The sequence below is a fragment of the Vibrio sinaloensis genome (assembly GCF_000808535.1).
Taxonomy (GTDB): domain Bacteria; phylum Pseudomonadota; class Gammaproteobacteria; order Enterobacterales; family Vibrionaceae; genus Vibrio; species Vibrio sinaloensis_D.
This window is the reverse complement of the sequence record NZ_JWLV01000034.1, coordinates 115,344-173,014: the sequence shown is the minus strand read 5'-3', so window position 1 is coordinate 173,014 and position 57,671 is coordinate 115,344. Positions and strand designations below refer to the sequence as shown.

45 protein-coding genes (2 of these 45 cut by a window edge) are annotated in these 57,671 nt (G+C 46.5%); 28 read left to right on the top strand and 17 right to left on the bottom strand.

Annotated elements, in window-relative coordinates; translation table 11 throughout:
* From RJ47_RS15380 to RJ47_RS15360, 5 genes are all read left to right on the top strand, one after another.
* On the top strand, positions 1–197 hold the 3' portion of the coding sequence (locus RJ47_RS15380; protein WP_005470716.1) for a TetR/AcrR family transcriptional regulator. 592 nt of this gene lie to the left of the window's left edge; 197 of the gene's 789 nt are visible here — the last part of the coding sequence; the start codon falls outside the window, past its left edge; its stop codon occupies positions 195–197.
* Positions 198–371: 174 nt separating this feature from the next.
* Positions 372–2,747 carry an efflux RND transporter permease subunit gene (locus tag RJ47_RS15375; RefSeq protein ID WP_039484974.1) on the top strand — a complete coding sequence of 792 codons (2,376 nt, stop codon included), beginning with the start codon at positions 372–374 and terminating at the stop codon, positions 2,745–2,747.
* A gap of 46 nt (positions 2,748–2,793) precedes the next feature.
* Positions 2,794–3,555 (top strand): outer membrane lipoprotein-sorting protein, encoded by a 762-nt coding sequence (locus tag RJ47_RS15370; protein ID WP_411572117.1) that lies wholly within the window; start codon positions 2,794–2,796, stop codon positions 3,553–3,555.
* 3 nt (positions 3,556–3,558) lie between these two features.
* The gene (locus tag RJ47_RS15365; RefSeq protein ID WP_039484971.1) at positions 3,559–4,743 is read left to right on the top strand and encodes a hypothetical protein; all 1,185 of its coding nucleotides are present in this window, start codon (positions 3,559–3,561) and stop codon (positions 4,741–4,743) included.
* 187 nt (positions 4,744–4,930) lie between these two features.
* Positions 4,931–6,094: a GGDEF domain-containing protein gene (locus RJ47_RS15360; protein ID WP_038189277.1), complete on the top strand. Its 1,164-nt coding sequence runs from the start codon at positions 4,931–4,933 to the stop codon at positions 6,092–6,094.
* On the opposite strand, the gene RJ47_RS15355 is transcribed toward RJ47_RS15360, so the two are convergent.
* On the bottom strand, positions 6,031–6,516 hold the full coding sequence (locus tag RJ47_RS15355; RefSeq protein WP_038214936.1) for a GNAT family N-acetyltransferase: 486 nt from the start codon (positions 6,514–6,516) through the stop codon (positions 6,031–6,033). The genes RJ47_RS15360 and RJ47_RS15355 overlap by 64 nt on opposite strands.
* A 253-nt stretch (positions 6,517–6,769) precedes the next feature.
* On the opposite strand from RJ47_RS15355, the gene pheS reads away from it, so the two are divergent.
* Positions 6,770–7,753 (top strand): phenylalanine--tRNA ligase subunit alpha, encoded by a 984-nt coding sequence (gene pheS / locus RJ47_RS15350; protein WP_004413586.1) that lies wholly within the window; start codon positions 6,770–6,772, stop codon positions 7,751–7,753.
* Between the two features lie 18 nt (positions 7,754–7,771).
* Positions 7,772–10,177, top strand: a complete 2,406-nt coding sequence (gene pheT, locus RJ47_RS15345; RefSeq protein ID WP_038214941.1) for a phenylalanine--tRNA ligase subunit beta — start codon at positions 7,772–7,774, stop codon at positions 10,175–10,177.
* A 446-nt stretch (positions 10,178–10,623) separates the two neighbouring features.
* Here the strand turns inward: pheT and RJ47_RS15340 are convergent, their stop codons facing one another.
* Both RJ47_RS15340 and RJ47_RS15335 read right to left on the bottom strand, forming a co-directional pair.
* Positions 10,624–11,391 carry a hypothetical protein gene (locus tag RJ47_RS15340; protein ID WP_039484967.1) on the bottom strand — a complete coding sequence of 256 codons (768 nt, stop codon included), beginning with the start codon at positions 11,389–11,391 and terminating at the stop codon, positions 10,624–10,626.
* Positions 11,392–11,770: 379 nt separating this feature from the next.
* On the bottom strand, positions 11,771–13,279 hold the full coding sequence (locus tag RJ47_RS15335) for a DUF3360 domain-containing protein (RefSeq protein WP_038189267.1): 1,509 nt from the start codon (positions 13,277–13,279) through the stop codon (positions 11,771–11,773).
* A gap of 816 nt (positions 13,280–14,095) precedes the next feature.
* Here RJ47_RS15335 and RJ47_RS15330 point away from each other — a divergent pair.
* Entirely contained in the window at positions 14,096–17,824 is a 3,729-nt protein-coding gene (locus tag RJ47_RS15330) for a thrombospondin type 3 repeat-containing protein (protein ID WP_039484963.1), read from the top strand.
* 170 nt (positions 17,825–17,994) lie between these two features.
* On the opposite strand, the gene RJ47_RS15325 is transcribed toward RJ47_RS15330, so the two are convergent.
* Positions 17,995–19,434, bottom strand: a complete 1,440-nt coding sequence (locus RJ47_RS15325; protein ID WP_038138458.1) for a sucrose-specific PTS transporter subunit IIBC — start codon at positions 19,432–19,434, stop codon at positions 17,995–17,997.
* Between the two features lie 243 nt (positions 19,435–19,677).
* Between RJ47_RS15325 and RJ47_RS15320 the strand changes: the two genes are divergently transcribed.
* Together RJ47_RS15320 and RJ47_RS15315 are read left to right on the top strand one after the other, a co-directional pair.
* The gene (locus tag RJ47_RS15320) at positions 19,678–20,667 is read left to right on the top strand and encodes a LacI family DNA-binding transcriptional regulator (protein WP_005470714.1); all 990 of its coding nucleotides are present in this window, start codon (positions 19,678–19,680) and stop codon (positions 20,665–20,667) included.
* A gap of 155 nt (positions 20,668–20,822) precedes the next feature.
* Positions 20,823–22,451, top strand: coding sequence for a glycoside hydrolase family 32 protein (locus tag RJ47_RS15315; RefSeq protein WP_039484960.1), 1,629 nt, complete (start codon positions 20,823–20,825; stop codon positions 22,449–22,451).
* 69 nt (positions 22,452–22,520) lie between these two features.
* On the opposite strand, the gene RJ47_RS15310 is transcribed toward RJ47_RS15315, so the two are convergent.
* Complete coding sequence (locus tag RJ47_RS15310) at positions 22,521–23,441, bottom strand: aminoimidazole riboside kinase (RefSeq protein ID WP_039484958.1); 921 nt, start codon at positions 23,439–23,441, stop codon at positions 22,521–22,523.
* 226 nt (positions 23,442–23,667) lie between these two features.
* Between RJ47_RS15310 and RJ47_RS15305 the strand changes: the two genes are divergently transcribed.
* Positions 23,668–24,684, top strand: coding sequence for a LacI family DNA-binding transcriptional regulator (locus RJ47_RS15305; RefSeq protein ID WP_039484955.1), 1,017 nt, complete (start codon positions 23,668–23,670; stop codon positions 24,682–24,684).
* Here RJ47_RS15305 and RJ47_RS15300 read toward each other — a convergent pair.
* Positions 24,663–25,118 carry a hypothetical protein gene (locus RJ47_RS15300; protein WP_039484952.1) on the bottom strand — a complete coding sequence of 152 codons (456 nt, stop codon included), beginning with the start codon at positions 25,116–25,118 and terminating at the stop codon, positions 24,663–24,665. The two genes, RJ47_RS15305 and RJ47_RS15300, sit on opposite strands and share 22 nt — an antisense overlap.
* Before the next feature lie 37 nt (positions 25,119–25,155).
* Positions 25,156–26,496, bottom strand: coding sequence for an MATE family efflux transporter (locus RJ47_RS15295; RefSeq protein WP_039484949.1), 1,341 nt, complete (start codon positions 26,494–26,496; stop codon positions 25,156–25,158).
* A 103-nt stretch (positions 26,497–26,599) separates the two neighbouring features.
* Here RJ47_RS15295 and RJ47_RS15290 point away from each other — a divergent pair, with 103 nt between their 5' ends.
* Positions 26,600–27,559, top strand: a complete 960-nt coding sequence (locus RJ47_RS15290; protein ID WP_039484945.1) for a LysR family transcriptional regulator — start codon at positions 26,600–26,602, stop codon at positions 27,557–27,559.
* 190 nt (positions 27,560–27,749) lie between these two features.
* Positions 27,750–29,222 carry a C69 family dipeptidase gene (locus RJ47_RS15285; RefSeq protein WP_039484942.1) on the top strand — a complete coding sequence of 491 codons (1,473 nt, stop codon included), beginning with the start codon at positions 27,750–27,752 and terminating at the stop codon, positions 29,220–29,222.
* A 49-nt stretch (positions 29,223–29,271) separates the two neighbouring features.
* Here the strand turns inward: RJ47_RS15285 and pncB are convergent, their stop codons facing one another.
* Positions 29,272–30,525 (bottom strand): nicotinate phosphoribosyltransferase, encoded by a 1,254-nt coding sequence (gene pncB, locus RJ47_RS15280; protein WP_039484940.1) that lies wholly within the window; start codon positions 30,523–30,525, stop codon positions 29,272–29,274.
* Between the two features lie 264 nt (positions 30,526–30,789).
* Here pncB and RJ47_RS15275 point away from each other — a divergent pair, with 264 nt between their 5' ends.
* Together RJ47_RS15275 and RJ47_RS15270 are read left to right on the top strand one after the other, a co-directional pair.
* On the top strand, positions 30,790–31,503 hold the full coding sequence (locus tag RJ47_RS15275) for an NUDIX domain-containing protein (RefSeq protein ID WP_005470696.1): 714 nt from the start codon (positions 30,790–30,792) through the stop codon (positions 31,501–31,503).
* 19 nt (positions 31,504–31,522) lie between these two features.
* Positions 31,523–32,188 (top strand): isochorismatase family protein, encoded by a 666-nt coding sequence (locus tag RJ47_RS15270; protein WP_039484937.1) that lies wholly within the window; start codon positions 31,523–31,525, stop codon positions 32,186–32,188.
* 82 nt (positions 32,189–32,270) lie between these two features.
* On the opposite strand, the gene RJ47_RS15265 is transcribed toward RJ47_RS15270, so the two are convergent.
* Positions 32,271–33,956, bottom strand: a complete 1,686-nt coding sequence (locus tag RJ47_RS15265; RefSeq protein WP_039484934.1) for an amidohydrolase — start codon at positions 33,954–33,956, stop codon at positions 32,271–32,273.
* 46 nt (positions 33,957–34,002) lie between these two features.
* Between RJ47_RS15265 and RJ47_RS15260 the strand changes: the two genes are divergently transcribed.
* Positions 34,003–34,968 (top strand): LysR family transcriptional regulator, encoded by a 966-nt coding sequence (locus RJ47_RS15260; protein ID WP_231565961.1) that lies wholly within the window; start codon positions 34,003–34,005, stop codon positions 34,966–34,968.
* Between the two features lie 15 nt (positions 34,969–34,983).
* On the opposite strand, the gene RJ47_RS15255 is transcribed toward RJ47_RS15260, so the two are convergent.
* The gene (locus tag RJ47_RS15255; protein ID WP_039484928.1) at positions 34,984–35,937 is read right to left on the bottom strand and encodes an AEC family transporter; all 954 of its coding nucleotides are present in this window, start codon (positions 35,935–35,937) and stop codon (positions 34,984–34,986) included.
* 217 nt (positions 35,938–36,154) lie between these two features.
* Here RJ47_RS15255 and RJ47_RS15250 point away from each other — a divergent pair, with 217 nt between their 5' ends.
* The 5 genes from RJ47_RS15250 to RJ47_RS15230 all read left to right on the top strand — a co-directional run bounded on the left by RJ47_RS15250 (position 36,155) and on the right by RJ47_RS15230 (position 41,551).
* The gene (locus tag RJ47_RS15250; RefSeq protein WP_039484925.1) at positions 36,155–37,690 is read left to right on the top strand and encodes an ABC transporter substrate-binding protein; all 1,536 of its coding nucleotides are present in this window, start codon (positions 36,155–36,157) and stop codon (positions 37,688–37,690) included.
* The gene (locus RJ47_RS15245) at positions 37,683–38,627 is read left to right on the top strand and encodes an ABC transporter permease (RefSeq protein ID WP_039484923.1); all 945 of its coding nucleotides are present in this window, start codon (positions 37,683–37,685) and stop codon (positions 38,625–38,627) included. The genes RJ47_RS15250 and RJ47_RS15245 overlap by 8 nt, the downstream gene beginning before the upstream one ends.
* Positions 38,624–39,409, top strand: a complete 786-nt coding sequence (locus RJ47_RS15240; RefSeq protein ID WP_039484920.1) for an ABC transporter permease — start codon at positions 38,624–38,626, stop codon at positions 39,407–39,409. Before RJ47_RS15245 ends, RJ47_RS15240 begins: the two co-directional genes overlap by 4 nt.
* Complete coding sequence (locus RJ47_RS15235) at positions 39,406–40,839, top strand: ABC transporter ATP-binding protein (RefSeq protein ID WP_039484917.1); 1,434 nt, start codon at positions 39,406–39,408, stop codon at positions 40,837–40,839. The genes RJ47_RS15240 and RJ47_RS15235 overlap by 4 nt, the downstream gene beginning before the upstream one ends.
* Positions 40,840–40,996: 157 nt before the next feature.
* Entirely contained in the window at positions 40,997–41,551 is a 555-nt protein-coding gene (locus RJ47_RS15230; RefSeq protein ID WP_039484915.1) for a hypothetical protein, read from the top strand.
* Between the two features lie 87 nt (positions 41,552–41,638).
* Here the strand turns inward: RJ47_RS15230 and RJ47_RS15225 are convergent, their stop codons facing one another.
* Entirely contained in the window at positions 41,639–42,598 is a 960-nt protein-coding gene (locus RJ47_RS15225; RefSeq protein WP_039484912.1) for a hypothetical protein, read from the bottom strand.
* On the bottom strand, positions 42,595–43,923 hold the full coding sequence (locus RJ47_RS15220; protein ID WP_039484909.1) for a sphingomyelin phosphodiesterase: 1,329 nt from the start codon (positions 43,921–43,923) through the stop codon (positions 42,595–42,597). The genes RJ47_RS15225 and RJ47_RS15220 overlap by 4 nt, the downstream gene beginning before the upstream one ends.
* A 338-nt stretch (positions 43,924–44,261) precedes the next feature.
* On the opposite strand from RJ47_RS15220, the gene RJ47_RS15215 reads away from it, so the two are divergent.
* The 7 genes from RJ47_RS15215 to RJ47_RS15185 all read left to right on the top strand — a co-directional run bounded on the left by RJ47_RS15215 (position 44,262) and on the right by RJ47_RS15185 (position 52,432).
* On the top strand, positions 44,262–45,143 hold the full coding sequence (locus RJ47_RS15215; RefSeq protein WP_052237964.1) for a YDG/SRA domain-containing protein: 882 nt from the start codon (positions 44,262–44,264) through the stop codon (positions 45,141–45,143).
* Positions 45,144–45,146: 3 nt separating this feature from the next.
* Entirely contained in the window at positions 45,147–46,040 is an 894-nt protein-coding gene (locus RJ47_RS15210) for a hypothetical protein (protein ID WP_231565960.1), read from the top strand.
* Positions 46,040–46,510 carry a hypothetical protein gene (locus RJ47_RS15205; protein WP_039484906.1) on the top strand — a complete coding sequence of 157 codons (471 nt, stop codon included), beginning with the start codon at positions 46,040–46,042 and terminating at the stop codon, positions 46,508–46,510. The genes RJ47_RS15210 and RJ47_RS15205 overlap by 1 nt, the downstream gene beginning before the upstream one ends.
* Before the next feature lie 53 nt (positions 46,511–46,563).
* A complete protein-coding gene (locus tag RJ47_RS15200) occupies positions 46,564–46,902 on the top strand; it encodes a GFA family protein (RefSeq protein ID WP_039484903.1) in 339 nt (112 codons plus the stop codon).
* A 235-nt stretch (positions 46,903–47,137) separates the two neighbouring features.
* On the top strand, positions 47,138–49,567 hold the full coding sequence (locus tag RJ47_RS15195) for a M9 family metallopeptidase (protein ID WP_039484901.1): 2,430 nt from the start codon (positions 47,138–47,140) through the stop codon (positions 49,565–49,567).
* A 409-nt stretch (positions 49,568–49,976) separates the two neighbouring features.
* Positions 49,977–50,963, top strand: a complete 987-nt coding sequence (locus tag RJ47_RS15190; RefSeq protein ID WP_039484899.1) for a cytochrome-c peroxidase — start codon at positions 49,977–49,979, stop codon at positions 50,961–50,963.
* Positions 50,964–51,151: 188 nt separating this feature from the next.
* Positions 51,152–52,432: a DEAD/DEAH box helicase gene (locus RJ47_RS15185; protein WP_005470718.1), complete on the top strand. Its 1,281-nt coding sequence runs from the start codon at positions 51,152–51,154 to the stop codon at positions 52,430–52,432.
* 54 nt (positions 52,433–52,486) lie between these two features.
* Here RJ47_RS15185 and RJ47_RS15180 read toward each other — a convergent pair whose 3' ends face one another.
* The 5 genes from RJ47_RS15180 to RJ47_RS15160 form a co-directional block, all read right to left on the bottom strand.
* Positions 52,487–52,984 carry a copper resistance protein NlpE gene (locus RJ47_RS15180; RefSeq protein ID WP_039484897.1) on the bottom strand — a complete coding sequence of 166 codons (498 nt, stop codon included), beginning with the start codon at positions 52,982–52,984 and terminating at the stop codon, positions 52,487–52,489.
* Positions 52,985–53,171: 187 nt separating this feature from the next.
* A complete protein-coding gene (locus RJ47_RS15175) occupies positions 53,172–54,020 on the bottom strand; it encodes a tetratricopeptide repeat protein (protein WP_038138390.1) in 849 nt (282 codons plus the stop codon).
* A gap of 135 nt (positions 54,021–54,155) precedes the next feature.
* Positions 54,156–54,818, bottom strand: coding sequence for a helix-turn-helix transcriptional regulator (locus RJ47_RS15170; RefSeq protein WP_039484894.1), 663 nt, complete (start codon positions 54,816–54,818; stop codon positions 54,156–54,158).
* Positions 54,819–54,914: 96 nt separating this feature from the next.
* Positions 54,915–55,775, bottom strand: coding sequence for a hypothetical protein (locus tag RJ47_RS15165; RefSeq protein ID WP_039484890.1), 861 nt, complete (start codon positions 55,773–55,775; stop codon positions 54,915–54,917).
* Positions 55,765–57,671 carry the 3' portion of a fimbria/pilus outer membrane usher protein gene (locus RJ47_RS15160; protein ID WP_082016348.1) on the bottom strand. The gene runs 574 nt beyond the window's last position, so the window shows 1,907 of its 2,481 coding nt (coding positions 575–2,481); the start codon falls outside the window, past its right edge — the gene reads right to left on this strand; it ends in the stop codon at positions 55,765–55,767. Before RJ47_RS15160 ends, RJ47_RS15165 begins: the two co-directional genes overlap by 11 nt.

Here is a 57,671-nt window from a genome sequence, read left to right as displayed (position 1 = left end):
ACCAAAATGCCTCAAACAGTCATTGTATTAAGCGTATTCAAGATCCATTCTCTGCATTGCATAACGCGAATATGTTGTTGGATGGGTTGAACTGGAAGCCACTTTCAAGCGAGTGGGATTACCGGAAAACCTGGCAGCGCGTGGAACAAGAAATGTTCTCCCAAGAGATCGAGTATTTGGAATCGGTGGGAAGGTAACACTTTATTTTAGAAGCCCTAGCGGGCTTTTAAATTGCCAATAGATGACGAATCGTCAAAAAAGACACAAAGACAAAATGATGGTGGTCTATGACCATTAACGATGTGTAGAAACCAGCTTAGTCTGGTTTTTAAATGTATATTTTTGACGAAACGTCACAAACGGAGAGTGTGATGAATACCGAACAACCGATCCCAAAACAGCCTCCCTATTGGCTAACCATGCCCACCCGTTTTAGCTGGTGGATGTTATTAGCAACAATGTTGCTTGTCGTTGTGGCAACCATTGGCGGGAAAAACCTCTACTTCAGAGGGGACTACAACATATTTTTTGATGGCCAGAATGCTCAATTAAGAGCGTACGACGAGATCCAAACGACATTCGCGAAATCAGACAACTTGTCTATCGTGATCGCACCGAAAAGCGGCGAGGTTTTTGAAGGTGAAACCTTGTCTCTTGTTCAGCAACTGACCAAAGATGCGTGGCAAATCCCTTATTCGAGTCGCGTCGATTCACTTGCCAATTATCAGCATACCGAAGCACTAGAAGATGACTTGATTGTCGAAGACCTGCTGTTAGAAGAATACGAGCTAACAGATGCACGAATCGATAAGATCAAACGTATCGCGTTGTCGGAGCCTGTTGTAAAACACTCGCTTATTTCCGGGAAAGGGGATGTCACGGTCGTGAACATTACCGTCCAATTACCGCAAATTGATGAAACGGCAGAAGCGATTGAAGTGATCGACAGTGCAAATGCGTTGATTGCGAAGTATCAGCAGCAATACCCAAACGTTGAGTTTTATAAAGCGGGCATTGTTGCGATGAACCACGCCTTTATGGTCGCCGCGCAAGATGATAGCGCGACACTCGTCCCGACTATGCTATTGGTTATTTTGCTGTTTCTCACCATTATGTTGCGCTCTTTTCTTAGCGTGATTGCTACTCTCGTGGTCATTATCGCGTCTGTGATGGCAACAATGGGGTTATCAGGTTGGGCGGGCATGTTCCTGAGTACAGCAACGGTTAATATCCCTACCTTGGTAATGACCCTTGCAGTCGCCGACTGCGTCCATGTGATCGCTACTATGCGTCAAAACATGAAAAAAGGGCACTCAAAGCCGTTCGCCATTGATCAAAGTGTCGCGATTAACTTTATGCCGATTCTAATGACGTCGGTCACGACGGCGATTGGCTTTTTGATGATGAACATGTCTGACTCACCGGTTCTGAGAGATTTTGGCAATCTCGCAGCTCTGGGCGTGATGATCGCGTGTTTTCTTTCTGTTTCATTGCTTCCTGCGTTACTGCGGGTGTTACCAATCAAAGTAAAACAGGTGGACAAGACGCAACAAGGCGCTCCTGATTTTATGGACAAGTTGGGCGATTGGGTTGTCTCGAACCGCAAAGTCTTGCTACCGGTATCTGCGATTGTGATTGCAATGTCCGCAGCGCTCGTGCCATTGAACAAGGTGAATGACGAGTCGGTGAAGTACTTCGATTCACGAAGTGAGTTTCGACAAGCGGCAGATTTCATGGAAGCGCGCATCAGCGGTATGACGAATATCAGTATTGCGGTTAAGACCAATGAATCTCAAGGCATAGCGGATCCTGTGTTCCTCAAAGCGATTGGTGATTTCTCTCAATGGTTAAGAGATCAACCAGAAGCGGATCACGTCGCGACGCTTTCTGATGTGTATAAGCGTCTCAACAAAAATATGCATGCTGATGAGCAAAGTTACTACACACTTCCGTTGGATCGAGAGTTAGCCGCTCAATACTTGCTTCTCTACGAGATGTCTCTTCCTTACGGGTTGGACTTAAACAACCAGGTTAATGTTGATAAGTCCTCGATTAAAATGGTGGTTACAGTCGATAACCTAGGTAGCGTTGAGTTGGTCGATCTGGAAAACCGAATCTACGCGTGGTTTTCACAACATGCTCCTCAATATGAGGTGGTCGCTTCAAGTCCATCATTGATGTTTGCGCATATCGGAGAAACAAATATGGCAAGCATGCTGTCCACTCTTCCGGTGACACTCATTCTAATCTCTGCACTGATGATTTTTGCGCTTCGCTCACTACGTTTGGGCTTAATCAGCGTCGTGCCTAACATGGCCCCAGCGATAATTGGCTTTGGTTTGTGGGCTCTTCTATCCGGAGAAATCAATTTGGGGCTCTCTGTGGTCGTGACGCTGACGCTGGGAATTGTCGTCGATGATTCCGTGCATTTTCTATCGAAATACCAACGAGCCCGCCTGCAAGGTCAATCTGCGGAGCAGGCAGTACGATACGCATTTCACACGGTAGGGCGCGCGCTATGGATAACTACGGTTGTTCTGGTTGCTGGTTTTTCCGTACTCGCGATGTCGAGTTTTAGGCTGAACGCTGACATGGGCCAGCTAAGTGCACTTGTCATTTTCATTGCACTGGTTGTGGACTTTATTTTCCTTCCTGCATTGCTAATGAAGTTTGATACGGCGAGTTATACCGAAAAGCAAGAAGAACAAACATTGTCTACCACGACTGTAGCTCCAACCCAAGGTTAATAAGGATATAACGATGAACACATTGAGAAAGACACTGATTAATACAATGGCATTGGCGGTTTTGATTACGTTTACTGGACCAGTGATCGCATCTCCCGAACGTGGTCTTGAGATCGCCAAGGAGCGCAAAGCAAGAGATGAAGGTTGGAAAGACTCCATCGCGACCATGGAAATGATTTTGAAAAACGCACAAGGCGAGAGCAGCACGCGTGCAATGAGGCTGAAGTCATTTGAGGTCGATGGTGATGGCGACAAAGGGCTTACGATATTTGACCAACCGAGAGATGTGAAAGGGACGGCTTTTCTAAATCACTCCCACACCTTGGATGCGGACGACCAATGGCTTTATTTGCCTGCATTGAAGCGAGTGAAAAGAATCTCCTCACGCAACAAGTCAGGCCCTTTTATGGGCAGCGAATTCGCTTACGAGGATCTGAGCTCATTTGAACTCGAAAAGTACTCCTTTAACTATCTACGCAATGAGGCGATAGAAGGCGTCGAAAGTTACGTGTTGGAGCAAGTACCGACGGACAAAAACTCAGGTTACACCAAGCAACTGGTATGGTTGGACCAACAACATTATCGACCAATAAAAGTCGAGTTTTATGATCGCAAAGGTGCACTGCTTAAAACATTGCAATTTGAAGATTATAAACAGTATCTCAATCAATACTGGCGAGCTCATACCATGGCAATGGTGAATCATCAAACGGGTAAAAGTACGTTGCTGACCACCAGCCAATTAGATTTCCAAACGGGGCTCAGCGAAAAAGATTTCGAGAAAAACATACTCAAAAGGGTGAAATAAACCATGAAGCAAAGTGTTAATGCTTGCGCTTGGCGACTAGCAGCGAGCTTCATTCTGACTCTGTTTGCGTTACATTGTCACGCTTTTGAGTTGGCGGGGAAGTCCACCGTCGAGCATCGTCAATTTTTCTCTGAAGGGCTACAAGGTCAGGATAAAGGGCAAAGCTCGCTTATTTTAGAGCCCGAGTTGTATTGGGAAATTGATGACAGCTCTGATTTTACATTTGTGCCTTTTTATCGTGTCGACAGCTTGGACGAAGAGCGAACACATGGTGATATCCGTGAGGCGCTCTATCTGAAATACTGGGACGACTTCGAAGTTCGAGTTGGCGTCGGCAAAGTGTTTTGGGGAGTCACGGAGTCTGCGCACCTTGTTGATGTTGTCAATCAAACCGATGCAATTGAGTCACTGGATGGAGAAGATAAGCTAGGCCAACCAATGGTTCACTTTACGTCGATTCAAGATTGGGGAACGCTTGATGCCATGATACTGCCGTACTTTCGAGAACGGACGTTTGCAGGGGAAGATGGGCGTTTAAGGCCAACAGTGCCCGTCTCAAGCAACGCTATTTATGAATCAAGCCGAGAAGAGAAACATCTTGATGTGGCGTTTCGTTATTCACAAATGCTGGGGGATTGGGACTTAGGCGTCAGCTATTTTCAGGGGACCAACCGAGATCCCTATTATCGTTTTAATGGTCGAGAACTTCAGCCTTATTATGCTCAAGCAAAGCAAGTAGGGGTCGATCTACAAGGAATCGTGGGTGATTGGTTGTGGAAACTTGAAAGCATCTACCGAGATAGTGACGACCACCACACGGGTATGGTCGGTGGGTTTGAGTACACCATTGTTGGATCGTTCGGTACAGTTTGGGACATCGGCTTGATCGCTGAGTATTTGTATGACAGCCGTGGAAACAATGCCCAATCGATTGGACAAAACGACGTATTTGCGGGAACCAGAATTGCACTCAATGATGAGGACAGTACTGAAATCTTGCTTGGCATCACTCAAGACCTCGATAATCAGGACGTATACAGCGCTAAACTTGAGGCATCAAGTCGCTTAACGAATCATTTGTCCTGGACTGTGAATGGCTGGCTGTTCGAAAACGATACGCCAGACGATCTGTTGTACTTTGCTCGAAAAGACGATTTCGTTGAAATTTCATTAGAGTATTACTTCTAAAGAGATCCGAATCACTATTTAAATAAGTGATATGGATTCCAAACCATGGGGAGCTGATCTAGCTCCCTTTTTTCGTGTTTCAGTCGGTGAAATGAATAAAATCTATGTAGAATTCCATATACAAGGTATGGTTATTATAAATTTATTAAATTAAACCCAGTAAATTGTAGACAAGGGCGAACGGTCGATGCAGTCATTTCAATGGGACAAATGCTACACGACAGGTATTGATGAAGTAGATGAACAGCATCAGTATCTCGTTGAGATCATCAATCGGTATGGAGAGTTAATCGCTAAAAACAGTATCTCAATCCAAGATATTCGAATGGCGTTATTTGAACTTTCTCGTTATGCAGAATTTCATTTCAAAGAAGAAGAAAACCTCATGCGCAGTGCTGGGGTCTACTCGGAACATATTGAAGAGCATGTGAAGGTTCATCGCGCGTTTATGGCTGACATCATTAGCATGCAAGCGTTTATCAGCGACGAGAACAAAAAGGCGTCGGAACACTTACTCAACTTTTTGATTCATTGGCTTGCCTACCATATTCTCGGCATCGATCAGAATATGTCTCGTCAAGTCAAACAGATAGAAGCAGGGGTAGACCCAAAGACCGCTTGGCTCAATGAAGAGAGAAAACAAGACAGCTCAACGGAGCCGCTGCTTAAAGCACTCAATGGTTTGTTTGAACAAGTCTCAGAGCGCAACAAAGAGCTGCTCGAGTTAAATCAATGCTTGGAAGACAAGGTAGAGCAGCGAACCAAAGCGCTATCTGAAGCAAACAAGCAGTTAGAAGAACTGTCGTTGACCGACTCCTTGACCAATTTACCAAACCGACGCTGCGCCATCCGAAAACTCAAGGTTTACTGGCAAGAATCAGTGCAAAACAACGAGCCTTTGGTTTGCATCATGATTGACGCGGATTACTTTAAACAAGTGAACGACACGGCAGGTCATGATGCAGGGGATAGACTGCTAATCGAGTTGTCGCAAAATCTTGCTCATTCGTTTAGAAGTGATGACTTGGTATGTCGCTTAGGCGGAGATGAATTCTTTGTCATTTGTCCAAACACCGATCTTGAAGGTGGGCTGCACATCGCCGAAATTACACGAGATAGAGTAAGCCAAATGTTGGTTCCAGTGGGAGAAAGCGTTTGGCGAGGTAGCATCAGTGTCGGGGTTGGTGTACGCACGCCAAATATGAACGATTATAATGACTTGATTAAAGTGGCCGACAATGCGGTGTACTTAGCGAAGTCGTCGGGGCGAAATCAAGTTGCCACGGTTCAATCGAGTGACTTCAGCATCCAGACATCACAGCCACTGTGCTCGGTTCCATCTAAAGGCTGATCTAGGTGGGCAAACCCCAGTTTTTCGTACAATCGAATCGCGGATTTCATAGAAGTGAGTGTATCCAGATAACACTCACGAAATCCTTGTTCTTTCGCATAGGTTAAGCACTGCTCGCTGAGCGCTTGGCCTATGCCATGACCGCGACTTTCTTCCAATAAGAACAGCTTTTTTAGCTCGCAAACTGTGTTCGAACCTTGAAAAGGCGCGATGCCGCACCCGCCAACAATTTTTCCATTTAGGCTTGCTACAAGATATAAGCTTCGGTTTTGTGCGGTGTAGTACTGGCTCATGGCAAGAACTTCTGGGTCCGATGGACCAAACCCTTCGCCGATGGCACCAAACTCGGCGCCAACCGCTTTGATTATCTTGCAGATCTGATCATCTTGATGCGCCTTAATCGGTTCAATTAACACTGCCATTTCTCTTCCTTAGGATTCCGTCAATGCTTTATACATTGGTCTGAAAGCCTGTTTTATCAAGCATTGAGGCGAATTTTTGCCCAAAGGCGGTAAATAGCAAGATTTCAATTTGGATTTGACCCTGTCATTCGTTACTATGTAGGGCTATTTATAGACCCAAAATCCCTGTCGGGTAATCGCACTTTGCGAGTAGCCCAGAATGGACACTACCACTTATGCCTATTGCATGTAGGTGTAGGTAGATGAGGAAACGATGCAACATCTAGAAGAGATCATTGCTAACGCGAACGCCGCTATTGAAGCAGCAGATTCGTTAGTTGCACTTGATGAAGTGCGTGTTCAGTATCTAGGTAAGAAAGGTGAGCTAACAGCTCAACTTCAAAGCCTAGGTAAACTACCACCAGAAGAGCGCCGTGAAGCTGGTCAAGAGATCAACAAAGCGAAAGGCGTTGTTCAACAAGCGATCGCAGCTCGTAAAGATGCACTACAACGTGCAGAGCTAGAAGCGAAGCTAGCCGCAGAAACAATCGACGTAACTCTACCAGGTCGTCGTATCGAGAACGGTGGTCTACACCCTGTGACTCGTACTGTTGAGCGTATTGAACAGTTCTTTGGTGAGCTAGGCTTTAACACTGAGTCTGGTCCTGAGATTGAAGATGCATTCCACAACTTTGATGCACTAAACATCGCAGAAGATCACCCAGCGCGTACTGACCACGACACGTTCTTCTTTAACCCAGATCTAATGCTACGTACTCACACGTCTGGCGTTCAGATCCGTACGATGGAAAATGGCAAACCACCATTCCGCTTCATCGCACCGGGCCGTGTTTACCGTAACGACTACGACCAAACGCACACGCCAATGTTCCACCAAGTGGAAGGCATGCTAGTAGACGAGAACGTAAACTTCGCACAGCTTAAAGGCATTCTGCACGACTTCCTATGTAACTTCTTTGAAGAAGAAGTTGAAGTTCGTTTCCGTCCTTCTTACTTCCCATTCACTGAGCCTTCAGCAGAAGTAGACGTGAAAGGTAAGAACGGCAAATGGCTTGAAGTTCTAGGTTGTGGCATGGTTCACCCTAACGTACTGCGCAGTGTAGGCATCGACCCTGAGAAGTACTCTGGTTTCGCATTTGGTATGGGCGTTGAGCGTCTAACTATGCTTCGTTACGGCGTAAACGATCTTCGTGCGTTCTTCGAGAACGACCTTCGTTTCCTAAAACAGTTCAAGTAATCCAGGGGAACCATCACTATGAAATTTAGCGAATCTTGGCTTCGTGAGTGGGTAAACCCTGCGGTATCGACTGACGAACTTACACACCAAATCACAATGGCGGGTCTAGAAGTAGACGACGTACTACCTGTTGCTGGTTCTTTCACTGGCGTTAAAGTAGGTAAAGTGGTTGAGTGTGGTCAACACCCAGACGCTGACAAACTACGCGTAACTAAAGTAGATGTTGGCGCTGAAGAACTTCTAGACATCGTTTGTGGCGCATCTAACTGTCGTCTAGGTATCAAAGTTGCTGTAGCGACTGTTGGTGCTGTTCTACCAGGCGATTTCAAAATCAAAAAAGCAAAACTACGTGGTCAACCATCACACGGCATGCTGTGTTCATTCTCTGAACTAGGCATCGACGTTGAGTCTGATGGCATCATGGAACTAGCAGAAGACGCAGTTATTGGTACTGATTTCCGCGAATTCCTAGGTCTTGACGACGTAACAGTAGACGTAGACCTAACGGCTAACCGAGCTGATTGTTTCAGCATCCGTGGTATGGCGCGTGAAGTTGGCGTTCTAAACCGTGCTGACGTAACTGAGCCTGCAGTAAACGCAGTAGCACCAGCTATCGACGACACAGTTTCTATCGAAGTGAAAGCGACTGCAGCATGTCCACGTTACCTTGGCCGTGTGGTTAAGAACGTAAACGTTCAAGCTGAAACACCACTATGGATGCAAGAAAAACTGCGCCGTTGTGGTATCCGCTCTATCGATCCAGTTGTAGATATCACTAACTTTGTTCTTCTTGAGCAAGGCCAGCCAATGCACGCATTCGATCTAGCTAAGATTGAAGGCGGCATCGTCGTTCGTATGGCAGAGCAGGGCGAAAAGCTAACTCTTCTAGACGGCAACGAAGCTGAGCTAAACGCTGATACTCTAGTAGTAGCAGACCACAACAAAGCACTTGCTATCGCAGGTATCTTTGGTGGTGAAGAGTCTGGTGTAACGACTGAAACTAAAGACGTACTACTTGAGTGTGCCTTCTTCGCACCAGACCACATCCGTGGCCGCGCGCGTAGCTACGGTCTACATACGGATTCTTCAATGCGTTTTGAGCGTGGTGTCGATTTCGCACTACAAACAAGCGCAATGGAGCGTGCAACAGAACTTCTTGTTGAGATCTGTGGCGGTGAAGTAGCACCTGTTGTTGCAGTAGAGTCAGAAGCTGACCTACCAAAAGCAAACACAGTATCACTACGTCGCACTAAGCTAGACAGCCTACTAGGTCACCACATTGCTGATAGCGATGTGGTTGAGATCCTAGAGCGTCTTGGCCTAACTGTAGAAACGACTGACGCAGGTTGGACGGCAACAGCACCAACATGGCGTTTTGATATCGCAATCGAGCAAGACCTAATTGAAGAAGTAGGTCGTATCTACGGTTACGATAACATCCCTAACCAAAACCCGGCGGCAGCACTTAAGATGCACGACCACGTAGAAGCGAACATTCCGCTAAAACGCGTTCGTAACCTACTTGTTGACCGTGGTTACCAAGAAGCAATCACTTACAGCTTCGTTGAGCCAGAGCAGCAAAAGCTTGTTGTTCCAGGTGTTGAGCCGCTAATCCTGCCATTCCCAATCTCTGCGGATATGTCAGCAATGCGTCTAGGCCTAATCCAAGGTCTACTAAACACTGTGGTTCACAACCAGAAACGTCAACAGCCACGCGTTCGTCTATTCGAATACGGCCTACGTTTCATCCCTTGTGAGTCTGCTGAAAACGGTATGCGCCAAGAGCCTATGCTTGCAGGTGTTATCGCAGGTACTCGCAGCGAAGAGCACTGGGACATCGAAACTAACACGGTTGATTTCTTTGATCTTAAAGGCGATCTAGAAGCGGTTCTTGAGCTAACAGCAAATGAAGCAGCTTATTCTTTCGCAGCGCTTTCTGCTGAAGACAAAGCAGCGAACCCAGCGCTTCACCCAGGTCAATCTGCAGCTATCATCGTTGATGGTAAGCAGGTAGGTGTGATTGGTACCGTTCACCCAGAGCTTGAGCGTAAGTTTGGTCTAAACGGCCGTACTATCGTATTCGAAGTGGAATGGTCTGCAATCAACACTAAAGTGATTCCTGAAGCTGTAGCGCTTTCTAAGTTCCCATCAAACCGTCGTGACATCGCGGTCGTTGTTGACGAAGCAGTAGCTTCTGGCGACATCGTTGCAGCATGTCTAGAGCAAGGTGGTGAGTTCCTGAAAGATGCGAAACTGTTCGACGTTTACGTTGGTAAAGGCGTTGAAGAAGGTAAGAAGAGTCTAGCTATCGCGCTAACACTACAATCTGTAGAGCGTACGCTAGAAGATGCAGACATCGCTGGTGCGGTTGACGCTATCGTTGCTCACGTATCTGAGAAGTTCGGTGCGTCACTGCGTGACTAATCATCACTTCTGATTAGATAGAAAACCAAAGGCCTCGCAATCGCGAGGCCTTTCTGTTTGGGGCGATTAAGGAGTTGGGTGTTAATTCGTTAGTGGACAAAAATTTGCCAGCCTACCGTTTGGTGTCTGATCTTGATGGGTTGTGTCATTAGCGATGCTTTGACTTACACTGACTCCCGTCAGCAATCCGACAACAAATATATGACCAGTCAGAGCTAAAAGCTTTATCGGTTGTAGCATAGGAACTAGCCAATGCACTACAACGTTTCAATCCTTTTGCTCGGCCAAGAAAATGCTCACTTCCAGAACTTGAGAAAACGTAAACATTAAACTCGCTAGTATTTATGGCACGCTCAGTTTCGTCAAAAGGCCACCAAGAAAAGTAGTAGGATAAAACTAGATAAATAACTATTAGTAGTGGCATGAACCATCTCCTTAGGGGCAATTTAAGACGAGGTTTTCTTGATGTAATCATATAGACGAGTAAGCTTATTTCGTCCCTCTCTAATAGCCTCACACAGAGAATCCAAAGTGTTTTCTTCAGGAACAAGCTTGAGCTTGAAAGAAATATGAGGTGAAACCTCTTTTTCCAACAATCTTCCTGATGGTATCAACGTGACATTTTGTTTTGTTCGGCCTTTGTATTTCCTGTTTGCATCTAAGCAGTTCAGCCCTGCCTCTAATGACTCTTTCCACTGGGCTTCTGAAATACAATTGATTTTTTCCCTCAAGATTGTTTTTTCTTCTATCGGTAGTCGAGAAGATACTTGCCATGCATCTCTGTCAAATCTCACTGTGACATCTTTCAGCGGAAAACGCTTGATAAGTTCTCCTGTTCGCAGTTCATTTTCAATGAACTTTGAGATTGGCCAAGTATTTGAGTACGACATGCCCTCTAAGTTAATCCCGAGCTCGATATTATTGGTAGTTGCTACAAGGCTAATATTCCATTGAACTCCTTTTGCATCGTCACTAAACCCGCTGATAGGACTCGATTTTTGGCCGAATTTACGAGGTTTGACTTCGAAAACCCGTTCAAATGCTTTTTCAAGTAAGTCAATATCCAAGCATTCATACTGAAACTCGTCGCTTGATTCCATTGACTCATAATAATCGATCATCTTTTCAATAACTTGAGCTGGAGTTTCAAATCCTACTGAATGACGCTCTAGTCGTTTATAAGTTTTCTCAGGAAGTCTAATTACTTTGCTCATTGTTTCTTTCGTCAGTAATTGTTACATATACTGTAAAATTTATATTATACTGTGGTTTCTGTCAAACAGCATGTAAGCTTCGAGTCTCAACACCAAGCGAAACATGCTTCATTCATTATGACGTTTGTGATGACCACCACTGAGAACGATACCTAAGGGGAAAATGTTTACCACTGGCGTGCCCTATTGATTAGGAAAAGTTGGGCAAAACCATTCCAAGTAGAATGAGAAGTTTGATGTAGTTGGTACGAAAGGGGCAAAAAGGGGTTAACTGGTTATCACCTCAGAAAACCAAAGGCCTCGCAAGTGCGAGGCCTTATTGTCTTTGTACATAGAGTTGCTGGGTTAAATACTCATAGCCTCAACTCTTGATTATAAGTTAACGAAAGCTTGGAATAATCGCAGGTATCCCTGGTAGAAGCCCAACCAACGCCATCACACTGGTTAGTACTACAAACATAATGCCTGGCAACACCCAGCGGCTCATCTTGCTCAGTTCACCGCTACGCTCTTTACAACCGATTAAGCCTAAGTTATCTAACAACATGGTGAGCGACCAGCCAAATGCAGGGTTTACTAGCGCTGATGAAAACACAACAATCGCAGCAGATTGGGTGGTTTTCCCTTCGCGCGTCATTTCCATTCCAGCTTCTAGCAATGGGACGAATACACCTACGATTAGCGCAACACAAAGTACCGGTTGCCAGATAGCTAAATCCATCGGGTAACCCCAAATTGCGGCGATGATACAAAACAGAGCTGTCAGCAAAGCACCCGCAGGAATAGGGCGTTTAGCAATTGCGGCTGGTACGATGTAAGTCCCCCATGACGAAGTAAAGTTAGTACCACCAAGAAGAGAACCAAACGTCTGGCGAATAGATGCCGTGGTCATGGTGTCGTCAATGTTCATGTGTACTTTTTCTGTACGTTCTGGGTAGCTGATTTTTTGAAAGACTTGATGGCCTAAGAAATCTGGTGACCACATCGCCACGGCTAAAATAGCGAACGGCAATACCACCATGAAGTGTTCAATTGTCGGTAGGCCCAGCATCCAACCAGTATCTTCTCCCCACCAATACATCGGGTTCAGATGAGGTAAACCAGGCTCGGTTTGGAAAGAAAACGGTGCACCCATAGCAAAAGCTAACGAGCCACCTAGCAAGCAACTAAGAGGTACGGCTAGCCAACGTTTACGGAAATGCTCTAACAGCGCATACAAAACAATGGTACAAAAGATCACGACGAAAGCGATGTGGCTCATACCAATTCCTTCTGCCCAAGCAAATAGCTTTTTAACTTGAGAAACGGTCCCAACAAAACCTAGGTAGAGCAACAAGCCGCCACATACGCCTTTACTGGTGAGATTCGCCAACATGCTGCCACCTTTACTGATGGCCAACAGTAAGCCAAACGCGCCTATCAGCAAGCCAAACGCCATTGGGTGACCGCCAGCGGCAACAACAATAGGAATTAGCGGGATGAGTGGACCGTGTGTACCTGCAAGGTTTGCTGTCGGTAATAAGAAACCGGAGAAGAGAATAATGAAAACAGAAGCGATCAGTAATTCATAACGAACATTTTCTAGAATAAATCCTTCATTTAGCCCTAGAGCCCCGGCAAAAGTTGCAGCAATTGCACCGACCATAACCACTTTACCAATGGTCGCCGCCATTGCTGGGATGGTGTCTTCAATCTCAAATCGATAATCTTTAAACGGCAAGTTTGGGCGCCAGCGTTTAGGCGACATGATTTGCAATTCGTGCTCTAGATACTGTTCTCGGGACTCAAATTCAGAGCTTGGTTTGTGTTGTTGCTCATAACTGAGTTCATCCTCATTGGCTTGAGGATTATCTGTTCTTATGTTTACGGACTCTAAAGTGCTGCTCATTTTGATTCCTTTCGTTCACACTCTGAGGTGTGTTGTTCCAACAAACGTAATTTACTCTCGGTATTAAGAGTTAGCGGAGTAGTCAGTATTCGGTGTCACTTGAGTTATTGTTAAAAAATGAAGGTGACTGACTAAGAATAGGGGCGGAAACAAGCTTGAATATCATTGGTATTGTTGTACAAGCTTGAGGTTCGCGGATAAAGACCAAGAACAAATTACCCTATAACTAAACGCAATCATTGAAGTCGTTAGTACCTTAAACCAATCTCAAAAAAACAAATAGTCTCAGTGAGTTAGACATTGGTCGTAGAATTGGCCTGCAAGTATGAAGATGCAGATATCGCAGGTGAGGTTGACGCTATCGCCGCTCACGTATCTGAGAAGGTTGGCGCGTCTCTTCACGACTAACTACAACTAAAGTCATACCAAAGCCCTGTTATTGAGCTCTAGTAGCAGGGCTTTTTATTGGGTGACACTTTAAGGTGAGACTGCTTTAGATGAGAGCGGCAAGTAAGGAATCACTTAAACGGATTTCGATTAGCGCGGTGCATAGTGGTAATTCACAAATTTAGTTGTGTATAAAATTTTTTTAGTAAATTAGATAAACGATTAATTAGTAAGGTTATTTATTCACATTGCAAATGATTCGTTCTAACTGCCATTTGCCAGAGTGCTAGTCTATCACTCTGAAATATAAACAAATTGTGCATGTCAATTGAGTTGAAAGTTAAGTTTTTGGTATTGCTCGCAAATTGGCGAATATGGTCATTTAGCACTAGCTTATATGTGTTGGTTAGATAACTAATGGATATAGGTATGAAACTAAACAAAATTTCTTTAGCACTCAGCGTTGCAGGTGCAGTCGTGCTATCTGGTTGTGGTGGCGGCAGTTCATCTTCCTCTGATTCTGGCTCCTCCGGAAGTAGTACATACAGCGTGAAAGCGATCGATGGTTACCTAAAAGGGGCCTTGGTATGGCTTGATATTGACGGTGACTTCGTATTGGACGATAACGAACCTTCAGCGACGTCTGGCGATGGCGGCGTAGCCAACTTAGACGTGTCGAACGTTTCCAATCCGGGGCAATACGCAGTGGTCGTCAAAGCGATTCCTGGCCAAACTATTGATGAAGATAATGGCCCAGTTTCAACGGGTTATGTGATGTCTGCTCCTGCAGGCGAAACCAATGTTACTCCTCTTTCTACACTTGTTCACGTCACTCTAAAACAGACGACTGACGACGATGCGACCGAAGAAGAGATTGAGCAAGCGAAACAAGATGCTGTCGATAAAATTGCGGCAGATTTGGGTATTGATCCCGATGATGTACTTGGCGACTTTATCGAAGAAGACCTTGACGACGCTGCTTTCGCCGCAGAAACGCTTGTGGAACAAAATGTGCTCCCCGATGATGAAGAAGATTTGGGTGATGCGGCAGAAGGGACCGATGACACACTCCTTGAATCAGCCAACACTGTTTCTTCCTCCATCAAAACGGTCAATGATACCGACCCAGAAGATTACGACACCATCGATTTGGATACCGATACGGATGGCGATGGTGTGCCAGACTTGCTAGATGCGTTCGATGATGATCCAAACGAACAGTACGATCTTGACGGCGATGGCACGGGTGACAACTCTGATTTAGATAAAGATGGCGATGGCGTGAACAACGACGTTGACGTCTTCCCAACTAACGCCAGTGAAAGTGCCGATTTCGATAAAGATAAAATTGGTGACAATGCCGATTTAGATGACGATAACGACGGTGTCAAAGACACGGATGACGACTATCCGAATGATAATACGCGAGCGGGTGACTCAGATGGTGATGGCACCGATGATCTCTACGATGAATTCCCAGATGATCCAGAGCTTGTTGGTGACTCAGATGGGGATGGTGTTGACAGTGCCACAGACCAATACCCTGGCGACCCTACTAGAGCAGGGGACAGCGATGGTGACGGCGTTGATGACTTAGACGATGAGTTCCCGGATGACAACACCCAAGCGGGTGACGCTGATGGCGATGGCGTCGACGGTCTACAAGACGCATTCCCGGGCGATGCGAGCGAATCCGTCGACACGGATAGTGATGGTATCGGTAATAACGCAGATGATGACGATGATGGTGACGGTGTAATTGATTCGCTCGATTCAGATCCATTAGATGATCAAGTCGGCGCAACGGATAACGCCAAAGTCTCGAGTGCATTGTACGGTGAAAGCTACGCGTTTATTTTCGATGCAGATATCGAAGATAACGAAGTAACCATAGAAACCATGGAAATCGACAACGGCATTGCAAACTTAGTGAGCATTGCTGAGGTCAATAGCTTTGGTATGTTCGAGTTTGAATTGGGAGAAGACAGTGATGTTGTTCTAACGTCCACCGGTTGGACGCAGTTGGATGGCCAATACAGCTTAGACTTCTCTGGCGGTAGCGAAATCATTGCCTACGCCACAAACTATCCGCAGATTGTGAGTTACTCAGTATCAGCAGTTCTTACCGATCTTGAAGGTACCGTTGTGTCTACTCTACTAACAGAGGAAGAGGTCTGGGATCAGTTCGAAGACAGTTCACTGGCGTTCAGTATGGGTGCCTTCATGATAGAAGCGGTGCTGACACCGGAAGAGGATCTGTACCGACTTTACGATGGAGATTCGGCATGGGTCTTCAAAGGCGATGGTGGGATGTCTGATGGTGAAGCAACCAGTCTGGACGAACTCGTCGTGACCACTTCTGTTGGTGAGCAAGTAAGCACAGGGTCTTTTGTCGGAGCTTATCTCTCTGGTGATGATGGAATGGCCGCAGCGGTTGAGCTGTTAGATAACAATACGGCTAACTTCTATACCATGGACTGGGAAAATAGAGATCCAAACACATTTGATACCTACGCGACTAAAGTTGCAACGGGTACTTGGTCTGATGGCGGCGTAACCTCCGTTGAACTCATTGAATTGACTGTGCCACAAGAAGCGTTAACTGCTTGGGGTGAGCTCTGGGATGAAGACAGCACAACGGTGCTATTTACCGTCTATGATGGTGTCGTGGTGAGAGGCAGCGTTGAGAAAGCGGATGTCGCTCTTGATGACGACGACTTAGTCTTTATCAGTAAGACAGCGAAAGATGACATCCTTGACGCGATCAAGCTGCCATTTGGTGAGTGTTACGCCAATAATGCTGAGTCCGGCGCGACCGAAGCTGACTTCTCGCTTGCGATTGCAGGATGTGGTGGTCTGGAAAGTAAGATCACATCAGAGATGGTCGTAGGGAATACGTTTGAACGTTTCAGAGGCGATGACAGCTCTCGCCAGTACACCTTTGTTGAAGGTGGCACGGTGCATGTTGGTAAAGATGGTATCTATGCGTTTGATGCTCAATGGGCAATTGAAGAAACTACCGGATACTTGGTCATTACCTACGAAGATGGCGGCGTTTGGAAATGGGCTTTAGTTGGCAAAGAAACTGGGTCAAGCAGTGATTCCGTCTCTGCTCCATTAACCGGGTATGCGATTGCCGAAGAAGGCGAAGTTGACAAGGTTTGGTCGGTGAAACACTTCGAAACCTACACTGATGACGCAGGCGTATCTGTCAGTGAGATTTGGTCCGAAACCTACGAACTTGTTGATAAAGCCGTGTGTCCGTTTGGGGAAATGGAGTCGGGTGCCACCGAGCAAGATTTTGATAACGCAATCACTGCGTATCAAACTTGTACTGGTAGCACACTCATGGCTTCCAATGACGATGTTTCGGGTAAAACGATACTACGAACCAACAGTCGCGGTGAAATGAGAGCCAACATGTACAATGGTGATGGCTCAGGGTCTTCATACCGTAATGGTGTGTACACTGGAGATTTCGCTTGGACGATTGTTGATGGTCAGAAAATCCAAGTCACTGACCCTAATAATACCAGCATGGTCTATGAACAATATGTGATTGCTCAACGTGGCGAAGACAGCTACCAAATGGTGGTGTTCGAGCCAGAGGAAGGCGCATATTGGGCCGATGAATACATGGATAGTTCAATGGAGAATGTTCAAGAGTGTCAAACAGGTAACACTGAGTGGGATGAGGTCAATGATGTTCCTCTCACCACCGCGACATTTGAAGAGTATCTAGAGGCTATTGATGAGTGTAAGTCTGACCTTGCGGAAGAAGTGTGGTTCAGCAACGAGTTCTTCGATAGAGATGATCGCCAGATTGTCATTTCCCAGACAGGAATGGATGCGGACGAGAAGTACACGTTCAATAGTGATGGCAGTGGCTTCTACACCGATTTAGGTGAAGAGCCATCGGTTGACTACAACTTTACGTGGACTGCCGATTCTGAAAACAAACTCTTGGTAGTTACGATAACCGCTGGAGAGTTAACAGCGATTGATTACATGGCTATTGTTGGAACGGATGGAAAACTGCTTTCAGTGAAAGCGCTCTCCAAAGCGAACGAAACGGGCTGGCCTGGTATCGGTGAGGACGATGAAGGGGATCTATGGAGTCATGTTTACATGATTGAGCAAGTATTCCCTGAAGAATAGCAACCACGTTTAGGGGAAACATTTCTCCCAAACAGAAACAAAAACGGGATTGCCTAGCGCAATCCCGTTTTTATTGATTGATCATTCAAATAGCAAGAATGCCCCACCGTGGGTGGGGCTGGCGTCAAAAACATGTTTTGACTACGGGGACCTTCCTAGTCCAGCAAGGATTAAGCGGTTGCCGCTTTTCCTGCTTTTACGCTTTCACGGGCACCCAATACTAGAGTGAGACCGAAAGCGACAGCAAACGAGATGGCCATACCTGCAACGTAATATCCGATTTGGCTTGGTATGATTGAGATGATACCCGGCAAGCCTGCTGCACCTAATGCTTGCGCTTTGACATTAAACAGTGTGATAAACGCACTTGCTGTCGCTGCGCCAATAACCGCTGCAATGAATGGGTAGCGAAGCTTCAAGTTAACACCAAACATCGCAGGTTCTGTGATACCAAGTAGTGCCGTAACGCCTGATGGCACCGCAATTCCTTTCAGTTTGATGTCTTTGGTCTTAAAGCCTACCGCTAATGCTGCTGCGCCTTGCGCAACGTTAGACATTGCCGCGATTGGGAAAATAAATGTCCCGCCAGTGACCGCAATATCGGCAAGTAACTGAGTCTCAATGGCGATAAAACTGTGGTGCATACCTGTGATAACAAAAGGCGCATAAATGAAGCCAAATAGCGCACCACCGATGAAGCCAGCTGAGTCGTACAACCAGTTCAAACCATCACCGAGTAGGAAACCGATGTCACGAGTGATAGGACCAACCAGTGTGAAGGTTAGGAAACCTGTGATGAAAATCGCCAACATCGGAGTGAGCAGATTATCCAGTACCGACGGGATGAACTTGCGTAGACCGTTTTCCACTTTCGCAAGAATGAAGGCTGACACTAATACCGGTAATACAGAGCCTTGGTAACCGACTTTCTGGATCTCGAAACCAAAGATGTTCCAAGTCGGGATGGTGCCTGCAACGCTAGCGCCACCAAATCCCCAGCCGTTTAACAGGTCTGGGTGAACCATCAACATACCAAGCGCCGCACCTAAAAATGGGTTACCGCCAAACTTTTTACTGGCAGAAAATGCAAGAAGAACAGGCAAGTAGACAAATGGTGCGTTGGCGAAGGTATTGATCATGCTCGCGAGATCCGCAAGGCCCGGGTTTGCTTCGATCAGTGATTGACCTTCAATAAACAACCCCTGAGCGGTCAGCAGGTTGAAAATACCCATCAACAGACCACCAGCAACAATGGCAGGGATGATCGGGACGAAAATGTCAGAAAGACCTTTCACCGCGCGCTGTACAATGTTTTGCTTTTCTGCACCCGCACTTGCGACGTCGTTGGTCGACATATCACTCATGCCAGTCAACTTCGCCATTTCCGCATGGACTTGGTTAACGATGCCAGATCCAAAAATGATCTGGTACTGCCCAGCAACTTTAAATTGGCCTTTGACACCTTCTAAGTTCGAGATAGCGTCTTCATCAATAATTGAATCATCTTTTAGTGCTAAACGTAGGCGTGTCGCACAGTGGGCGAGCGCTTGAAGGTTGTCTTTGCCTCCAAGAAGCTCCAGCAGCTCTTTTGCAATAATCGGATAGTTCATTCCAAACCCCAGTTGTTGTTTTTGCTATTTAATGAATCTTTGGAAAAGGTGGTTAAACTCTTTTCGGGAACGTTTGCAAAGTCGATTTTTGGTGATCTATTCAATTCAGTCAAAACATATTGGGTTTTTATGTGAGATGGATCTGCTAAAATATTTTGCTAAACCGATTGGGCAAAGTGGATTTTGTTTCCAGATCTGGTAGTTTTTGCAAACAATCCCAATAACTTAATTAGAGATCTCGCAATGGCAAGTCTACACGATGTCGCGGAACTGGCTGGTGTCTCAAAGTCGACCGTTTCTCGAGTCATCAATAACGAATACGGCGTCAAAGAGGCGACCAAAGCCAAAGTGATGAAGGCGGTGGAAGAGGTTGGTTATGTGGTCAACCAAGTTGCCAAAGACCTCAAATCGCAGAAGACAAACTTAGTGGGTGTTATTGTCCCGCGCGTTTCATCCCACGCGACGGCGCAAGGAATGGATGGCTTAAGCCGCATATTTGAGTGGGCAGGAAAACAGGTTTTGTTGGCCAGCACGCAGCAATCAAATGAAAAAGAAATTGAATATATTCAGTTATTTAATCAGAAAAGAGTCGAAGGGATTGTGCTCTACGCCACTCACATTGATGCGGACTTGGTCAAAGCGATCTCTCAATCACAAGCGCCTGTAGTGCTGGTGGGGCAAGATGGATCACTGTTCAACATTCCGAGCGTTGTGCATGATGATTTAAGGGTCGGGTTCGAAGCTGGGAATCGACTCATTGCAGCAGGGTGTGAGCAGATTGGATTTTTGGGTGTGGCGGATTCCGACTTGGCGGTAGATAAACTGCGCTCTGATGGTTTGGTGCAAGCCTTGGCAATGTCTGAAGGAAAGAAGCTACTTTTCCACTGTCACGGAGAGTTCACCATAGATTCAGGCTATGCCAACACAAAACAGATTCTGCAAGACTACCCAAATGTTGATGGCATCTTCTGCGCGACCGACCGAATTGCTGTAGGGGCGATTAAGGCACTGCAAGAGGCGGGAATTGAAGTAGGCAAGCAGGTTAAAGTACTGGGCGTGGGTAATGATGAGCTCGGTTGTATTAGTTCTCCTACTTTATCGACGTTTAACTATGCTTTTGATAAGGCAGGAGAAAATGGCGCTAAGATGCTGCTAGAGCTGATCGAAGGCAAGCCCCAAGTTATGAGCAAACTGGTTTTGACTTTCCAAAATGTAGAGCGAGAAACCTGCTAGCAGCGACTCAATTACTCCTTTTACCAAGCCTGATTCGTCAGGCTTTTTTTGTGCGTTAGATCACGGAGTGCCAGTATGAACAGCTGTGAGTAGCTTGTAGTTTCCAGATTGATGATGTATTTTGCAAACGTTCCCAATTTTTTAGGTAAGATCCAATGTCCGTTGAGCACTATCTCTCACTCTGTGGTGGAAAAAACAATATAACTCGGGTTTTGGCCCCTGAAGACGAGCTAATCATTGCGGTAGAGGATGTCAGCAAAGTGGCTGATAGCTCTTTAATCGTTGCAATTAGAGAGGTACTTGGAGAGCATCAAGTCGCCTTTAAGCGCACTCGCTGTTTTGATGAAGAAGCGCTGCTTAAAATAGGTCGAATGATTTCAGAGCAACAGCAGTTAGCACTAGCGAACGCTACCAAGCCAGCCCAATGCCCCCATCGCCCAAGTTGGCACATTTCACCGCCACAAGGTTTGCTCAACGATCCAAATGGCTTCATTTTCCACAATGGCGAGTACCACCTGTTTTATCAGTGGTATCCACATGCGTGCGTGCATAAAGACAAATACTGGGCGCACCTAACCAGTCCTGATTTGGTCAATTGGCAGTGGCAACCTGTTGCGCTTACGCCCTCGGATTGGTTTGACGCACACGGTGTTTTCTCCGGTCATGCCTTAAGCCATCAGAATCAACTTATGTTGTTTTACACTGGCAATACACGGATTGGTGAACAGCGTGACCGCCATACCACCCAGTGTTTAGCCACTTCACAAGATGGTATTCACTTCACCAAGCATGGCCCTATTATCGAGCAACTGCCTGAAGGGGTAACGCCCCATATTCGTGACCCTAAAATTGTGCGCCACAATGATTCTTGGTTGATGTTGCTTGGTGCTCAAACGTCGGATATTAAAGGGCGACTCGCCATATACCGATCTGAGGATTTGCACACTTGGCAGTTTGACGGTTTATATGGTCAAGAGTTCGGCGATTTTGGCTACATGTGGGAATGTCCCGATTTATTCAGCATCGGGGACGAAACGTTCGCGGTCATTGGCCCGCAAGGTATTGAGTCGTTTTCAGAGCACAACACAATCCCGCATCACAATGGCATCGCTCGGGCAAGGTTCAAGTCAGACAAGGGCATTGAGCTGTCGGACTTTGAGCACCTAGACTATGGTTTTGATTTTTACGCACCGCAAACCATGCTAACACCTGATGGGCGACGCGTGATGTGCGGCTGGATGGGATTACCCGATGAAATTGACCAACCTTCGGTCGATAATGGCTGGCTTCATCAATTAACGTTGATGAGAGAGTTATCGGTCAAAGATGGTCGATTGGTGCAGTGGCCCATCGCTGAGCTAGATGCCTTGGCTCAGCCGGAGCAATCGATAATGCTCAGTGATCAAGGTTACAATCTCGAGACCAAGAGTTTCGATTTAAGCATTGAGTTAGAGTGGGGTAGCCAGCTAAACCTATTTGAGGGCGAGGGAAGTCAGTTGATGCTGATCGCCGATCAATCGCGCCGAGCGTTTGTGATGGATCGCTCTCAAACTCTTAATCGCGCTCAGGATACGATACGCGAATTGCCGCTAACTGGTGACAAGATTCGCTTGCGCATTTTAGCCGATAGTTCCTCGGTTGAAGTGTTCATCAATGATGGCGATGCGGTAATGACATCTCGAGTGTATACCGAGCCACACGCCACGGGAATCTCACTCACGGGTACGCCGAGCTTGGCGCGAGTGAAGCGCTTAAATCCAAGTCGCCCGCCATTTGCAGATTAAGTCATCCATTACTCAAAAGCCCCAACTCTAAACGTTGGGGCTTTTTACTGCTTGGGTTTATGGAATGAATTATTGAATGTAATCGAGCAGTGCTTGTTCGCTAGGCAAAGCCGTCATCGCGCCTTTTTGAGTGGTGGCCAGTGCGCCACAACCGTTCGCCCATTGCACCGCGGCTTCGATTGTATCCGTATTGGCCCAGTCATTATGTTGTGACAGTTTGGCAAGCAATCCGCCAACGAACGCGTCCCCTGCGCCTGTGGTATCCACCGGTTTGACCGCTTGACCTGATAGCAAGCGTTGTTGCTGGTTAAACACAACCAGTGCGCCTTTGGCGCCTTGAGTGATCAGTACCAGCGTGTTGGTGTATTTCTCAATGACCTGTAATCCGGTCTCTAACGAATCTGAATCTGTCAGCAACATCAACTCATCATCAGAAAACTTCACCACATCGGCTAACTCAATCGCTTGGTTAACCACTGGTTTTAGCTCCTCTGGATTTGCCCAAACTTCTTCACGTAAATTGGGATCGAAACTGACAAAACCACCTGCCGCCTTAATCTGACGCATGGCTTCTAAAGTGGTGCTGCGGCTTGGTTCGTTCGCGAGGGCAATAGAGCACACGTGCAGCCACTCACCCGCGTGAAAGGTTGGGATATCGGCAAGTTCGAGAAACTGATCAGCGCTCGGCTTCACCATAAAGGTAAAGCTACGTTCGCCAGAATCATCAAGATCAACGATCACGGTTGACGTACGCTGAGCTTCATCAAGCCGCATAAACTCTGTGTCGACATCCTCATCTGAGAGTGTTTGTTTCATAAAACGACCGAGTGGGTCTTGACCAACGCGACCAAAGAAAGCGCTGTTGCCTCCTAAGCGAGCGATAGCGACCGCGACATTAGCAGGCGCGCCACCTGGACACTTTAGGTAGGTAAATGGTGTATCTGGAATCAAGTCGACAACCGCGTCTCCCGTTACCCAAACTCTGTTCATGATTGTTACCTCAGTCGTTCATAGTTGATGCGCTAATTATACGGCTAAAACGGTTTAGCTTGCTATTCGAATCCGCCAAAACAGCCAAGAGCGAGTGTAATTTGTGATCTAAAACGATCTTTTGAGCGGCTATGCAAAGCGATCGTCATTCCACTCGGAAAGCATTAGAAATCTTTCTCAATGACAGTAGAATAGACGGGCAAAGTGTCAAATGCTCAGGGAAAAAATGACCACTAAAAAATTAAAACTGGCTGATATTGCTCAGTTAGCGGGTGTCTCAAAATCGACGGTAAGCTTTGTGCTCAACGGGCATGCGAAAAAACACCGAATCAACCAAGAGACGGTTAAGAAAGTTGAGGCAATTGCCGCAGCCCACAATTATTCCCCCAGTATTTATGCGCGAGCGTTAAAATCTAAACAGACGTATACCGCAGGTTTAGTGATTCCGGATCTTGCCAACATGGGCTTCGCCTCTATTGCCAAGCGGCTTGAGGTTTTATGCCGAAATCACGGTTATCAGCTGTTGATTGCGTCGTCCGATGACAACCCTGAGATGGAAAAGCAAGTCATCCAAAGTTTGGTGGATAGACAAGTTGATGTGCTGTTTGTCGCGACCTCTTTCACCAATGAGCAGTATTTACAACAAGTTAAGCAAACAACTCCGATCATCTTGTTTGACCGAGTGTTTGAGGGTAGTGCGTTTACAACCATTAAAACGGACGCCGCGAGTGCAACTCAAGAGGTGGTGAGCAAACTGGTTGAGGGAGTAGACGAGTGCTGGTACATCGGCGGGCAGATGGATTTGTCGCCCAGCCGAGATAGATTTATCGGTTACCAAGCGGCTTTGCTGCGAGCGGGTATCGACTTTAGACAAGAACACGTGCTCAACAAAGACTATCAACCCTCATCAGGTTATGACTTGATGGCGAATGCAGTTTCTAGTCGTGGCTGTGCACCTAAGGCGGTGTTTACCGCCTCTTACTCCTTGCTTGAAGGGGTACTCCGCTATCTAACAGAGCACGACATGCTGTCGGACGATATTCAGATCGCAACGTTCGACAACTATGACATTCTTGATTGCTTACCGCTGAAAATTGATTCGGTAGAGCAAGATTGCGAATCTATTGCTCAAGCCCTCTTCAATGCCGGACAATCTGTGTTAGAGCAACCGAGCAAAGCGCCAGAACAGATCAGCATTCCTGCCAAAATTCACTATCGTCGTCAGGTATCAGCCAACAAATGAATGTTAACGTGAGTAAAGCGTGCCATTGGGTCTCTTTGCTCCGATTGATACCAGCAAGCGGGCATTGCCTTTTCTAGTCCTGCGTTTTTGAGGGCGGATTTTTCTTGTTTGTCGATGGTGATGAAGCGCAGCAAACTATCCAAAATTCGTCTGAGGCTACTTGGTGTCAGATCGCCATCTCGCCAGTAACGTTTGATCTCGCCAATGATCACATTAAGTGGCACGATTGGTTCAAGTGTTGAGTGCTTTAAAGAGTGAACGTTAGAAGAACGCGGGCAAGAGGCGCGAGCAAGTTCCCAATCGGGTTTGCCTTTGCTTGAGATAAACCCCTCCCGATAGCAGAAGTAACTCAACAAGAATCGCTCGATGTGCTGCCATCTTTGGCCGCGAACTTCTAAGTAGATGTGTTCAAATTCCAGTTCTAAATCAGTCATGCACCGCCTCGCCTTAATTTCGGCGACATAGTAACGGCTAGCCAGCCGCGACAGCAAGGGGTTGATGATGACGGGTTTTCTTAATGGCAAACAGTAACTGCGCCAGTAACAGTACTCCAGTTACGCCCAAACCAATGCCAATACCACCCCAAATGCCTGCTAATTCAAATTGCGGCATCAATATCCACGCAGCCGGTAAGCCAAATGCCCAGTAGCCAATGGCGGTCATAATGGTCGGTCCCATCACGATCTTCATTCCGCGTAATAGGTTGATTGCTAACAGTTGCCAAGCGTCTACCACAAACGACAGTGCTACTACCCATAACACCATGGCCAAAAGAGTGCTGAGCTCAGCATCAAGATTGAACAGGCTAGCTATAAACTCGGGCCACAGCATAAATCCACCCGCTAACACCACACTTAATACGGTGGTAATGCCAAAACTGCGCAGGGCGGTACGTTTGATACCGTCGTAGTTTTCGGCGCCGAAGTCTTGCCCAACAAGAATGGCCGCGGCTTGCGAGAAACCAAAGTTGATGTTCCAAGTGAAACTCAAACATTGCAGCAAAATTTGGTGTAAAGCTAAGGCAGCGATGCTGATTGTCCCTGCCATTAACGTTCCGCCATAAATCAGACCATGCTCAAGCAGCGCAGCAAGGGCAATGGGCAATCCCATGGCGAGCAACGGTTTTAGCAATGACCAAGAATACTCTTCTCGATTCAACCATGGGGCAAATGCCATGTACTCAGGGCGCTTAAATACCCAGATGCCATAGCCAACCATCACGATTGTCGCCGCAAGTGCCGTTCCCGCGCCTAATCCAGCTAACCCAAAACCCAGTGAGAAAGCGAGCAGGTAACTGATTGGCACATTGAGCAACACGGTAAGCAGTGACATCACCATAATTGAACGCACGTTGCCAAAGGCGCTGGTTAAACCACGCAATACTAGCAGCAGTAGGGAAGGCAACATCGCCCATTTTAAGGTGTCGACATACGCCATCGCCGGCTGTGCGAGCTCAGTGGGTTGGTTTGCCAGTGCAAGCAGTTGAGGAACAAATGCAAAGCTAATTGTTAGTACAACAGAAAGCACCAAAGACAAAAGGACCGCGCCTTTCACGGCTAAACGAATTTGTTGATTGCCATACTCAGGGCGAGCGATTCGCTGCCCATAAGCGATGGCAATTAAATTCGCTACGCAGCCAACCGTACTGCCTGCAATGATAAACACAAAAGAGTAGACCGACGCCCCTAAACCACCTGCTGCGATCGCAGAAACACTCAAGCGCGACATCATCCAAACATCGGTTAACACTAATGCCATGGAGATCATTTGCGAAATGATGAGTGGGATAGCAAGTGAGAGAATTTTTTTCATTGGGCGCCTCGTGATCAGTATCACACAAAGGTACGAATAATCTTGCTGGCGTTCAAATGACATTTATGCCAATCTGACATGACTTAAACTCATGGGAAAGACGATGCGACCTTACTCCAATCTTCCATACTCTCACAATGCCTTCAAAGTGTTTGAAGCTGTCGCGCGTTTGATGAGTTTTACCGCCGCGGCAGATGAACTCAATGTGACGCAAAGCGCCGTGAGTCGGCAGATCAAGCAACTTGAGACCGAACTTGGTGTCAGCTTGGCTATCCGCAAGCACCGCTCTATTGAACTGACTGAACATGGCAAAGATCTCTACCAAATTTTGCGTCAAAACTACCATAACCTAGATGCATTGATTACCCAGTGGAAAGCGCCAGTTAAAAAGCGGATTGTGATTAAGAGCGCCCTCAGTTACGCGACACGTGTTTTGATGCCTAACGTCGCGTTGCTCAATGAGAAATACCCCGAACACGAGATTGTTATCATCCCGTCGATTGAAGAAGATCCGGTGCTAGAGCACGAAGACTGCGATCTACTGATTTTAAATACTCGCCATAGAGATCGCTACTTGGGTCTGCCGGGGATTCGCTTTTTACGAGCAGAATACATGGCTCCGGTTTATGCAGAGTTGATGTCTGAACAAACCATTCAAATTGAAGATGTGCTTGAGTTGCCTCACCTCCACGCGACGCTTGATCATCAAGATTGGAAACTGTGGCTTGCAAACGCGAATTTGAAGGGGAAAAAGCGCGGCAGAGACACGGTCTTTTTCAGTTTAGATTTGGCGTTAAGTGCATGCTTGTCTGGTCAAGGAGTGACGGTGACTGATCTGTTATTGGTATTACCTGAACTCAAACGAAAGTTCCTCAAGTGCCCAGAAAACATCGCGTTGCAGCACAGTGATTGGCACTACCTCTGTTATCAGAAAAACCATACTCCAATCGCCAATGAGATCCTTGAATGGCTGACCGAGCAAACCAAAGCAGAAGTGCAAGAGTTGCAATCGCTTTGCGAACAGTTTGGTTGGCAGTGTGAACACGTTGAGTGGGCTCGCTAAAATATCCATAAACTGCATATTTTTCAGATATTTATTCAACGTTTTGTTGTCTGTATTCTGTGATCCATTGATCATTAATCTCGCCAATACCTCGCTAGACTGCCAACAACAGCTTTCCAAACAATAATAATTTGCAAACACAGATTGAAGCTGAATTCGCCTAATTTGATCCAAAATGGAGATAGAAGAGATGAAAACATGGTCTGTGACATTCGCCGCGAGCGCCATTGCTGTGGCGCTCAGTGGTAATGCAATTGCGTGTACGGGTTTGATTGTTGGTAAAGGGGCATCGGCTGATGGCAGCATTATGATCGCTCGCAACGAAGACTTCGGCATCAACAACTGGAACAAGTACCTTGAGTATCGCTCTGCACAAGATAACGAGCCGGGAGATTGGACACTCGGTAATGGCTTGGTGGTGCCAATGCCTGAGCACTTCTTGGCTTACTCTTCTATTCCCGATTGGGACGCCATCACCGTTGACAGTGACGGCAAATACTACGAAGAACGCGGCATTAACGAGTACAACGTCGCGGTGTCGGCTACCACCAGTGCTGAAGTGAATGACAAAGTTGCCAAAGCGGACCCTTTGGTGAAACCAGGCATTATTGAAGCGATTATTCCCACTTTGATTCTCCCGCAAGCAAAGAGCGCCAAGCAAGGCGTGGAACTGCTTGGAGACTACATTGAAAAATATGGGGCGGGGGAAGGAAATAGCCTCTATATCGCCGACGTCAATGAAGCTTGGCTGTTTGAAATTGGATCGGGTCATCACTGGATTGCGGTTAAAGTGCCCGACAACAGCTACGCGATGATTGCCAATGGACTGCGTATTCATGGCGTCGACCTTGCCAGCGAGGAGGTTCTGCATTCGCAAGGCATGCTTGAGTTTGTAGAAAAGCACAAGTTGCTCGACAAGGTTGATCGCCAATCATTCAACTTTGCTAAAGCGTTTGGCGTGGTGGGGGATGAATACAACATTGACCGTGAATGGCTCGGGCAAAAGATGTTGACGCCATCGAAGTATCAGCAAAGCCGATTAGCACAATATCCGCTGTTTATGCAGCCGGATGACAAAATCAGTGTTGAAGATGTGGCTGAAGTGTTGAGTGCAACTTACGATGGAACTGCACTAGAAGGCAAAGCGAAACGTCCAATTCGCGTTGAACGCCAGTTAGAATCTCACATTATTCAGCTTCGTGCGGAGATGCCCAAAGAGCTGCAAGGTGTGATTTGGCAAAGCTTTGGCGTATTGCCAGAGTCTGTTCTGGTTCCGCTCTACTCAACGTTACAGGAATACCCTAAGGCTTACCAAGTGGGGGATGACACCTACAGCGACGACTCGGCTTATTGGCAGTTTAGAAGCTTGACTGCCCTTGCATCAGCGAACCCAGACAAATATTTGCCCATGCTAAAACAGACGTGGGACAAAGAAGAAACGCGTTTGTATAAACAAGTGCAACACCTCGATGCGACGCTCAGTGACATGTACAAGCAAGATAAGCAGGCGGCTCTCGATATGGCAGCGGATTATTCTTATGGTCAGCTTAAACGGACACTCAATATGGCGACAGATATTCGCTATAAAATGATGACCGATTTGACCAAGAGTACAGAGAAGAAGTATTCCGAAGAAGAGTTCAAAAAGATCATGAGTTTATAACTCACCCAACGAAAAACGGAGCCACTGGCTCCGTTCTTGGTTAAGGAATCTAACTTGCTTTATCTAGCGCAGAGATAAGACCAAAGCTCTGCTTTAACTCCGTCAGAAATACCTCATCTTCGCACATCGCTTTTTCAGGCTCGTCACTGATTTTGGCGACCGCCTGTCCATTACATTCTGCCAGTTTGACCACCATAGAGAGGGGTTGGTACTGAATCTTATCATTACGCCAGTCGCCCATGTCATTGGCTAAAAAGGTGCCAATTCCAAAACTGACATTAGCGCGATCTTTGAAGTAGTCGCAAATGTCTAATGCGCGTTCAAAATTGAGTCCATCGGTAAAGATCAATACTTTGGATTTCGGGTCGATTCCCAATGCTTCGTAGTGCGCGATCATTTTGTCACCCCACGCGTAGGGGCAACCGGAATCATGGCGCACGCCAGCATACGCATTCGCGCGTTCAAGGCTGAAGTCGGCGAGAAAGGCGTCAATCCCAATGGTGTCGGTGAGTGCAATACCGAGTTGACCGCCAAAGGTGGTATGCCATTGATCAAGGGCAACCTGTTGAGACTTTGCGGGCTCTGTTAATTGCTGATGTGCCATAAACCACTCGTGGGCGACAGTACCAATAGGTGTGAGACCAAACTGTTTAGCTAAGTGATAGTTACTCGTACCCGACATCAGATCTGAGGCGTGTTGGCGTAAATAATCCACCACGTCATGTTGAACTTGCGCGCTAAATCGGCGTCGGCTGCCCATTTCTGAAAACTGGAAGTTGGTGATGTTTCGGTGCTTGAGTTCGCGACGCAACCAATTCACTTTATCGACTAACGTTTTCTGAAATTGTGCATAGGGAATAGAGGGCCAACGACGGCGATTTCGCACTTCGGAAATGATGCTCATTACCAGAGTTTCATACAAGATCGTCTCATGCCAAAGACCTCGAATAGAAACGCGTAATTGGTCTTTGCTTTTTGTCGGTAAAACACGCACTTCCACCTGAGACTGTGGACGAAAACGAAACTCTGCTAGGTAGTCAATAAACGTGCTATCAAGGTAAGGCGCTTGCTCAGTCAGGTAGCGGCGCTCTTCATCACTGAAGTTGACCTTGGCGAGGCGAAGAATCTCATGTTCGACGTCATGTTTAAGATCGGACAAGTCTTCATCCGAACGAACAATAAGTTCATATCGCACTTGGGTGCTGGGATACAGCTTGTAAGCGGCATGCATCATATTAATTTTGTACACGTCGAGATCGAGTGCACTTTGAATAATGCTTTGATTGAAAAGCGAGGTGGTCATGATGCCATCCTATCTATTACTCAGCTTAATTACTTGCTCGAACTCTAATCAACCAAAATGGGTTTGTCAAATTGTGTTACTAACTAGCCTTGCCATCAAACTAAGTTCCGCGCTCTTAATAATTAGGTGAAGTTACTATCAATTTAAACGCAGGCTATCTCGAATTAGAAAAGAATGCCGGTTAATCACAAAAGGTTACTTTCTGGTTGAAATTGTATTGGACGGTGATAATGTACGCACTAGAGAAGGATGTAGGAAACGTAAATGATTGTCACCATTGACATGATATGTCTTAGGCTCGGCAGCCAAGGGTTGGAAGTGTTGTTAATCAAGCGCAACAACCCAGAGCGACCGCAACATGGTATGTGGTCGATTCCGGGTGGATTCGTGTTTGAACAAGATTGGACGGAGCGAGGTGGGCAACCCGCCGATCAAGATTTTGATGCCGCGAGGCGACGCATTTGTCGGCAAAAAATTCACACGTACCCCAATTACATCAGCGAACCCATGGTAGATGGTAACCCCAAACGTGACCCTGAAGGGTGGAGTGTGACAATTGCGCACTACGCGCTGCTCAATCAAGCCAATGTCGAGCAAATAGAAAACTGTGGCTTGTGCCAAGAGCAGCTTCGCTGGTTTGCGTTAGAAGACGTGCTTCAAGATGCGTTAGACCTCGCGTTTGATCACGCGGAGCTGATTAAACTGGCGTGGCGTAAGTTGCGTGCAGCCGTTGAGTACACATCGGTGGCGTTATTCGCTCTGGACAAAGAGTTTTTAGTCTCTGACATTATCGCCGCGTACGCTGAGTTTGGCGTTGAAATTAACCGAATGACGGTCAAACGACGCCTGATAGAAACAGGCGTGATTGTTAGTGCTAACAAGATGGCGTCTACCAACAAAGGAAAAGGCGGCAAGCCTGCTCAGGTTTACAGTTTGAGCGAAAAAAGCGTGACATATTTTCAAACGTGCCTGCGTTGAACAGCATAAGGAATAACCCATGTCTTTGAAAACGGTACAGATTGAGAAATCGAAAACAGCGGCCGTCGATGTTGACCCGCAAAAAGGCTTTAGTGAGCTTTGCCCGAACGAACTGCCTGTAGCGGGGGCGCTGGAAATCGTCGACGAATTGATTGCCAACCACAGTAAAGCGAGTATTAAGCTCGTGTCGCGAGATATGCACCCTCCAGGCGCAGCGTGGGAAGCGGAAACTCCAGCGAACATGCTGGAACCTGTTGGGCTGCCAGAAGTGGATATTAAGTGGAACCCGCATTGTGTGGTCGGTACTTCGGGCGTTGAGTTGTTGCCCGGCTTGCCAGCGATTCGTGACTACGACTTCCAAATGAACAAAGGCATCGACCCAGACGCGCACCCTTATGGCGCTTTCTACCATGACCAAGCAGATACGCTGTCGACAGGCGGGATCGAGTTTCTGCAATCTAAAGGCATAGATACCGTGATTGTCGGGGGCTTGGCGTTAGATTTTTGTGTTAAGAAGTCGGTAGAACAGCTGGTGGATGCAGGCTTTCGGGTGATTCTGAATCTAGCCTCGACGCGAGCAGTGTTTCCGGAGAATGCTGAGGATGTCGCGCAAGCGTTGTCTGAAAAGGGCGTGCTTCTTGTTGAGAGCGCTTCAGAGCTCATTGTGAGTGGCAATGACAAATAAGTAGCCATCGTAGAGAAACAATCAAGCGAGGCATTGTTGCCTCGCTTTGGTTTAAAATGTCCAACTGGCTAGGTTGTCTCAATTAGCCTTGATTACGCTGGAACACCGTTTTGCCATCTTTGATCGTCTCTAGCACTTGGATCTGATTAATATCCGAAGGGGCGACCTCTAACGGGTTTGAGTCCAATACCACGAAGTCAGCACGCTTACCCACTTCAATTGTCCCCTTAGTCGTTTCCTCAAAGTTTTGGTAAGCCGCATTAATCGTCACGGCTTCCAATGCTTGGTACGGAGTAATCTTATGATGCTCACCCAGAGTTTCGCCACTGCGAGTGACGCGGTTTACTGCGCTCCACATGTTGGTCATCATATCTGGGAAGAGCACGGGCGCATCCATATGAATGGTGAACATGAGATCATTTGAATTTGCCCATCCCATCGGTGAGATGTTTGACGCTCGCCATGGTCCAAGTACCGAACTCTTATGAAAATCTCCCCAAAAATAGGTGTGAGCAGGGAAGAATGAAGGGATCATTTCATTCTTTTTCATACGCTTAACCTGATCTAAGCGAGTGGTTTGCGCATGAATCACCACAGTACGACGGTCTTCCTTGCCCAGCTTTTCATCCGCACGCTCAACCGCATTGAGTAAGATATCCGCGGAAGCATCACCATTACTGTGGCTAAGTATTTGTGCATTCATTTTGTAGGCTGTTTCTACCCAGTGATTCATTTCTTCTTGATTCAGCACTGGATAACCGTGGTAGTCGTAGGCGTGGCTATGCGGTGGCTCATAATAAGGTGTTGATAAGTAAGCAGTCTTACCTTGAGGTGATCCATCGCCGACCATTTTAACGCCCGCAAGTGTAAAGCCATTGATGGTCGATTTCATTGGCATCAGTTCAATCGCTTCTTCTAAATCCACCCATTTAGCGTAAGCGAGGAGATCGATTTTCATGAGATCATTTTCGGCCATGGTTTTCATTGCGCGTAGCGCTGGCATGGTAGCTAGCCCTTCTTGGGTGGTTGTGATGCCGTAGCTAGCGTACATATCTTGTACTTTACCAAAGCGGCGAATCGCATCTTGTTGGGTCATTTCAGGTAGGTTACCTAAAATTGCATATACCGCAGACTCTTCCAAAACTCCGGTCATTTCACCATTCCCATCACGGCGAATAACGCCTCCTTCAGGGTTTGGGGTCTGCTTTGTATAGCCAATAAACTCTAGGCCTTTACTGTTACATGTTGCGAGGTGCCCAGAAATATGCACCGCGCAGAAGTTGTAATCACCGGTAAATTGGTCGAGCTCTTCTTTGCTAGGGTGACGCTTTTCGTTTAGCTCGGCATCATCATAACCAAAGGCGACATGCAAAATGTCTTTATCTAAATTTGGCTGAGTGAAGTAGCGCGTCATTTGAGTGCGAATGTCTTCGATAGAATTGGTACTGCCCATAGGTGCTGGGTAAAGGAACTCACTTTCAATCAGTGGTAGGTACTGTGCGAAATGGCCGTGGCTATCGATAAAACCTGGAGCAAGCGTCTTTCCTTGAAGATCGCGCACATGAGTTTCTTTGCCTTTTTGCTTGAGGATATCTTGGTTTGAACCCACCGCGACGATATTGCCATCCTTAATCGCAACCGCTTGTGCGCGAGCGTTTTCACCTGTCACGGTGATGACATCAGCATTGGTAAAAATAAGATCTGCATCGTTGGCAAATACCGATGGGGTAATAAGTGCGGCGATAAGTGTTAGCGGAAACCTTTTCATTTTGTTCTCTCCGAGCCAGAAATCATGAACTGACTTCGATTTTTCCATGAAAAAACAAAACAAAAAAATCAGTTATGTTAGGTTATTCCTAACGAATTTTACTGGAGAGTATCGAGTGCATACGTTGGAACAGATCAGTGCGTTTGTTGCTGTCTTTGAGCTAGGATCGTACAGCCACGCGGCAAAACACCTAGGTAAGTCACGCACAACAGTACGAGAGCACGTAATAGCCTACGAGGATCTGCTCGGTTACCCGCTTTTTGAAATCGAGGGGCGCAAAGCGGTGCCTACAGATAAAGCGGCTCAGCTTTATCAACGTGCCAAACTTGTTGAGAAACAAAATCGGTCGCTCTTTGCTCAGAGCCAGACACTGTACGAAACTGATGTTCACACAATCAATATCTGTTATGACGTGATCACACCATTGGATCTTATTGCTTATATTGAGCACCAACTGCTTAGCTATCGCGAAGACCTCACCGTTAACTGGCTGCATCGAACCCGTGAGCAAGCGTTGGAGCTTTTGATACAAGGGACGTGTGATATCGCGATCTTGCCTTATCGTGGTAAGGCAACGGCTGAAAAAGAAGTCACTTGGCGAGCATTAGGCAATGTTGAAGTGGGTTTTTATGTTGGTTCGAACTCTCCACTAGTGCAGCGTAAAGCGCTCAAACTTGAAGAACTCATGCTAGAAACTCAATACATCACCGAGAATTTTGCCACGTTCAATTCTGATTTATTAAGCGTGAAGCTCTCACCCAAAGTTCATACTGTAAGCAATAGTGATTTACTGTGCGAGCTGGTGAAATTTAATGGCTGGACGGCCATGCCTAAGCGGTACATGACCCCTTGGGTAGAAAGAGGGGAGCTTGTCGAGATCAAGTTGAATGAGGTCGAGCAGTCGCTTCGATTTGGGCTCAATGCCTTTTTCTGTTTTGGTAAGTCAGATATTGAAGAGTTTTCTCTAATTCTTGATTGGATGCACGATTGGTGGGATCTGTCTTCGAACTAGTCTTCCCGCTTTTCGTCAAATAAGTGCCCATACACTGAGTAGCAATAATCCGAGAGTACAAGTCACGGTAGACATTGTCGTGGTTAGCGCAATAATATTGGCCGCGAGCACAGCGTTTCCGTTCATTGCCCTTGCCATAATGTAACTGGCAGATGCCACTGGTGCAGCGTTCATAAAGAAGATGATTCCGAGCTCCATCCCCTCAAACCCTAACCAATAGGCGCATCCAGTAATGAGTATTGGTGCGGCCACCAACTTAAATCCGCTTGCCGTCCAAGAGGGCGCTTGTTCTTTTTTGAGAGAGCTTAAATTGAGGGAGCCGCCAATACATAGAAGGGCGAGAGGCAATGTCATTTTGGCAAGGTAGTTACCTGCATCAATCGCAATGGTTGGTACAGGAATACTCAGAACGTAAAAGGCGATGCCGAGTAAAATCGAAATAATGAGAGGATTTTTGGTTAACGTAGCCGCCATCATTTTGCCCACCTTTACCCCCGATTCTTGATGCTTAGGAGTGAGGCAAATCACCGCCAACACGTTGTAAACCAATGTGGTTGCGGCGACAAATATCGCGCCTAATGCGATGCCTTGCTCACCATAGGCATTGGCAACATAAGCGATGCCGATAATGCCAGTGTTCGCGCGAAACCCGCCCTGTATGATCACGCCTTGGTCTGGAGAGGTTGGAAAGAGCGCCTTTACGCAAACTGATGTAAACACGAAAAACGCTACACTGGACAGCACACCGTACAAGATGAAGTGACTCGCGGCAGAGATATCATGTTCTGAAACTACGATGCTCAGAAAGAGCATGGTAGGGAGTGTCACCTGAAACACCAGTTTCGAGGCGACCTCAATGAAGTTATCGTTTATCAAACCAATACGTTTGAATACGATACCCAGCACCAACATCAAACAAATTGGCCCCGTGATTGATACAGAAAATTGCAACTGGCTGAGTAAATCCATTCGACTCATCACACAAAAAAATATCCCTTCTCAATACCTTATCAGAGTGCGTCGGTTGGAGATGTAAGAAATGTTCCAGATTTTAGAGGTTTGGCAGTATTTCATGTCGGATATGAACTGACACGTTCCGGTTTCTTATTGATATCCATTCTCATATTGATTGATAATATTGTTATGTTATAACATTGCACTGAATTTATTTTTAAGGACATGAATAATGAAATTTAGGATAGCGGGTATCGCCGCAATCGTTGCTATTGCGGCGGTCACTGTATCGCAATTCACTCAACCCACGTCAAGCCAAGCATTAAAAATCTCTGGACCGTTTGAATACTCAAGCCAAGATCTCTCGAAAGATGGTTATATGTTCACCCGAATGCAGGTTGTTGAATCTTTGGTCGCGATCAATAAAAAGGGCCAAGTGGAGCCGCAACTCGCTGTTGCGTGGACCGTGAGTCCTGATGACCTCGAGTGGACGTTCGATATCCGAGAGGGGGTAACGTTTCACGATGGCGAAAAACTGGATGCGGCAGCGGTTAAATTGGCGCTTGAAAATGCGATGGCGAAGCCGGGCGTGATTAAGCGTGCGCCTATTTCAGAGATAGTGGCGAACGGGAATCAGCTGACACTTCGCCTGTCTAAACCTTATAACCCGATGTTGTCGGTTTTGGCTCATTACACGGTAGCGATCGCTTCTCCGAGTAGCTACAACGAAGAAGGAACCTCTACTTCACTGGCTGGTACTGGCCCTTACAAAATTGCTGAACTTGTCCCGCCACATAAAATTCATGTGACCCGTAACGAGGGTTATTGGGGCAGCAAAGCCAAGATTGAAAACGTCGAATATCTAGCTGGTCATCGTGCTGAAAGTCGTGCTCTGCTCGCCCAAACAGGTCAGGCTGATATCGTGTACACCCTCGATCCAGCAAGCATCGCGCCATTGCAGCAAACAGAGAATGTCGATGTCGTGAGCGAATCTATTCCTCGGACAATTTTGCTCAAACTGAACAACGAGCATCCGTATCTTAACTCGTACCAAACACGCCAAGCGCTGAGCTTAGCGCTCGATCGTACCGGTATTTCCAAGCAGATCATTCGCATGCCGGGCTCTGAAGCCTACCAGCTTTTTGCGCCTTCGTTAGGGGCTTGGCACATTGAAGCGTTCGCGCAGACGTCTCGTGATATTGCCAAAGCGAAATCGTTGCTTGCTTCTCAAGGATGGCAGCAAAACGAACAAGGCATCCTAGAGCGAGAAGGCAAGCCGTTTGTTGTCAATCTGACTACCTATTCAGATCGTCCAGAACTGCCCGTGGTCGCTACCGCTATTCAAGCGCAATTGAAGGAAGTCGGCATTCAAGTTGATATCTCCATTGATAACTCCAGTGCGATTCCAGCGAAGCATCAAGATGGCACAATTGAGTTGGCACTCGTGGCGCGTAACTTTGGCGCCACGGTCGATCCCCTTGCGCTGCTTCTTAAAGACTTTGCTGAGCATAAAGGTAGCGATTGGGGACCAACGAACTGGTCATCGGAAGAGTTTAGCGCGCTGCTAAGCCGCTTGAGCGCCACAAAAGATCGCGCTGATTACCAACAGCAAGCGCAGCAAGCGTCTCAAATTCTTGCGCAAGAGATGCCATTGATTCCTATCACTTTCTACACCCAACTTGTGGCGGTGAATAAGAAAGTCGGCAACTTTAGCTTTGACCCGTTTGAGATCAACTACCGAATTTCAGAGATGACGCTGAATGATTAACATCCTTCTTAGAAGAGTGTTCCAAGCCACGTTGGTGGCTTGGAGTATCGGCACGTTGACATTCATTTTGATGCGCCTACTTCCGGGGGATTTTGCGTTTCGTATCGCTGCGGGTCGATATGGTTACGACTATGTGGATGCAGAAGCGGCGCAAGCAGTCAGTGCGGAGCTCGGTTTAGACCGATCTGGGTTTGAACTTTATTTTCAATGGTTGTGGGATCTGCTCCAGTTTGACCTCGGTCGTTCCCTGATTAGCGGCACCCCCGTCATTGAAGAGATAACGCATCAGCTTGGTCACTCATTGCTGCTCGCATTGGTTGCTTTGTTACTGTCTGCCCTTATCGCGATACCTATTGGTGTCTATTGTGGAAAACATGCCAACTCGGCGGCTGATAAGTGGAGTTTGATTACTTCGGTGTTTATCCGCGCTCAGCCAGTCTTTGTGATTGGCTTAGTGATGACGATTCTATTTGCACTGCACTTAGGGCTGTTTCCTGTGGCGGGGTTTGGCAGTGCAGCACATCTCTTTTTGCCGGGCTTGACGTTAGCACTCTCACTGGCGGCGATGTCAAATCGGCTTATTCGCAACGCGACGCGCAGTGCGATTACAGCACCATACTTTAAGTTTGCCAGACTAAAAGGACTAACCTTTGAGCAAGCATTCCAGCATCACGCACAGCGCCATATTGCGATTCCGATTGTCACTTTCTTAGCGATTCAAACCATTGGCTTGATGGAAGGCATCATCATGATCGAGTCACTTTTCTCTTGGCCAGGTATCGGCCACGCGTTGGCGCACGCGATTTTCGCTCGAGATATCCCAATGATCCAAGGAACAGCATTGGTGATGGGCTTGTTGTTTGTTGCGATCAACACCTTTATTGACCTCGTGACCTACCAACTTGATCCAAGACAACAGCAGGAGGCGACGCAATGAAACTGCTTGCTAAACAAATTTGGGGCATTGCGATTATCGGCGCTGCACTGCTGCTCGTGTTGACGCAAAAACTGCTCTTCAATAGTGACCCAGCCGCACAGCAACTCTCATTGGCGTTTTCTTTGCCTGATTTCTCCGAGCCACTGGGGCGCGATCATTTTGGTCGGAGTAACTTTGCTCGTTTAAGTGATGCGATTGTTACCTCGTTAACATTGGCTTGGTTAAGTGTATTGACCTCTGCTGCGTTAGGGATTGTTGCAGGCGTACTCGCAGGGTGGCGCAAAGGGTGGTGGGAGAGAAGTTTCTCTTTTGTGATGAATATTATCCTCGCAATGCCGGGGCTGATTTTAGTGCTGTTATTTGCCGCACTAGTACCGGGATCCTTTACGATTTTGTACGTCGCAATCGCCCTTATTTTGTGGGTTGAGTTCTACCGAGTGGTGCGTAATAGAACGCTATCTCTGATTCATTCTCCGCAAGTTGAAGCGTCTGTGTTGTATGGGTTTGGCTCTTGGTATGTATTTAAACGTCATATTTGGCCCCACTGCCGTCAAGATGTGTTCACCCTCTGCTGCTTTGGGGCTGGAAACACCATACTCGCGCTTGCCTCGCTCGGCTTTTTGCATGTAGGGCTTAAGCCACCAGAGGCGGAGTTAGGACTCATGATGGTAGAGCTGTTTCGTTACTACCAAGTTGCACCTTGGGTGTTAGCGCAGCCACTGATCACCTTGTTTGTTTTAGTACTCGGGTTCCATTTACTCGCGAGTGGGGAAAAGTCATGAATTGTTTTCTTCGTGTCGAATCACTGTCAGTAAAAACGGAGCAGCAAGTCTTAGTTGACCCGGTGAGTTTTACCCTCGCTAAGGGAAAGCCGCTTACGATTCTTGGCGAAACAGGGGCGGGAAAAAGTTTGATTGCGGCTGCGCTAACCGGAACCCTGCCAAAAGAGTTGGTTGCCAAGGGGCAGATTTACCTCCATGACCGAGCGGTCGGTGAAAGCGAGTTGCAGCAGATGTGGGGGCGAAAAATCGCGTTGCTTCCTCAAGAACCATGGCTTGCGCTAGACCCTATTATGCCCGCACACCAACAGATTGAAGAGGTTCATACTCTCGTTAATCAGGCTCCTGCGTCGATGGCCAAAAAACGAGCTCAATCAGCGCTTGAGAGCATGAACCTTAGTCACGCGAAACAAAAATATCCTTTCCAGCTTTCAGGTGGAATGGCGCAGCGAGTCGCTTATTTATGCGCGACTCAGGCTGGCGGAGAATTGCTGTTAGCGGACGAGCCCACCAAAGGGCTAGATCGAGACCATTGCGACATTGTTGGTGACATGCTCGCAGCGCACGCAAAACAGGGCGCATTGATTACCATCACTCATGATATCGAGCTGGCGCAAAGGCTAGGGGGAGACATGATTGTGATGAAACAGGGTGAAGTGGTGGAATCCGGAATCGCACATGAGATCTTAGCCAATCCGAAATCTGAGTACGCCAAGGCGCTTATCGAGTCGAGCCCGAAACATTGGCCAAAGCGAGCCTCTGCAAGCTCAGGTCAGCCTCTGGTGAGTATAGAAAACCTATCACTGCGTCGAAATCAAACCACCCTGTTTGACAAGGTTTCTCTTCACGTCGATGAGGGCGAAGTGGTTGGAATTTATGGTCAAAGTGGTTGTGGTAAAACGAGTTTGGCGGATGCGGTGTTAGGGTTACTCACGCCAAGTTCTGGAGAGATTGTGTTTCACCAAACGGTCAGTGTTGGGCAAAAGCTAAAGCTCTATCAAGACCCGCCAAGTGCATTTGCTACACACGTTACGCTCAATCAACTACTGAGTGATTTACAGCAAATTCACTCTTTTGATGAGGCGGAGATAGCGCCCTTGATGCGATTACTGAAATTAGACTTGGGGTTACTACAACGAACACCTAGGCAGATTTCAGGAGGAGAATTACAGCGTTTCGCTATTTTACGTGCATTGCTAATGAAACCTAAGCTGTTGATTGCAGATGAACCCACTTCAAGGCTTGACCCCATAACAGCGGCAGAAACCTTTCAGTTGCTCACTTCTCTGGCGACTGAGCGACAATGTAGCGTGATCATCATTGGCCACGACGAGGAGGCGTTGCGAAAGCTATGCGATAAGGTCATCAATTTGCATCAATATTCGCTTGAAGCTTTGAGTAATAAGGTGGCGATGACGCCCGTGTCGACCTAGTCCCCATTCGGCTCCTTCAATTGTGCCTTTTTGGTAAAAGAGGTTAGCGAAGGAGCCAGTCGTGCACATGCGCTGAATATTAAATAAATTAATTGATAATAATTATCATTATTATATCTTTAATGTCTCGCGATAAACTTCAATCTTGGAGACTAAAATGGGACATTCCGACATCACACAACTTCTGATTCCAAAAAGCGACTGGGTATCTCCAGATCTCTATTTGTATGAAGGTGAAGACCGACTGAAATTAAGCTTGGAAGGAGCCATTCAGTTTAGTGGTTTAAATAGTATTGGTGGGGTCGTGCTCGGCTTTCGGATGATGCAATATGCGGTGCAACTGTCTGCTGGAGACTTCCCGCTGCAGCGTGACGGCATTAGCATCTATACGGCGTTTCCTGGCCGCGGTGTCCAAGACGCTTTTGAATACACATGTCGAGCGCTGCGAGATCGTCGCTACTGCTGCGATACGACATTGAATCACCCTGCCGCCCAATCTGGTCAACGTGGACAGTTCTTGTTTACCATTCGAGCCAACGAGCAATCCATGGTGATGACGCCAGCGAATGGTTTGCCTCGACAAACCTATTTTGAAGCCGATCGCCAATCACAAGATAGCCGCGAAGCTGCGGCAAGATGGCGAGATGAGAAGATAAACTTCGCAAACACGCTGTTGAGCTTGCCGCCGGAAAAGTGCTTGCGCGTATTGTAATCACGAGTTCAAATTAGTGGCTGTCGCTCACATTCTGGTGAGCGATATGCCTTGCTACTACGTGTTTTCTATCCATATATTTCGGCTTTAGCTTGCAAAGAAATCACGACGAAAGCTCGCGATCTGCTGTTGGTAATAGCTCTGCCATTGTGACTCTGACATGTGGGCATGGCTGCTTGAACGCTGCGCTTCTAGGGTAGATTTCAGTTGTTCTAACTCGTGTTGATAGTCACGAACTTGCTGTTGCTGATCGACGATTTGCTGCTTGCGAGCCTGAATGTCGTCACTCTCTTTTTGCGTCAAGTATTTTTGCGCAAGTGCCTGAACTAACGCCTCGCGTTCACTTTGGCTAATATGGTTCGGAATTAACGTGACGGCTCGTTCGTATTTTGCTTGCTCACTGGTTAATCCCAGAGCTTCCTCACTGCCTTGCCAATTTTTCACTAAATCGTCAAAGGCTTGTACGTAGTCTTGCGCGGGCGCTGCGCCTAACTGTTCTGCCTCTAAACTGAAGTCGTACAGCACAAACTCATCATCAAAAATGACATCTGCCAACTCTCCCCATATCTTTCTTGCTTCCGATTTGAGAAGAGCGATGCGAGAGGCGAGCGGTTGCTGATCATCAAACAACAAGTTTCCGACACTTTGCTGCCATTCATTATTGAGCCGATGGTAGTTCGCGAGCAAAGCAAACCGCTCTTTCGATAAACGGCTTTCCAGTTCGGTAAGTTGAGATTCGCAGTTGTTGCGGGTTGTGCAACGATGCCAAAAGGATTCGATTTCACCTTTCAATGCTCGCCCCTTGGCGTCACTTAACACTTCAGCAATCTCATTGATTGGGGATGTTGAGTGTTTTTCTTTTGACTCAGGTTGTTCGTCTGCGCTTTGAACTGAACTTGCAAAAACGTCGTTGGGCGATGGAACTTCTGCCTTATTTGAAGAGGGTGCTATCGGTAGTGGCGCTTCTTGATTCTCATCCCCAGCAACAGAAACCCAAACTATGCCCGCCAAAATGGCGGGCACAGAGATTAGTAGAATACGCTTCATGGCTTGATCACAGCGCTAACAGGGAAATGATCCGACAGATTGTAGTGTTTCCACAAACTCTCAGCGGTAGAGCGTGGAACGTCGACACGGTTATCGTTAAATGACTTCACGCCGTATTCATTACTCACCATCACGTAGTCGAGGTACTCCACATTCTCGCCACCAGATAAAGCCTCACCGGCAAAGTTGTTGATGCGAGGATCGAAGGTCGAAGCGGTATAACCAGAGTACTGGGGCTCGATTGCACTCAAGTTGGCAATCATCTGCTGGTAGTCACCAGGGAACTTCAGTTTGTTGACGTTGAAGTCACCACTGTAAACCACAGTTTCACCGCTAGGGATGTTCAGAGACTTCGCCATAGCACGCATCTGCTTGAACTGACGCTGACGATACTCACGTGCAGTGTCGGTATCAAAAGAGGCGGTATGCGTTGCGAACACGTGGTAAGCCTGACCGCCTTTAATTATCTCCGCATAGTTCACGCCTTTATCGGCAAAGCAATCCGTACCCGAACAATCTGGGAATACGTATTGAGCCTGATTAACGATAGGGTAGCGACTCACAATGACGACGCCGCCGTCATGGATGTTGAAGCCATCTTTGTCGAGCATCTTAGTCTGGTATGGGTATTCTTTTGCAAGCTCACGCAAGAACGCATCACGCCCACTGGCAAACACCTCTTGCAGCGCTAAGACATCGTAACCTTTGACGTAGTCAGGAATCAGTTCGTAACGATCGCCAATGTGAGAAGCAATCGCCGGAAGTGCCCAGATGTTGTAAGTCATCAGCTTGAGGTTTTGCTCATCGGTATCGACGATTTCATCTACCTTGCTAGGCGTAATGGTGTAGTACAAATCATCATAGCGAGCTGTGCTGGCAGACTTAAACGCCAGTTCTGACGTGCGGTCACCAAATGCGTCGGTACTAGAGCGGTGAATATTGCGATCGTCTTTCAGCGCGAGATCCACATCCGCCGCAGAGACGCCGTATTCAATACTTGAGTTGTACCAATGACCTTGCATTACCTGATTCAAGGTGACGCTTTCACCTCGCGGGTTAGAAACCACGGTGTCGAAGCGATACTGCTGGCCTGACTTTACGCCCTCCCAGCGGTTAAAGCTCAATATTGATTTGGTTTCCCAAGGGCCGAGCACTTGCACATGCTGTTGCCATTCTTCACCGTAATTCAGTAAATCACTGCCTTCGTGTTTCACTTGGATGGTTAGCGGCTGAGCCGAGTTATTCGTCAGGTATACATCCGTATCGGCTAAGCTAGGTAGCGCAACCAAAGCACCTAGCAAAAGAGTCCACTGCGTCAATTTCATCTTGTTTTTCCATAGTTTGTGTTAGAGCAATCATTCTTATTTATTAATATGACTGGCACGTTAAATATGGATGACAAGTGACGATTCACCAGAAAGAGTTCGTGAGTTGTGATCTTTATTCGGATTAATGCGCTGTTGAATCTCCCACTGATTATGTTGTGATTTTTATCTATATGATTCAAAACGATTGTTACTATAAAAATTACTTGTCAAAAATGAGATGGGCTAGGGCTTATTCATTCAGTTGATTGTGCTACCGTAAGCGTATGTTTCTGTTAGAGAACAGTCATTGCAACGACCTTCTTTCTAACTGAGTTGTACATGCATAAGGGTTTACTATGAGAGTTTTTGGACACATACCCGATACCGAAGTCGGTGACATGTTCGAAAATCGAGCCGCGTTAGCCAAATCTGGCATCCATCCTCCAATGCAAGCTGGTATTAGTGGCGGCGCTAGAGAAGGCGCTGACTCAATCGTGCTTTCCGGCGGTTATGAAGACGACGAAGATTTTGGCAATGTCATTATCTATACCGGTGCTGGTGGCCGCGATGAAAACAGCGGCAGACAAATAGCCGATCAAAAACTAGAACGTACAAACCTCGCTCTGGCTAGAAATAAGTTAGAGGATTTACCTGTCCGGGTTACCCGAAGCCATAAACATCAAAGCCACTATTCTCCAGCCAAAGGTTACCAATATGCGGGTTTATACCGCGTTGAAGACTATTGGTGCGAGCGTGGATTGTCTGGCTTCAAAGTATGGCGTTACAAACTTGTCCAAATTGATTCGGAACCTGCGGCAGAGGTACAAGACACAACCAAAGCACGTTATGAGGTAACGTCCCGCCAAGCCGTTACGGTCAACAAGATCGTCCGAGACTACAAAAAGGCAAAGCAGGTAAAAGATTGGCATCAATACCAATGCCAAGTATGCGGTTTGGCCATTGATACTGGAGCGGGGTACTACTCAGAAGCTGCACACATTCAACCGTTGGGTGAGCCGCATCGCGGACCTGATGTGGTCGAAAATATCCTGTGCTTATGTCCAAACCATCACGTGATGTTTGATAACGGTGTGTTTTCTATCGCAGATGATTTCAGTTTGATTGGTCTAGACGGACAGTTAACGCTGAACAAGAAACACAAGATAGAACAGAAGTTTCTTCAGTATCACCGAGAGCATTATTTTAACAATTATCGTTTTATTCAATCTGGAGGATAATTAGTGGCTAGCACCGGTACGTATTATTTAGGTCGAGTATTAAAGCTAGGAACATTGGATCAAAAGAAACTAATTGATGCAATTAAAGAGCCCACTACAGTTTCTTATAGAGGATCTTCTTGGACGTTTATTGATGTTCACGAAGCTGAACATAATGGAATCAGATACATATTTGGTCGATTGAGTAAATACAAACCGCTAGGTGAAGTAACAGTCGTTGATACTAGAAAGAGGACAGAAGAGACTCAGATTGAACCTAACCTAAAAGTAGCGTCGAGCCCTTTCGTTTATATTCCATCTCATTCTGGTATAGCGTTTCTCAATGTCTATAACCATATTGAACAAAAAGCGTTCATCAACCGATTCTGTTCAATAATTGAAGAAACGTATCAGCGATTTTTTGTCGATTGTCATATAGAACTTGTATCTGATCTTCGTTCATTCTCGGCGAAGGTATCCTCTCTAGATGGCATTTATCATGTAAACGCTAAAATATCTCCTCCAAATCCAATGTTTGGATGCCTTTGGGCCGAGTTGAAGGACTATCTGATAAAGCGCAACACTGACCGAATGACTGTCGTAGAAGATGCGCCTGATAACCAACCTTTAAATACAGACCTTCCTTATCATATCGAAAAAGCGGCTAATCAGACTGCTGAAGAACAATATGTTTCTGATGAACCACTTCCCATAGGAGATGCTGCGATTTTAATGGCCGCCGATGGATATGGACACGGTACAGTGAAAGGAAGAAGAAACAACGAAACTGTTACCATCAAAACTTCAGAAACAGTGAAGAACTTTTCATTTGATAAGAATCCAGAGCCTCATGAATTATTTGATAAGGCAGTTGAAGTTTTTGACGACATAAAAGAAAAGCGACATTTGGGACATTGATGAGTAGAGTCATAGATATTTTCCGTTTCACATTGATATCATTTGAGCTACTAGTATTTTTATTATTACTAGCTTTCAACTATCACTTTCCAGAATTTTTTTACATTGTTGGTAATAAACTGAAGGGGAATGATGAGCTTTGGAAATTTATTCCATTACTCCCAGTGGCATTCCTTGGTGTTACGCACCAAAGAGCACAAAAGGTATCTGCTCCTCTTGAAGGAACATCAAATAAGCAGCTTTACGAGTGGTGTTCTTTCCATAAAGTTTTTGATCGTATTATAGCTTCGTATTTTATATGTATTTTGTGTTGCTTTATGTCTTTTTCGATTTGGTTTTTTGCAGAAGAGCTCAATCAAAACCATTTGGGGGTGTTATTACTTGCCTCAATCGCAATGTCTGGCTTAACTGCTTTTCAAATATCTCTTGCATCAATGAGAATTAGACAAATAATCGAACAGTACTCATAAGCTGTATTTTGGGCGCTAAAGCTAACGAAAATTACATACAAGGGTGTAAAGATATGGAAATCACCTGCCATTGCGGAAACATCGTTGTTAAAGCGGATTTACCAAAAGAGATAGCGTCATGTAATTGCTCGATCTGCCGCCGATACGCAGCGTATTGGGCGTACTACTCACCAGAGCAAGTAACGGTTCGCTACTTAAAGGAGCCACCTGTGTTTTACATCTGGGGAGACAAAGAAGTAGAGTTTCATCGCTGTAATCTGTGCGGGTGCTTGACGCACTACGTAACGACCGAGAAGTGCGACTCTGGTGTCGTCGCAATTAATATGCGAATGGCAGAAGAGGAAGTCTTGAAAGATATCCCGCTAAGACTCATTGACGGTAAAAATTACTAACTAAAGCTAGGCTCAAGTCTGGCTTTTCTCTTTCTAGTCTGGTGACTTTATCTTTGATATTTCAATCAGTTGTGCAACATCTCCCAGTTGTATAGCCGGAAAAACCTTTATAAATTAGAGTTAAATATCTATTTTATGAACCGGCTTCATAAATTTTATGCAACTCAATTCATTTTGGATGCTGTAGTGAATATAACAACGCGCTCAAATATATAACTAATCAATGAGTGTTGTTATGTCTCATACCCGTCTATTCCCACGTCATCGCGTGGCGCTCGCTTGCATGCTTGCTGGTGCTTCCAGTTTCTCATTCGCTCAAGAGCAGTGCGATGTTACCGATCTTCAACGAGCTTCTGATCTTGCGTCTGCTGTGTCTGAAGCCACTCATCATTGTTACAGTGATTGGTTTTCTACCCCCGCTGATTCACTGAACGATATCTACAGTGAAGCGAGCTTAAGCCGTATTCAAATCGCGTTAAACCAAACCATCGCAAGCTATCGCGGTGAAGCAGAGCAAGCGCGCAAACTCGAAAACCTGGGTGAGTTTGTCCGCGCGGCTTATTACGTTCGTTACAACGCGCAACAGCCGGACTTTTCTCCGGCATTGAGCCAACGTTTTGCTCAGTCGATTAATGCGTTCTTAGCCAATCCACACGCGCTAGACCAAGGACGCGAGCAAGTGGGTGCGATGAAAAGCCTGACGTTGATGGTCGACAATGTGAAGCAACTTCATCTAACAATGGAAGCACAACTTGCGGCGCTTCGTCACTTCAATCGTGAGACGGCGCAAGACACACAATGGGTTGATGGGCTGAATAACCTTTTCCGTGCGATGGCTGGTCATGCCTCGCGAGATGATTTTTACCAATACATGGCAAGCCATACGCAACACATTGATACGTTAGCAGCGTTTGCTCGTGATAATACTTGGGCATTGGATACGGATGCGAGCTTCTTGGTTTACAACGCCGTTCGCGAAACCGGACGTTTACTAGCGAGCCCAAACCCAGCCACTAAAGAGAAAGCGCTGCGTGCTATGCAGCAAGTGATGGAGCAAAACCCGCTTGGTAGTGAACACGACAAGTTGTGGCTGGCCGCCGTCGAGATGATGAGCTTTTACGCGCCAGAGGGGTTGAATGGTTTGGATATCGAGCAGGCGAAACGTGATTTGGCGGTTCGCGTACTGCCTAATCGTCATGAGTGCCAAGGACCTGCGATCATTCGTTCTCAAGATCTCTCGCAAGATCAAGCAATTCGTGCCTGTGACGTGTTGGCTGAAAAAGAGGCTGACTTCCACCAAGTGGCGAACACAGGGCATCAACCTGTTGCGGACGACAACAACGAACGAGTAGAAGTCGCCGTGTTTGCGAACAATGGCAGTTACGTGGATTACTCCTCTTTCTTGTTTGGTAACACGACAGACAACGGCGGTCAGTATTTGGAAGGTAATCCGGCACAAGCAGGCAACGTGGCGCGCTTTGTCGCTTACCGCTATGACAACGGTGAGGCGCTCTCTATTCTTAATCTAGAGCATGAATATGTTCATTACCTCGATGCTCGCTTTAATCAGTATGGATCGTTCAGTGACAATCTGGCGCATGGCCACGTTGTTTGGTGGCTAGAAGGCTTTGCTGAATACATGCATTACAAACAAGGTTACGATGCGGCGATTAGCTTAATTACTGATGGCAAGATGAGCCTATCTGATGTGTTCGCGACCACTTATTCTCACGATACCAATCGTATTTATCGCTGGGGCTACTTAGCGGTTCGCTTTATGTTGGAAGAGCATCCGCAAGAGGTAGATAGCTTACTGGCGCTTTCTCGAACTGGTCAGTTTGCTGAGTGGGCTGAGCAGGTTCAGTTATTGGGTGAGCAGTACAATGGTGAGTTTTCCCGTTGGTTAGATTCTGTCTCAAGTGAACCTCAGCAGCCTGAACCGAACCCAGATCCAAATCCGGTTGAGCCGACAGAGCCTTCTGATCAAGTAAAGCAACTCGCAGTAAATCAGAGTGTGGTGCTCAGTGGTGCAGCATACAGCGAGCAGCTGTTCTACGTTGATGTGCCAGAGAACACCACTCACTTTGATGTGGCAATTCATGGTGATAGCCAAGGCGATGCAGATTTGTACATCAGCTTTGAAAAAGAAGCCCATTACTACGATTTTGAATACAGCCAATATGGAGATGGCAGCAACGAAATTGTGACATTTGAGCCAGAGCAATCGGGTTACATCAAACCGGGTCGTTACTACATCAGCATTGCGGGCCGTTCGGACTTTAATGATGTGGCGTTAAAAGCATCATTGGAAACAGAAATTCCAGCGCCACCATCACAAGAGCAAGATGACTTAACTCCAGTGGTTCTGAAATCTGGCCAAGCGCGAACTTTAACGGTGCACCAACAACGCTACGCTGCGGTTTATGTACCGCAAGGTGTTAAACAAGTAAGAGTATGGCTAACGGACAAGTCAGGGCGCGGCAACGTTGATTTATACGCCAGCCAAACCTATTGGCCAACCAAGGGGCAGCACGAGTACGCATCCAACTATTGGGGCAGTAATGAATACCTAGAGGTTCCGGTAACGGAGGCGGGGTACGTGCACTTTTCACTGGTTGCCGATGGACAAGGCGACGATGTGGAGATGGTCGTCTATTTCCAGTAGTGGAAACCAAGCAAAGCCGAGCAGCTGTTCGGCTTTGCAACGTCATTAGATTGGTTGAATTAAGAAGGTCAGATTAGCTAACGAGTTTATACTGTTCTTAAACTTATGATTTAAATAACGTTATTTGGTTGGTTTACAGTGGAAGGTCGTTAATTGATGTAGGTCAATCTTATCATTGATTGTTTTGTTAATAGATTTGTTTCATAAGTGTTAATAAAAGTCTGTGCGCTACATCTGCCGTGGTGTTCAAAAATCAATCAGTTTTAACATCGTTTTTTACCATAAAAACCATCGATTTTTTACATTTCATTGCTCAAATCAATTCTATTACCGTGGTTTCCAGAGCGCATCAATAAGAAATTGCGCCACTCTAGTGAGATATACCATCACTTGAAAAGGAAGCCATGCTATGAAAACACTGATAGCTGCCAGTCTCTTAACTGCGTTGTCGTTTTCTGCCTTTGCCGAGCGGCAATCGAGTGAGCCAATCCAAGTCATAGAACCTGTTGTTGGCTTGGACCAGAGCAAAGTCGACTTGGGTAAAACACTTTGGTTTGAGCCACGTTTATCGGCCTCGAACACCATCTCTTGTAACTCTTGCCATAACCTAGCGAAAGGTGGGGTAGACAACCTCCCAAGTTCCATTGGTCACAAATGGGCGATAGGTCCTATTAACTCTCCAACTGTCTTGAACTCCGATCTTAACTTCGTTCAATTTTGGAACGGCAGGGCGAAAGATTTGCGCGAGCAGGCGGCGGGTCCCATTGAAAATCCATTGGAAATGGCGTTCAGCCATGATTTAGCGGTTGATACGTTACAGTCTATTCCCCAATATCAGGCTTGGTTTAAAGCGGCGTATGGCGTCGACACGATTACAATTACTGAAGTAACCGACGCGATTGCCACTTTCGAGCAAACCCTTCGCACGCCCAACTCGCCCTTTGATCAATGGCTCAAAGGGGATGACAACGCGCTGACTACCGCTCAAATTGAAGGCTATCAGCTCTTTAAAGAGAAAGGGTGTACCGCGTGTCACAGTGGCCCGCTTGCTGGTGGTCAGATGTACCAGAAAATGGGGCTTGTGAAACCATTCGCGACCGATAACCCAGATATTGGGCGCAAAGCCATTACTGGAAACGAGTTTGATAAGTTTGTCTTTAAGGTTCCGACCTTACGAAACGTTGAACTTACTTATCCCTACTTCCATGATGGTTCTGTCTGGCAGTTGGAAGAAGCCGTTTCGATGATGGCGGATTTACAGCTGGGCAAAAAGTTGACTAAAGATGAATCCGGTAAGATTACTGAGTTCCTCAAATCGTTAACGGGTGAGCAGCCGAGTATTACGTTGCCACACTTGCCGCCTTCCGCTGACGAGACTGCAAGACCTAACATCTAACCTTCTAGAGCCCTTGATTGGGCTCTTTTCGTTTATGTTGCTGGCAAATTTCGACAAGTTCGCTGCGATTTTCACCGTTATGTTGACTAAATTTAAAATAACTCCCCAATGATTCGAATATTGCTCTATAATCTGCGACCGTTATTTTGGTTATGCTTTGAATTAGCCGTTAGCTTTAGGAACAACATATGTCATTTGCATCACAAAACTTTTCTCCAGAAATCGTGAAAGCACTTACAGAGTGTGGCTATGAGAAACTGACTCCAGTCCAACAAAAGGCGATCCCTTTTGCTCGTAAAGGGCATGACATTCTAGCTAATGCGCAAACTGGCACAGGTAAAACCGCAGCGTTTGCTCTGCCTATTGTTCAGAACATTCTGGATAATGAAAAGCCGCGACAACGTCACCAAACTCGTGCGGTTATTCTGGCGCCAACTCGCGAGCTTGCGGCGCAAATCGCATCAAACATCCAAGATTACACCAAGTACACAGACGTGAAGACCGTGGCTATTTACGGCGGCGCGAAAATGTCATCTCAACAGAAAGCGTTGGAAGCAGGCGTTGATGTGTTGGTCGCGACTCCTGGTCGTCTGATTGAGCACATGGATATGAACAATGTATCGCTAGCGAACCTTGAGTTCTTAGTTTTTGATGAAGCTGATCGCATGTTGGATATGGGCTTTATCTCTGCGATTGAGAGCATTATGGCGGGCGTTAATACTAAGCCACAAACGATGCTTTTCTCAGCCACATTCTCAGCTCAGATGAATACCTTGGCGGGCAAAATTCTTCGCCAACCAAAACGTGTTTCTGTCGCGCGCGAAAACGTGACTGCCGATACGATTGCGCACGTGGTTTACCCTGTAGAGCAAGAGCGTAAACGTGAACTGCTTTCTGAACTGATTGGTCGTAAAAACTGGCAGCAAGTGCTGGTGTTTGTAAACTACAAAGAGACAGCGAACGAGCTTGTGAAAGAGCTGAAGTTAGACGGCATTAAAGCGGTACTTTGCCATGGTGATAAAGCGCAGAGTGCACGCCGTCGTGCCTTAGATGAGTTTAAATCGGGCAAAGCGCGCGTGATGATTGCAACAGACGTCGCCGCTCGTGGTCTCGACATTCAAAATCTGCCACACGTGGTGAACTTTGATATGCCATTCTTAGCGGAAGATTATGTGCACCGTATTGGCCGTACTGGACGTGCGGGTCAGCGAGGTAACGCGGTATCTTTTGTAAACCGCGAAGAAGAGCTGACGCTGCAACAGGTTGAGACCTTAATCGGCCAGCGTATCTATCGTAAAGAGTTAGAAGGGTACGAGCCGAAAAACCGAGACGCGCTACTAGAACGTATGCACACTAAGCCAGCGTTTAAGAACCGCAGAACGCGTCAAAACAACCCAAGTGATTCAAACCAAGGGGCAGCAGAGCGACGCTCTCGTTTGCGCCGAATGATTCGCAGTAAAAACTCTTAAAAACAAAAGGAGCCTAGATGGCTCCTTTTGTTTTATGCAAGTATGTTGAAGCTATTACTGTTTTTGCAGTTGATAGTGCTCGGCGAGATCACCTTTAACGCGTTGCCCGTTTTTATCGAGCATAAACAAGATGTTCTCGCCGACGAAGAATTGATTTGCGCCAGTTTCATTTTCAAGCGTGATGATGTTGCCCTCATCATTCCAACTCAGTTGGCCATGAGATTCAAAGAAGCCATCCTCTTTACCTAAATAGGTTTGATTTACGCTGTAACTGCCATCATGGTTGAGGGTGATTTGTGTTTCAATGCCTTCGCAATCTGCACAAGGTAAAATCCCGAAGTAGGTGCCGTTCCAATCTAATGCGTTATTCGCGGTGTGTTGGTCAATCACCTCAAAATCCGTCTCGGTTGACTCTTGAGTCGGGGTTGCGGCTTCTGCTTCGGCAACGACATTGTCCATTGAGGCTGATGTCTCGTTTGTCTGCTCATCTTGGCAGCCCGCCAGTGCGATTGCCGCGACGCTAAGACCCACCATTAAAATTACTTTTTTCATCTGACTATCCTATCTATTGGGGAGGTGCAGTAATGGTAAGTTATGACACTGAACACTCGTCAGAACTGAGTGAGATCATTTACAAGTTTTAGTGAGTTTATTAGCCAAACCATAACAATAGCCAAAGGTGGGCTAAGGGCGGAGGCGTAATGTTTAGGCGCCAGCGAGTTCACTGGCTCCTAGAGGATCAATCATCAAGTACAGGAAGTAGGGCATCAAAGTGAGGGTTGCCATGCAGCCCTTCAAGATCGGGTTCGGTGTTGATCAAGTCTCTAATTGAAGGTGTCGCTTCAATTGCGCGTTCTAGATCTTCAATGGCTTGCTCTTCAACGCCCAATCGCGAGAATGCACATGCGCGTTGATATAAAGCAGGGCCGTTTGTGGTGTCTAGCTCAAGAACACGGTTACACAGACTTAGCGCCCAGTTGTACTCTTTGATCTCCATTGCTGCGTCGGCTTTGTAGGTGAGCGCTTCGAGGTCGCCTGGACGAATGTTTAAGATCTCGTCATAGACATCAATACGTTGCTCGGCGGTCGGCATACTTTGCGCGCGAAGCCAGAGGTTATGGATCTCGTTAATGCGTTCAATTTCTTTGTTGTTTTCGCTAATGATGCGGGTTTTACGTTTCAAGTCACGTTCTAGCGCGCTGAACTTTTTCTCGTATTCGCCTGCAATCGCTTCCAGACGCTTATCGGCCATCTCTTTGGTGTTGTTTTTAAACTCGCGAAGGGACTGCCATCCAACAAACGCGATAAGAGAAGCTACACCAGCAATAATATAGAAGAAGTAGGTGACCGTGACGTTGGCGTAGTTCAGAGACTTATCCGCGACCGCAAGTTCTCGGTCTGTCATTTGGATGGTCAAGCGTCTTTCTAAATCTTGCTGATCCTGACGCAACGATTTGAGCTCATCGATGATGTAGCGCTCCATTAATGGACGATCGAGCAGATCACTCTCTGAGTACTTGGTGGATTCGGCATGGCTAAGGGAAGCGAAGGTGAGAAAGAAAGCTATAAAAAGAGGAAATAATCGCATAATGAATGGGTACTGTTGTCGTTCTCAATAAGTAAACAGTAACAAAATCACACGCAGTTGAGTATGGTTAGGCAAGATTAATCCGAGATTAGGGGAGAGCAATGACTGATGGCAGCACCATCAGCCATACACCAATCAGTTGCTGTGTTCAAAAAACTGATTTGATACTTTGTTGATGACCTCTTTTCGACAACGGACATTGAGCTTTTTGTAGAGCTTATATACGTGAGTTTTGACGGTACTCTCGGCGACAAAAAGCGCTTCGGCAATTTCCAAGTTGGATTGCCCTTGAATAATGCGCTCCAATGTTTGTTGCTCCCGTTTTGTTAAGGTTGTGTTCAACTCTTGATAGTTGATGGCATAGGGTCGAAACTCATTGAGCATCTTTACCATCAGTTTACGCGGAAGCCACATGTCATTGTTACTAACGGCATCTAAACAGCGAAATAAATGATCAATCGGCGCCTCTTGGTAGAGAATGCCTTTGAGTCGCGTGTAATTACATAACGTCATGTCAGAGTTATCTGCGGGTACGTCGTAGACGATTAGGCTGCATAACTCGTGACACAGAGGCTCAACACTCTCTTTGGGTAAGCTTTCCAACACATGAAACGAGATCAAAACACTGGTTTGTTTGTGAAACGGTTGGCCTGTCAAATCACCAAATTGTTGCGGAGATTTCCTAGTAAAATCGAATCGATTAGTCTTTTCAATTTCACGTCGAATAAATTGGTTTTGTATACAGTTGAAACCAACAAGTACGACGTCAAGCTTCTCTCTTTTATTGTTATTTTTCATGATTACCTCGCAATGACGTTTACACTGTCAACATAGACCACCACTATATTGATAGCTAGGTCAGTTGTATCTCAAAACTGAGAATTCTCTGACGGGTTACAGCGCTGGTTCAATTGAGATCTCGACAGTATCAGTGTATCTGCCCCCTGGTTTGTTGTTGGTATCGCCTACTTCAAATTGAATATCCATAGGCATACCGGATTTTGGATTTGGTTCTGAAAAACTCGCGTTGGCCTGCTTCAGGTCTATCGTTTTTTGGTCAATCAACATTTTGTATTCGATATCCCAGCGACTATCGTCCGTTTCATGCCTTAGCACACCGTGATGTCTAGAAGAGACTGAAATCGCAAAACCGGTATTGGTCTGGACCCAAAGTTTCGGTGCGGAATTGATGATCTTGTGTGAGGTGAGTTCTCCCAGATCTAAATTAAAGTGGTGCTGGGTTAAGCCGTAAAACTGCACTTTAGCGATAGGAAGAACCTCGACGAAAATTGGCAGCGTTTTGAACATCGCGACAGACGTAGTGTGAGAATGTTCAACTACAGCTGATGCTTCTAGTTGTGCCTGATACATGCCTGCGCTCGTCCATTGAAGTGATGGATAGCGTAATTGAAATGTCTCGAAAGGTTGTTCATCGCTTAATGTGACCAGCCACCGGTTGCCAACACGATGCCCGTTACCAAACCAGTCGAAACGCAATGCTTCATTGGTCTCTTTAACCAAGCTTTGACCGCCTTGTTCGAGTTCAACTGCGACCGTAATGGAACAATCTGAACCGATCACGTTTGCTGCAAGCTTATAGCTGTTTGAGAGTGTATAAGGTGATGTGGACAGCGTATTGTACTGGTTTTTTTCAGACAGCGGTTCTAGAGTGAAAGCGTCAATTTGACAACTTGCAACGGCAAGTGTGGGCACGCTCGAGAATAAGGCTGTCAAAAGAATCATTTTAATCGGCATAAAGGTCTCCTAATCGGACTAGCAGTTCGCTGTTAGGATTGAGATTGATTGTGACGGATTGTTGATCGTCATTGCTTAGTAGCAGTTTTAATTTCCCTGGTTTTAAGCCGGAAATGGCAAACAAACCATTTCGGTTGGTAAAGAACTCAATGGGGTCAGACTGCTCTTCCAGCGAAAAGGCTTTTCCTGCGATTAATGCTATTGGCTCTTTGGTGTCTTTATCCAACAAGGTGCCAATGATTGTTATAACCGCATCCGAGCCAATTTGCAGTTCGTACCCCTGCTTATATCCTGGGTTCAGCCAAAATGCGCCGTCACCTAGGTCATACCCAGGAGGCAAATCTTCAACGTCGTAGGTCAGTAGGCGAGGATTGTAAGCGACGAGATCCGGTACAAGCACAGACTGCTTGCCTATACCAAAGACTCGGGCATGTTCGCCATCGCGCGCTGGCTCAATGGCCATCCGGTTTTCTTCCAGACTTGAGTGTTTGTCTATGACTGCGAAGGCGTCTCGAACGGGACGGCCAATCGCAACACTTGACCCCGCAAAAGCGAGTGCACTGCTGACTTCTATTCGTGTGTTGTGACTTCGAACGTTATCACTAATGTTGTCTACTCTCGTTGTATGATCGGCAATGGCGACAAACTGATTGCCCGTATAGTTCACCCCAAAGTCGACATTGGCATCCGAGTCTCGGTTTCTGACTATAGAAGCAAAACTCGAGACTCCTCCTGTGTTTCCGATGTTGTTTTGGTAGCTATAATCCAATGATGCCTGATCGTTAGCACTGTTGTATCGGCTGACTAATCGTGTTGTTTTGCCAAATGGCCAACTTAATGTGACGGTTGCATACCATTCATCGGAGTCAGCAAAGTTGTCACGGTAGTTCACTCTTGTGCTCCAAGTCGCTGGTGTAGCAAAAAATGGCCCTGAAAGGCTTGGGCTGATAGTGACGTATTCATCACGGGGTCTGGAGCCAGAGCTGTAACTGATCGAGAGCGCTGAGCGGACATTATCAACGAGATAGAGTGAGCCGAATGCCGAAGCGTAATGTCGGATCGAGTTGAGCGGTGATTCCACAATACCGTAGCTTCTTATTCCGGCGAAGTTTTCAGATTGGTATTCATAGATAAGGCTAAATTGAGGTCGAACTGATTGGTTGCTATCAAATGTGGCGTCAAATGCGACTCTGTATGCAGAGCCTGCCCCCAGCTCAGGATGTTGACTGAATGAAGACGAAAGTTCAGTGACTCCCCATGAACTGGCAAAAAGAAGTGTAGACCCATATTGATGGAGATCTTCTCTCATTTGCCCGTTGATGCCAGCGGTTAGCCACGGCGTCACCCCAACATCAATATAGCCATGGAGGAGCGTTTGGTCGCGAAGGTATTCGATCTGAGTTTGATTGCGTTGACTGGGCACTCCATACATCAAACTGTACTCGAATTCTCCAACAGCAAGTAAATCATTGCCTGTAGCAATCGAGAACTGAACTTGCTCTTGCGCACCACTCGAGTCGGTGATCACCAACTGAACATCGTTGTTGCCTTGCGCTAATGGAATGTCATTCAAGTTATAGCTACCTGCACCAAGAGTTAGCCGTTGAACAACTACGCCATCGACGACGACATCAACGCTTGATGTACGCTGTAATGTAAATGACTGGTTGGCTTTGGGTCTCACGTTTCGAGTTGGAATTAAGGTGAAATCTCGCGTTATACCGATACCCAAAACGTCAGAAGCATCTTGTAGTAACTTACCTGAGTTGTACATGTCACCGACAACAATTCGGGTACCTTGATTAGGAATGTCGTAGTTCAGACGCGTCCCTTTTCTGATGTAAATCGATGAGTTATTTGTGTCATTTTCCAGCGCACTTTCATACTCCAGATTGA

Coding starts and splice junctions, on each gene's coding strand:
- RJ47_RS15375 (WP_039484974.1), top strand. CDS start 372: ATGAATACCGAACAACCGATCCCAAAACAGCCTCCCTATTGGCTAACC.
- RJ47_RS15370 (WP_411572117.1), top strand. CDS start 2,794: ATGGCATTGGCGGTTTTGATTACGTTTACTGGACCAGTGATCGCATCT.
- RJ47_RS15365 (WP_039484971.1), top strand. CDS start 3,559: ATGAAGCAAAGTGTTAATGCTTGCGCTTGGCGACTAGCAGCGAGCTTC.
- RJ47_RS15360 (WP_038189277.1), top strand. CDS start 4,931: ATGCAGTCATTTCAATGGGACAAATGCTACACGACAGGTATTGATGAA.
- RJ47_RS15355 (WP_038214936.1), bottom strand. CDS start 6,516: ATGGCAGTGTTAATTGAACCGATTAAGGCGCATCAAGATGATCAGATC.
- pheS (WP_004413586.1), top strand. CDS start 6,770: ATGCAACATCTAGAAGAGATCATTGCTAACGCGAACGCCGCTATTGAA.
- pheT (WP_038214941.1), top strand. CDS start 7,772: ATGAAATTTAGCGAATCTTGGCTTCGTGAGTGGGTAAACCCTGCGGTA.
- RJ47_RS15340 (WP_039484967.1), bottom strand. CDS start 11,391: ATGAGCAAAGTAATTAGACTTCCTGAGAAAACTTATAAACGACTAGAG.
- RJ47_RS15335 (WP_038189267.1), bottom strand. CDS start 13,279: ATGAGCAGCACTTTAGAGTCCGTAAACATAAGAACAGATAATCCTCAA.
- RJ47_RS15330 (WP_039484963.1), top strand. CDS start 14,096: ATGAAACTAAACAAAATTTCTTTAGCACTCAGCGTTGCAGGTGCAGTC.
- RJ47_RS15325 (WP_038138458.1), bottom strand. CDS start 19,434: ATGAACTATCCGATTATTGCAAAAGAGCTGCTGGAGCTTCTTGGAGGC.
- RJ47_RS15320 (WP_005470714.1), top strand. CDS start 19,678: ATGGCAAGTCTACACGATGTCGCGGAACTGGCTGGTGTCTCAAAGTCG.
- RJ47_RS15315 (WP_039484960.1), top strand. CDS start 20,823: ATGTCCGTTGAGCACTATCTCTCACTCTGTGGTGGAAAAAACAATATA.
- RJ47_RS15310 (WP_039484958.1), bottom strand. CDS start 23,441: ATGAACAGAGTTTGGGTAACGGGAGACGCGGTTGTCGACTTGATTCCA.
- RJ47_RS15305 (WP_039484955.1), top strand. CDS start 23,668: ATGACCACTAAAAAATTAAAACTGGCTGATATTGCTCAGTTAGCGGGT.
- RJ47_RS15300 (WP_039484952.1), bottom strand. CDS start 25,118: ATGACTGATTTAGAACTGGAATTTGAACACATCTACTTAGAAGTTCGC.
- RJ47_RS15295 (WP_039484949.1), bottom strand. CDS start 26,496: ATGAAAAAAATTCTCTCACTTGCTATCCCACTCATCATTTCGCAAATG.
- RJ47_RS15290 (WP_039484945.1), top strand. CDS start 26,600: ATGCGACCTTACTCCAATCTTCCATACTCTCACAATGCCTTCAAAGTG.
- RJ47_RS15285 (WP_039484942.1), top strand. CDS start 27,750: ATGAAAACATGGTCTGTGACATTCGCCGCGAGCGCCATTGCTGTGGCG.
- pncB (WP_039484940.1), bottom strand. CDS start 30,525: ATGACCACCTCGCTTTTCAATCAAAGCATTATTCAAAGTGCACTCGAT.
- RJ47_RS15275 (WP_005470696.1), top strand. CDS start 30,790: ATGATTGTCACCATTGACATGATATGTCTTAGGCTCGGCAGCCAAGGG.
- RJ47_RS15270 (WP_039484937.1), top strand. CDS start 31,523: ATGTCTTTGAAAACGGTACAGATTGAGAAATCGAAAACAGCGGCCGTC.
- RJ47_RS15265 (WP_039484934.1), bottom strand. CDS start 33,956: ATGAAAAGGTTTCCGCTAACACTTATCGCCGCACTTATTACCCCATCG.
- RJ47_RS15260 (WP_231565961.1), top strand. CDS start 34,003: ATGAAAAAACAAAACAAAAAAATCAGTTATGTTAGGTTATTCCTAACG.
- RJ47_RS15255 (WP_039484928.1), bottom strand. CDS start 35,937: ATGGATTTACTCAGCCAGTTGCAATTTTCTGTATCAATCACGGGGCCA.
- RJ47_RS15250 (WP_039484925.1), top strand. CDS start 36,155: ATGAAATTTAGGATAGCGGGTATCGCCGCAATCGTTGCTATTGCGGCG.
- RJ47_RS15245 (WP_039484923.1), top strand. CDS start 37,683: ATGATTAACATCCTTCTTAGAAGAGTGTTCCAAGCCACGTTGGTGGCT.
- RJ47_RS15240 (WP_039484920.1), top strand. CDS start 38,624: ATGAAACTGCTTGCTAAACAAATTTGGGGCATTGCGATTATCGGCGCT.
- RJ47_RS15235 (WP_039484917.1), top strand. CDS start 39,406: ATGAATTGTTTTCTTCGTGTCGAATCACTGTCAGTAAAAACGGAGCAG.
- RJ47_RS15230 (WP_039484915.1), top strand. CDS start 40,997: ATGGGACATTCCGACATCACACAACTTCTGATTCCAAAAAGCGACTGG.
- RJ47_RS15225 (WP_039484912.1), bottom strand. CDS start 42,598: ATGAAGCGTATTCTACTAATCTCTGTGCCCGCCATTTTGGCGGGCATA.
- RJ47_RS15220 (WP_039484909.1), bottom strand. CDS start 43,923: ATGAAATTGACGCAGTGGACTCTTTTGCTAGGTGCTTTGGTTGCGCTA.
- RJ47_RS15215 (WP_052237964.1), top strand. CDS start 44,262: ATGAGAGTTTTTGGACACATACCCGATACCGAAGTCGGTGACATGTTC.
- RJ47_RS15205 (WP_039484906.1), top strand. CDS start 46,040: ATGAGTAGAGTCATAGATATTTTCCGTTTCACATTGATATCATTTGAG.
- RJ47_RS15200 (WP_039484903.1), top strand. CDS start 46,564: ATGGAAATCACCTGCCATTGCGGAAACATCGTTGTTAAAGCGGATTTA.
- RJ47_RS15195 (WP_039484901.1), top strand. CDS start 47,138: ATGTCTCATACCCGTCTATTCCCACGTCATCGCGTGGCGCTCGCTTGC.
- RJ47_RS15190 (WP_039484899.1), top strand. CDS start 49,977: ATGAAAACACTGATAGCTGCCAGTCTCTTAACTGCGTTGTCGTTTTCT.
- RJ47_RS15185 (WP_005470718.1), top strand. CDS start 51,152: ATGTCATTTGCATCACAAAACTTTTCTCCAGAAATCGTGAAAGCACTT.
- RJ47_RS15180 (WP_039484897.1), bottom strand. CDS start 52,984: ATGAAAAAAGTAATTTTAATGGTGGGTCTTAGCGTCGCGGCAATCGCA.
- RJ47_RS15175 (WP_038138390.1), bottom strand. CDS start 54,020: ATGCGATTATTTCCTCTTTTTATAGCTTTCTTTCTCACCTTCGCTTCC.
- RJ47_RS15170 (WP_039484894.1), bottom strand. CDS start 54,818: ATGAAAAATAACAATAAAAGAGAGAAGCTTGACGTCGTACTTGTTGGT.
- RJ47_RS15165 (WP_039484890.1), bottom strand. CDS start 55,775: ATGCCGATTAAAATGATTCTTTTGACAGCCTTATTCTCGAGCGTGCCC.